Source organism: Paenibacillus sp. 2TAB26, from assembly GCF_052115145.1.
Classification (GTDB): domain Bacteria; phylum Bacillota; class Bacilli; order Paenibacillales; family Paenibacillaceae; genus Pristimantibacillus.
Window position 1 is genome coordinate 1 of record NZ_JBFRGC010000017.1, and the last position, 57,671, is coordinate 57,671.

General features: G+C 44.5%; 58 protein-coding genes (1 of these 58 running past the window's edge). All 58 read right to left on the bottom strand.

Annotation, left to right across the window (positions count from 1 at the left end; genetic code table 11):
* Window positions 1-203: YmdB family metallophosphoesterase (locus AB4Z50_RS19615; RefSeq protein ID WP_441881215.1), on the bottom strand; the 203-nt coding region annotated here is incomplete at its 3' end.
* Window positions 204-292: 89 nt separating this feature from the next.
* A complete protein-coding gene (gene rny / locus AB4Z50_RS19620) occupies window positions 293-1,837 on the bottom strand; it encodes a ribonuclease Y (protein ID WP_076269209.1) in 1,545 nt (514 codons plus the stop codon).
* A 181-nt stretch (window positions 1,838-2,018) separates the two neighbouring features.
* Window positions 2,019-2,723 (bottom strand): regulatory protein RecX, encoded by a 705-nt coding sequence (locus AB4Z50_RS19625; protein ID WP_256710954.1) that lies wholly within the window; start codon window positions 2,721-2,723, stop codon window positions 2,019-2,021.
* A gap of 79 nt (window positions 2,724-2,802) precedes the next feature.
* The gene (gene recA, locus AB4Z50_RS19630) at window positions 2,803-3,852 is read right to left on the bottom strand and encodes a recombinase RecA (RefSeq protein ID WP_054028920.1); all 1,050 of its coding nucleotides are present in this window, start codon (window positions 3,850-3,852) and stop codon (window positions 2,803-2,805) included.
* Between the two features lie 258 nt (window positions 3,853-4,110).
* On the bottom strand, window positions 4,111-5,361 hold the full coding sequence (locus AB4Z50_RS19635; RefSeq protein WP_441881218.1) for a competence/damage-inducible protein A: 1,251 nt from the start codon (window positions 5,359-5,361) through the stop codon (window positions 4,111-4,113).
* 102 nt (window positions 5,362-5,463) lie between these two features.
* Window positions 5,464-6,039, bottom strand: a complete 576-nt coding sequence (gene pgsA / locus AB4Z50_RS19640) for a CDP-diacylglycerol--glycerol-3-phosphate 3-phosphatidyltransferase (RefSeq protein WP_138751526.1) — start codon at window positions 6,037-6,039, stop codon at window positions 5,464-5,466.
* The gene (locus tag AB4Z50_RS19645) at window positions 6,036-6,179 is read right to left on the bottom strand and encodes a hypothetical protein (protein ID WP_179089831.1); all 144 of its coding nucleotides are present in this window, start codon (window positions 6,177-6,179) and stop codon (window positions 6,036-6,038) included. Before AB4Z50_RS19645 ends, pgsA begins: the two co-directional genes overlap by 4 nt.
* Before the next feature lie 251 nt (window positions 6,180-6,430).
* Entirely contained in the window at window positions 6,431-6,925 is a 495-nt protein-coding gene (locus AB4Z50_RS19650; protein WP_076269206.1) for a YajQ family cyclic di-GMP-binding protein, read from the bottom strand.
* Between the two features lie 28 nt (window positions 6,926-6,953).
* Window positions 6,954-7,910 (bottom strand): helix-turn-helix domain-containing protein, encoded by a 957-nt coding sequence (locus AB4Z50_RS19655; protein WP_441881221.1) that lies wholly within the window; start codon window positions 7,908-7,910, stop codon window positions 6,954-6,956.
* Window positions 7,911-7,928: 18 nt separating this feature from the next.
* A complete protein-coding gene (locus tag AB4Z50_RS19660) occupies window positions 7,929-8,696 on the bottom strand; it encodes a DUF3388 domain-containing protein (RefSeq protein ID WP_076269204.1) in 768 nt (255 codons plus the stop codon).
* 189 nt (window positions 8,697-8,885) lie between these two features.
* Window positions 8,886-9,137, bottom strand: coding sequence for a DUF3243 domain-containing protein (locus AB4Z50_RS19665; protein ID WP_076269203.1), 252 nt, complete (start codon window positions 9,135-9,137; stop codon window positions 8,886-8,888).
* Between the two features lie 108 nt (window positions 9,138-9,245).
* Complete coding sequence (gene ymfI / locus AB4Z50_RS19670) at window positions 9,246-9,992, bottom strand: elongation factor P 5-aminopentanone reductase (RefSeq protein WP_076269202.1); 747 nt, start codon at window positions 9,990-9,992, stop codon at window positions 9,246-9,248.
* Window positions 9,989-11,275 carry an EF-P 5-aminopentanol modification-associated protein YfmH gene (gene yfmH / locus AB4Z50_RS19675; RefSeq protein WP_441881224.1) on the bottom strand — a complete coding sequence of 429 codons (1,287 nt, stop codon included), beginning with the start codon at window positions 11,273-11,275 and terminating at the stop codon, window positions 9,989-9,991. Before yfmH ends, ymfI begins: the two co-directional genes overlap by 4 nt.
* Window positions 11,276-11,278: 3 nt before the next feature.
* Complete coding sequence (gene yfmF / locus AB4Z50_RS19680) at window positions 11,279-12,553, bottom strand: EF-P 5-aminopentanol modification-associated protein YfmF (protein WP_441881226.1); 1,275 nt, start codon at window positions 12,551-12,553, stop codon at window positions 11,279-11,281.
* 147 nt (window positions 12,554-12,700) lie between these two features.
* On the bottom strand, window positions 12,701-13,486 hold the full coding sequence (gene sleB, locus AB4Z50_RS19685) for a spore cortex-lytic enzyme (RefSeq protein WP_076269200.1): 786 nt from the start codon (window positions 13,484-13,486) through the stop codon (window positions 12,701-12,703).
* A gap of 118 nt (window positions 13,487-13,604) precedes the next feature.
* Complete coding sequence (locus AB4Z50_RS19690; RefSeq protein ID WP_441881229.1) at window positions 13,605-16,277, bottom strand: DNA translocase FtsK; 2,673 nt, start codon at window positions 16,275-16,277, stop codon at window positions 13,605-13,607.
* Window positions 16,278-16,358: 81 nt separating this feature from the next.
* The gene (locus AB4Z50_RS19695; RefSeq protein WP_076269198.1) at window positions 16,359-16,571 is read right to left on the bottom strand and encodes a YlzJ-like family protein; all 213 of its coding nucleotides are present in this window, start codon (window positions 16,569-16,571) and stop codon (window positions 16,359-16,361) included.
* Window positions 16,568-17,305, bottom strand: a complete 738-nt coding sequence (locus AB4Z50_RS19700; protein WP_430055122.1) for a ClpP family protease — start codon at window positions 17,303-17,305, stop codon at window positions 16,568-16,570. Before AB4Z50_RS19700 ends, AB4Z50_RS19695 begins: the two co-directional genes overlap by 4 nt.
* A 216-nt stretch (window positions 17,306-17,521) precedes the next feature.
* Window positions 17,522-19,201: a ribonuclease J gene (locus AB4Z50_RS19705; protein ID WP_053375776.1), complete on the bottom strand. Its 1,680-nt coding sequence runs from the start codon at window positions 19,199-19,201 to the stop codon at window positions 17,522-17,524.
* A gap of 433 nt (window positions 19,202-19,634) precedes the next feature.
* Entirely contained in the window at window positions 19,635-20,510 is an 876-nt protein-coding gene (gene dapA, locus AB4Z50_RS19710) for a 4-hydroxy-tetrahydrodipicolinate synthase (protein ID WP_076269197.1), read from the bottom strand.
* A gap of 25 nt (window positions 20,511-20,535) precedes the next feature.
* Window positions 20,536-21,750: an aspartate kinase gene (dapG, locus tag AB4Z50_RS19715; RefSeq protein WP_339208970.1), complete on the bottom strand. Its 1,215-nt coding sequence runs from the start codon at window positions 21,748-21,750 to the stop codon at window positions 20,536-20,538.
* 62 nt (window positions 21,751-21,812) lie between these two features.
* On the bottom strand, window positions 21,813-22,847 hold the full coding sequence (gene asd / locus AB4Z50_RS19720; RefSeq protein ID WP_441881232.1) for an aspartate-semialdehyde dehydrogenase: 1,035 nt from the start codon (window positions 22,845-22,847) through the stop codon (window positions 21,813-21,815).
* Between the two features lie 28 nt (window positions 22,848-22,875).
* On the bottom strand, window positions 22,876-23,466 hold the full coding sequence (locus AB4Z50_RS19725; protein ID WP_441881234.1) for a dipicolinate synthase subunit B: 591 nt from the start codon (window positions 23,464-23,466) through the stop codon (window positions 22,876-22,878).
* Complete coding sequence (dpsA, locus tag AB4Z50_RS19730; RefSeq protein ID WP_441881236.1) at window positions 23,463-24,362, bottom strand: dipicolinate synthase subunit DpsA; 900 nt, start codon at window positions 24,360-24,362, stop codon at window positions 23,463-23,465. Before dpsA ends, AB4Z50_RS19725 begins: the two co-directional genes overlap by 4 nt.
* Window positions 24,363-24,490: 128 nt before the next feature.
* Window positions 24,491-24,934, bottom strand: a complete 444-nt coding sequence (dut, locus tag AB4Z50_RS19735) for a dUTP diphosphatase (protein ID WP_339208965.1) — start codon at window positions 24,932-24,934, stop codon at window positions 24,491-24,493.
* Window positions 24,915-26,183 carry a M16 family metallopeptidase gene (locus AB4Z50_RS19740; protein WP_076269191.1) on the bottom strand — a complete coding sequence of 423 codons (1,269 nt, stop codon included), beginning with the start codon at window positions 26,181-26,183 and terminating at the stop codon, window positions 24,915-24,917. The genes dut and AB4Z50_RS19740 overlap by 20 nt, the downstream gene beginning before the upstream one ends.
* A gap of 123 nt (window positions 26,184-26,306) precedes the next feature.
* On the bottom strand, window positions 26,307-27,302 hold the full coding sequence (locus AB4Z50_RS19745) for a polysaccharide deacetylase family protein (RefSeq protein WP_441881239.1): 996 nt from the start codon (window positions 27,300-27,302) through the stop codon (window positions 26,307-26,309).
* A 202-nt stretch (window positions 27,303-27,504) separates the two neighbouring features.
* A complete protein-coding gene (gene pnp / locus AB4Z50_RS19750) occupies window positions 27,505-29,604 on the bottom strand; it encodes a polyribonucleotide nucleotidyltransferase (RefSeq protein ID WP_076269189.1) in 2,100 nt (699 codons plus the stop codon).
* Between the two features lie 152 nt (window positions 29,605-29,756).
* Window positions 29,757-30,026, bottom strand: a complete 270-nt coding sequence (rpsO, locus tag AB4Z50_RS19755; RefSeq protein WP_053375765.1) for a 30S ribosomal protein S15 — start codon at window positions 30,024-30,026, stop codon at window positions 29,757-29,759.
* A 213-nt stretch (window positions 30,027-30,239) separates the two neighbouring features.
* Window positions 30,240-31,187, bottom strand: coding sequence for a bifunctional riboflavin kinase/FAD synthetase (locus tag AB4Z50_RS19760; RefSeq protein ID WP_441881242.1), 948 nt, complete (start codon window positions 31,185-31,187; stop codon window positions 30,240-30,242).
* 44 nt (window positions 31,188-31,231) lie between these two features.
* Window positions 31,232-32,146 carry a tRNA pseudouridine(55) synthase TruB gene (gene truB / locus AB4Z50_RS19765; RefSeq protein WP_441881244.1) on the bottom strand — a complete coding sequence of 305 codons (915 nt, stop codon included), beginning with the start codon at window positions 32,144-32,146 and terminating at the stop codon, window positions 31,232-31,234.
* A gap of 3 nt (window positions 32,147-32,149) precedes the next feature.
* Window positions 32,150-33,139, bottom strand: a complete 990-nt coding sequence (locus AB4Z50_RS19770; protein ID WP_441881246.1) for a DHH family phosphoesterase — start codon at window positions 33,137-33,139, stop codon at window positions 32,150-32,152.
* Entirely contained in the window at window positions 33,136-33,492 is a 357-nt protein-coding gene (rbfA, locus tag AB4Z50_RS19775) for a 30S ribosome-binding factor RbfA (RefSeq protein WP_054028943.1), read from the bottom strand. Before rbfA ends, AB4Z50_RS19770 begins: the two co-directional genes overlap by 4 nt.
* 7 nt (window positions 33,493-33,499) lie before the next feature.
* Entirely contained in the window at window positions 33,500-36,061 is a 2,562-nt protein-coding gene (infB, locus tag AB4Z50_RS19780) for a translation initiation factor IF-2 (protein WP_441881435.1), read from the bottom strand.
* 61 nt (window positions 36,062-36,122) lie between these two features.
* The gene (locus tag AB4Z50_RS19785; protein WP_054028945.1) at window positions 36,123-36,455 is read right to left on the bottom strand and encodes a L7Ae/L30e/S12e/Gadd45 family ribosomal protein; all 333 of its coding nucleotides are present in this window, start codon (window positions 36,453-36,455) and stop codon (window positions 36,123-36,125) included.
* The gene (gene rnpM / locus AB4Z50_RS19790; RefSeq protein WP_076269184.1) at window positions 36,442-36,756 is read right to left on the bottom strand and encodes an RNase P modulator RnpM; all 315 of its coding nucleotides are present in this window, start codon (window positions 36,754-36,756) and stop codon (window positions 36,442-36,444) included. Before rnpM ends, AB4Z50_RS19785 begins: the two co-directional genes overlap by 14 nt.
* Window positions 36,757-36,810: 54 nt before the next feature.
* Complete coding sequence (gene nusA, locus AB4Z50_RS19795; RefSeq protein ID WP_054028947.1) at window positions 36,811-37,908, bottom strand: transcription termination factor NusA; 1,098 nt, start codon at window positions 37,906-37,908, stop codon at window positions 36,811-36,813.
* Between the two features lie 38 nt (window positions 37,909-37,946).
* Window positions 37,947-38,408 carry a ribosome maturation factor RimP gene (gene rimP, locus AB4Z50_RS19800; RefSeq protein WP_441881249.1) on the bottom strand — a complete coding sequence of 154 codons (462 nt, stop codon included), beginning with the start codon at window positions 38,406-38,408 and terminating at the stop codon, window positions 37,947-37,949.
* Between the two features lie 169 nt (window positions 38,409-38,577).
* On the bottom strand, window positions 38,578-42,885 hold the full coding sequence (locus AB4Z50_RS19805) for a PolC-type DNA polymerase III (RefSeq protein WP_441881251.1): 4,308 nt from the start codon (window positions 42,883-42,885) through the stop codon (window positions 38,578-38,580).
* A 43-nt stretch (window positions 42,886-42,928) separates the two neighbouring features.
* Window positions 42,929-44,377, bottom strand: coding sequence for a proline--tRNA ligase (gene proS / locus AB4Z50_RS19810; protein WP_441881253.1), 1,449 nt, complete (start codon window positions 44,375-44,377; stop codon window positions 42,929-42,931).
* 10 nt (window positions 44,378-44,387) lie between these two features.
* The gene (gene rseP, locus AB4Z50_RS19815; protein ID WP_076269180.1) at window positions 44,388-45,662 is read right to left on the bottom strand and encodes an RIP metalloprotease RseP; all 1,275 of its coding nucleotides are present in this window, start codon (window positions 45,660-45,662) and stop codon (window positions 44,388-44,390) included.
* A gap of 88 nt (window positions 45,663-45,750) precedes the next feature.
* Window positions 45,751-46,890 carry a 1-deoxy-D-xylulose-5-phosphate reductoisomerase gene (locus AB4Z50_RS19820; protein ID WP_441881256.1) on the bottom strand — a complete coding sequence of 380 codons (1,140 nt, stop codon included), beginning with the start codon at window positions 46,888-46,890 and terminating at the stop codon, window positions 45,751-45,753.
* A gap of 16 nt (window positions 46,891-46,906) precedes the next feature.
* Window positions 46,907-47,701, bottom strand: coding sequence for a phosphatidate cytidylyltransferase (locus AB4Z50_RS19825; protein ID WP_430054928.1), 795 nt, complete (start codon window positions 47,699-47,701; stop codon window positions 46,907-46,909).
* Between the two features lie 27 nt (window positions 47,702-47,728).
* Window positions 47,729-48,493 (bottom strand): isoprenyl transferase, encoded by a 765-nt coding sequence (locus tag AB4Z50_RS19830; protein WP_076269177.1) that lies wholly within the window; start codon window positions 48,491-48,493, stop codon window positions 47,729-47,731.
* A gap of 61 nt (window positions 48,494-48,554) precedes the next feature.
* A complete protein-coding gene (gene frr, locus AB4Z50_RS19835) occupies window positions 48,555-49,109 on the bottom strand; it encodes a ribosome recycling factor (protein WP_339208952.1) in 555 nt (184 codons plus the stop codon).
* Window positions 49,109-49,837: a UMP kinase gene (gene pyrH / locus AB4Z50_RS19840; protein ID WP_053377774.1), complete on the bottom strand. Its 729-nt coding sequence runs from the start codon at window positions 49,835-49,837 to the stop codon at window positions 49,109-49,111. The genes frr and pyrH overlap by 1 nt, the downstream gene beginning before the upstream one ends.
* A gap of 103 nt (window positions 49,838-49,940) precedes the next feature.
* Window positions 49,941-50,615, bottom strand: coding sequence for a translation elongation factor Ts (gene tsf, locus AB4Z50_RS19845; RefSeq protein WP_339208950.1), 675 nt, complete (start codon window positions 50,613-50,615; stop codon window positions 49,941-49,943).
* Between the two features lie 121 nt (window positions 50,616-50,736).
* A complete protein-coding gene (gene rpsB, locus AB4Z50_RS19850; protein WP_054028957.1) occupies window positions 50,737-51,435 on the bottom strand; it encodes a 30S ribosomal protein S2 in 699 nt (232 codons plus the stop codon).
* 183 nt (window positions 51,436-51,618) lie between these two features.
* Window positions 51,619-52,194 carry a hypothetical protein gene (locus tag AB4Z50_RS19855; protein WP_441881260.1) on the bottom strand — a complete coding sequence of 192 codons (576 nt, stop codon included), beginning with the start codon at window positions 52,192-52,194 and terminating at the stop codon, window positions 51,619-51,621.
* The gene (locus AB4Z50_RS19860; RefSeq protein WP_441881262.1) at window positions 52,187-52,753 is read right to left on the bottom strand and encodes a DUF6115 domain-containing protein; all 567 of its coding nucleotides are present in this window, start codon (window positions 52,751-52,753) and stop codon (window positions 52,187-52,189) included. Before AB4Z50_RS19860 ends, AB4Z50_RS19855 begins: the two co-directional genes overlap by 8 nt.
* 35 nt (window positions 52,754-52,788) lie before the next feature.
* Window positions 52,789-53,115 (bottom strand): hypothetical protein, encoded by a 327-nt coding sequence (locus AB4Z50_RS19865; protein ID WP_076269172.1) that lies wholly within the window; start codon window positions 53,113-53,115, stop codon window positions 52,789-52,791.
* A gap of 39 nt (window positions 53,116-53,154) precedes the next feature.
* Window positions 53,155-54,561 (bottom strand): DUF342 domain-containing protein, encoded by a 1,407-nt coding sequence (locus AB4Z50_RS19870; RefSeq protein WP_076269171.1) that lies wholly within the window; start codon window positions 54,559-54,561, stop codon window positions 53,155-53,157.
* A gap of 14 nt (window positions 54,562-54,575) precedes the next feature.
* Window positions 54,576-55,361 carry a FliA/WhiG family RNA polymerase sigma factor gene (locus AB4Z50_RS19875; RefSeq protein WP_339208940.1) on the bottom strand — a complete coding sequence of 262 codons (786 nt, stop codon included), beginning with the start codon at window positions 55,359-55,361 and terminating at the stop codon, window positions 54,576-54,578.
* A 4-nt stretch (window positions 55,362-55,365) separates the two neighbouring features.
* Window positions 55,366-55,803 (bottom strand): hypothetical protein, encoded by a 438-nt coding sequence (locus AB4Z50_RS19880; protein WP_076269170.1) that lies wholly within the window; start codon window positions 55,801-55,803, stop codon window positions 55,366-55,368.
* Between the two features lies 1 nt (window position 55,804).
* Window positions 55,805-56,299 carry a chemotaxis protein CheD gene (locus AB4Z50_RS19885; protein WP_076269169.1) on the bottom strand — a complete coding sequence of 165 codons (495 nt, stop codon included), beginning with the start codon at window positions 56,297-56,299 and terminating at the stop codon, window positions 55,805-55,807.
* Entirely contained in the window at window positions 56,296-56,916 is a 621-nt protein-coding gene (locus AB4Z50_RS19890) for a chemotaxis protein CheC (protein WP_076269168.1), read from the bottom strand. Before AB4Z50_RS19890 ends, AB4Z50_RS19885 begins: the two co-directional genes overlap by 4 nt.
* A gap of 3 nt (window positions 56,917-56,919) precedes the next feature.
* Complete coding sequence (locus AB4Z50_RS19895; protein WP_441881266.1) at window positions 56,920-57,381, bottom strand: chemotaxis protein CheW; 462 nt, start codon at window positions 57,379-57,381, stop codon at window positions 56,920-56,922.
* Between the two features lie 13 nt (window positions 57,382-57,394).
* A protein-coding gene (locus AB4Z50_RS19900; protein WP_441881268.1) for a chemotaxis protein CheW crosses the window boundary here: on the bottom strand, window positions 57,395-57,671 show its end. The gene runs 1,808 nt beyond the window's last position; only the last 277 of its 2,085 coding nucleotides appear in the window; the start codon falls outside the window, past its right edge — the gene reads right to left on this strand; its stop codon occupies window positions 57,395-57,397.

Below are 57,671 nucleotides of genomic sequence, written 5' to 3' on the forward strand. Positions count from 1 at the left end.
TGGTTGCCCATCGTTATGCCATGGATTCCCCATTCGAAAAATTCCTTAGCAATGGTTGCTGTAATCCCACGACCAGCAGCGGCATTCTCGCCATTCGCAATAATAATATGAGGGTTGTATTTACTTTTTAGTGCTGGCAGTACTCGCTTTAACGCGCTTCTTCCTACATTGCCTACGATATCGCCGATAAATAATACGTTCATTCATTACACTTCCTTTTTTGTACGCCTGCAAACAGAAAAGTGGCTAACTAGCAGCCACTTTTCTGAAAAGCTTATATTTTTTTGTTTACTTACTTTGCATATTCAACCGCGCGTGTCTCACGAATAACCGTAACTTTAATATGTCCCGGATAATCAAGTTCGCTCTCGATTTTTTTCGTAATATCACGAGCGAGTCGGAATGCTTCTGTATCATCGATTTTCTCTGGCTGCACCATGACGCGCACTTCGCGGCCAGCTTGGATCGCGTATGATTTTTCAACGCCTTCAAACGATTCGGAAATGTCTTCAAGCTTCTCCAGACGTTTGATATACGTTTCAAGCGTTTCACGACGAGCTCCAGGGCGTGCAGCGGACAATGCATCTGCTGCTCCTACGAGCATCGCGATAACGGAAGTGGCTTCCGTATCACCGTGATGGGAGGCAATACTGTTAATAACGACAGGATGCTCCTTGTATTTCTTAGCGAGCTCAACGCCGATCTCAACGTGTGATCCTTCAACTTCGTGGTCAAGCGCTTTACCGATATCATGCAGCAAACCTGCACGCCTTGCGAGCGTAACATCTTGACCAAGCTCTGCTGCCATCAATCCAGTCAAGTAAGCGACCTCCATTGAGTGCTTCAGCACGTTTTGACCATAACTTGTCCGATATTTCAATCGACCTAAAATCTTGATTAAATCCGGATGCAAGCTATGAACGCCAACCTCGAAAGTAGCTTGCTCACCGTATTCACGGATACGCTCATCCACTTCTTTACGAGATTTTTCAACCATTTCTTCAATGCGGGCAGGATGGATACGACCGTCAGCCACAAGCTTTTCCAAAGAAGTGCGGGCAATTTCGCGTCTTATCGGGTCGAAACCAGATAAAATGACCGCTTCCGGTGTATCGTCGATAATAAGATCGATACCAGTCAATGTTTCCAAAGCACGGATATTACGGCCTTCACGCCCAATAATACGGCCTTTCATTTCTTCATTAGGCAAGGTTACGACGGAAACCGTCGTCTCAGCCACATGATCTGCCGCACAGCGCTGAATAGCTAGTGATATAATATCACGGGCTTTCTTATCGGCCTCTTCTTTCGCTTGCTGCTCGATCTCTTTAATCATCTGTGCTGTCTCATGTCGTACTTCCTGTTCAACATTGGATAAAATGATCGATTTCGCATCTTCCGTTGTCAGACTCGATATACGTTCCAATTCACTTAACTGTTGCTTGTAAATGGAGTCGATCTGCTCTTGCGTTTCTTCGATCCGTTTTTCTTTGTTGGCTACAGTTTCTTCTTTGCGTTCTAGCGCTTCTAACTTTTTATCCAGCGACTCCTCTTTTTGGAGCAAACGTCTTTCCTGACGTTGAGCCTCGTTGCGACGTTCACGAATGTCTCTCTCGGCTTCGGAACGAAGTTTGTGGACTTCATCTTTTGCCTCTAGCACAGTTTCTTTCTTCTGAGCTTCCGCTTCTTTTTTCGCATTTTCTACGATTACAATAGCAGCTTGCTCAGCACTTGAAATTTTGGCCTCGGCAATCGACTTTCGAATAAAATAACCAATCCCAAAGAATATTGCGCCAACAAAGAGACAGATCAAGATCCAAATGATCTCATTAGGCATCTTGTTCACCTCCTTGTTGCATACACCAAGGCACTGCTTGGGATGATATTAGGTTTTCAACCGGCTTCAAACCGTTTAAACATTTACTAATTTGACGAAAATAATCGTATTGAATCAACTTTTGGAAGGAAAATTGATTCAATAATGAAGGAATACAACCTCATTTTATCTTTTCGTAAAATCAATTGTCAAGCAAAAGCCCATCATCTTCCTCGAATGAGTCTTCTTCCCCATCCAGATCGATCGACTTTATCACGTCTTTCACGATATCTCCCGGAAAGCCGCTGCGCATTAAATACCCCATAAGCTTACGTTTTTTCTCAAATGGTTCGCCTTTTAAAGATCGCCATTTCTTCTCCGCAGCCTTCTTAGCAGATGCTAATTCCACTTTCTGGTCCAGTGAACCGATTGCTTCTGCTGCGGCTTCTTTCGACACGCCTCGCTGTTGCAGCTCTTGCTGAATGAACCGTCGACCCTTTAAGCGATTCTTAAGTCGGCTGGTCGCAAATTGGCGTGCATATTGTTCATCATCCACAATATGCTCTCTTTCTAAACGGTCAAGGGCATACTGAATATTGTCAGCTTCAAAAAACTTGCGATTCAAATATTGCTCAATCTGCTTTCTCGTACGCGGTCTAGCTCCCAAATAAGCGATAGCCATTATATATCCCCGATAGCGCTCATCTTCCATTCGTATTTCATCGGCCTGAGCTTCGGTTACAAGTTGTCCCTTGGTCAATCGATAACGAATCAATATATCTTCATGCACAGACAGAATAGCTTTCTCTGACTCGGCAAAAAGATGGTATAATTTCCGTTCTTTTTTGTCTTGCTTAACGGATAATATCATCCATTCTTCTTCGGTTCTTGAATGGCTTTGGGTCATACGGTACATCCTCTCTAAACACAGCTTCGCCGTCCCTAACAGGACGGCGAAGCATCAACACGTATAATTGCCGGACAATTTATTCTAGATCTTCGAACTCTTCATCGTCTTCATCAGGTTTGAAATTAGCCTGAGTTGCTGCTGCAGACAAGTTGCTCGCATCGCGAATTTGCTTTTCTATAACTTCGGCAACATCCTTATGATCTTTCAAATATTGCTTCGCATTCTCACGACCTTGGCCCAGACGCTCGCCATTGTAAGAGAACCATGCTCCGCTCTTCTGAACGATATCCATCTCAACACCGATATCAACAAGCGTACCTTCTCTGGAAATACCTTCGCCGTACATGATGTCCACCTCAGCTTGCTTAAACGGTGGAGCAACCTTGTTCTTAACAACCTTAATACGAGTACGGTTACCTATCATGTCATTGCCTTGCTTCAGCGTCTCAATACGACGTACGTCAAGACGTACGCTTGAGTAGAATTTCAATGCGCGTCCGCCTGGTGTTGTCTCGGGGTTACCGAACATAACGCCGACTTTCTCACGCAATTGGTTAATAAAGATCGCAATTGTTTTCGATTTACTAATTGCTCCCGATAGCTTTCTCAAAGCCTGAGACATCAGACGAGCTTGAAGACCTACGTGAGAATCCCCCATGTCGCCTTCGATTTCAGCTTTCGGTACGAGTGCCGCAACGGAGTCAATAACGATAATATCTACCGCGCCGCTTCTTACAAGAGCTTCGGCAATTTCCAAAGCTTGTTCGCCTGTATCAGGCTGCGAAAGCAATAGCTCATCAATATTTACACCAAGCTTGCTTGCATAAAGCGGGTCAAGCGCATGCTCGGCATCGATAAAGGCAGCTTGTCCGCCAATTTTTTGAACCTCAGCAATCGCGTGAAGCGCGACTGTCGTTTTACCAGAAGATTCTGGTCCATATATTTCGATAACCCGTCCACGCGGTAATCCGCCTATTCCCAAAGCAATATCTAGAGCAAGCGAACCGCTAGGCACGGTCTCAACTTGCATGTGTGTGGATTCTCCCAATTTCATGATGGAGCCTTTACCAAATTGTTTCTCAATTTGACGCAAAGCCATTTCTAGTGCAGCGCGACGATCCGACAAGAAACTCACATCCTTCTTTATTTATAATTTTATGATACCTTTTTTCCGGCAGGTTGACAAGCATTTTTTCGAACATACATTCGCCTTTTCGCTTCGCCCCCTTAAATGGACATAAAAAAACCGCAGCAAAGGTAATCTTCGCTACGGTTCTTCCGATAACTAAGCTTTATTATAACGGTCAAACCGTCAATTGACAAACATTATTTATGGCAATCATCCATTTACCAAACAAGCATCTGCCATTCCTAATCAACAAAATTACCGTGCTTGCAGCGCAAGCCACAAACGATACAAAGCAGACTTTACTGCTCGCATTCTGATCATGCCTCTGCCGCCGCTCAAATTCAGCGTATGAACAGCGGTCGGTTTGCCGCGCTCGGCAATTCCTACATAGACAAGCCCCACTGGCTTGCCTTCTGATTGTGCTGGACCAGCAACTCCTGTCAAAGAAACGCCAAAATCAGCATCGGAGAGTTCTCGAACCCGCTCTGCCATTAAAGCGGCAGTCGAATCGCTAATCGCTCCAGGAGCCCCTTCGCCTTCAAGTTGAGTCATCGGAATGCTGAGCATATGATGCTTCATTATATTGGTGTAGGTGACAACCCCTCCTACGTACTCTCCACTGCTTCCAGGAACGTTTGTAATTAGCTCGGCAAGCAAACCCCCACTAATGCTTTCCGCGCTCGCCAGCTTGCGTCTTGAGGCTCTCAGCAGGTGTATAACCTCCTCCTCCAGAGGGATATCCTGCTCTGCATACAAATACTCGCCTACCCGATCCTTAATCTGCTGCACACTTTTATCGATTTTCAGATCAGCCTCAATGGAAGAGCTCGCTTTGGTCGATACGCGTATCGAAACCTCGCCTTCCTTTGCATAAGGTGCGATCGTTGGATCAAGCTGCCCATCAATTAGATCCAGAAGCTTAGCTTCGAGGTTGGATTCACCTATCCCCGCAAACTTTAAAATGCGAGAATAAAGCGGATTGGCCTCTCCCAACATCGAACGCAGCCACCGTTCACCGGCGCCTTCCATCATCGGCTTCATTTCACGCGGCGGTCCCGGCAGCAGCAAATAAAGTGTTCCATCAACAGACAAACCGTTGCCAACTGCTAAGCCTGTTGTATTTTCCAACGGAACCCCGCCATCGATCATCAAAGCCTGACGACGATTGCTCTCCACCATATGAATGCCGCGCGAGCTGAACATCTGCTCAATTGCTGACATAGACGGCTCATGAATACTCAGCTCACGGTTCAAATAATCAGCTAATACATCTTTTGTAAGATCATCTTGTGTTGGTCCGAGTCCGCCAGTAAAAACAAGCAAATCCGCTCGGCTTCTGCCGATCTCAATGGCTTGCCTCAGGCGAGCAGAATTATCCCCAACTACAGTCTGAAAATAGACGTCTACACCCAACTCTGCAAGCTTCTGCGATAAGTATTGGGCATTAGTATTAACAATTTGCCCGAGCAGCAGCTCTGTCCCGACTGCAATAATTTCTGCTTTCATGATTCAAGTTCTCCTTCATATTCAAATGTATGAGTAAATACAGGCAAATACAGGCATATAAGCAAAAGCATCTCCCCTTTTTGACGGAAAGATGCTTTACCATTATTCTACCGGAATCAGATGTTTGTTTTTCAAGAAATAATCAATGCCTGAGTAAACCGTAATAGCAGCTGCTACCCAGCTTGCGATAACATCGAATGGAAAATCAATAAAATTGAATGGGAAATTATTAATAAGGAGAGCGATAATCATCGTAATTTGAATCGCCGTCTTCCATTTCCCCCAAGTGCTGGCAGCCATAACAGAACCCTCTAAAAGTGCGATTTGACGAAGTCCTGTAACAGCAAACTCTCTACTGATAATAACAATGGCAATCAGCGCATTAAGTTTATCCATTTCAACAAGTGAAATGAGAACTGCCGCCACGAGAAGCTTATCCGCCAAAGGGTCAAGCAGCTTGCCGAGGTTAGTTACAATTTTGTTTTTCCTTGCAATATAACCATCTAGACCGTCTGTGCTTGCTGCCACAATAAAAATGAGTGCCGCTGCAATTTGATTGTATGTAATGGAGAAGTCAGAAATCGTGAACGACCCCAAATCCACTTTAATAAGCAGAAAAAACATAATAACCGGCACCAAAAATATTCTGGCTAGTGTAATGCGGTTCGCCAGATTCACGCAATTCCCTCCTCAGATCGATCTAACTCATAGGTGTGCGTTACGCGAACCCTTTGTTTGTAAAAAAAATCAGATTTTTGTCCCAGCTGCAATTCATTTGTTAAGCAGCTTTGAGTGACCGCATGTGTTTTTTCTCTCATCTATGTATCCCCCAGATCCAACTGTAAAGCTGTCTAAACAAGTATAATACATGCCATTACACGTGTCAAAAGCGGCTAAAGCCTCATTTTTCATCTATGGCTTTACCAAAACGAAAAGCCCCGTTTCTCGGAAACCGATGAAACGAAGCCTTTTTAAATATAAGAAAGTATATAGTTTGCACCTACTCTTCTTATATTTCTTCGTCAAAGCTGCTTCAGCATCCAGAGGACGCTGAAGGCGTTTTTGCTTGTTAGGAACGATAATTAGTAAATTGAAGCTCTACAGGCAAATCCGCTTCCCTGAGCAGCTTCATAACAGCTTGCAAATCATCTAAGCTTTTTCCGGAAACGCGCAGTTGGTCGCCTTGAATCAAGCTTTTTACCTTCAGCTTTGAATCGCGGATAAGTATATTAATTTTTTTTGAAACATCCTGCTCAATACCCTGTCTTAGCTTAATGCGCTGACGAACCGTATTGCCGGAAGCACCTTCAATTTTTCCGTAGTCCATATTTTTAATTGGAACTCCGCGTTTTACCATTTTGGATAATAAAATGTCCAGCACACTCTTAAGCTTATACTCATCCTCTGAAGCAACAACAAGATCTTCCTTCTCAAGTGCAATGGAACTCTTGCTGCCTTTAAAATCAAAGCGTGTTTCAATTTCCCGCTCCGCCTGCTTAATCGCATTGGCTAATTCTTGCATATCCACCTTGGATACAATATCAAATGCATTTTCTGATGCCAATTCAATCTCTCCTTTGTTACGGTATTCATTATTCCGTTTTCGTTTGATTCGTTTCCGTACCTGTACCTGTACCCGTGTTAGTGCCAGATTCAGTTCCAGTTTCAGTATTTCCACCTGTTGGAGCGTTTTCGTCAATTAGAGGTTTAAGCAGCAGCTTCTTCGAGCCCGCTCTGTCCCCGTCAGGAACAATAACGCCATCAACCTTAATTTCCGTCAAATCTGCTCTACCAACATTGATATAAAGCGGACCCGTCAGTTCAAATGTTTCAACACTGCCGTCCTCAGCATTCGCAGAATAAAGCTTCTCGCCTTGATTGCTGTCTGAACGTACCTCTAACCAGCTTCTGCCGCCGCTCACTTTAACTTCAACCTTATGGGCAACGCCAACAGGACCGATATCATATTGATCCGCTTTGCCTACTTTGCTTCCGAAAGTAACCGTAGTTGGTGCTTGTGTTGGTGTTGGTGGAGCTGGATTGTCGGTTGGCGTGTTTTCGTTTCCACCCGCGGTTCCTCCCTCGTTCGTAGCTGGAGGTTTGGAAACTTCCGTGATATTAGTATTGTTGTCGGTTTGTTTGGCACCACCTGTGTCATTATTAATAACATACACCCAGATGACGACAACAATTAAAATAAGAAACGACCACATCATCACATTGAAGCCGATTTTCCCTAGTCTTTCTGAAGACTGGGACTGCACACGTCTTGGTGATCTTGATACAATCGGCTCAGATATTTGTTCTACCGGCGCTGCAGGCACCTCATGCTGATACAAACGAAGCACTTCGTCCGGATCAAGCCCAACAGCTTCTGAGTAATTTTTCACAAATGCTCGTACATAAAAAGGACCAGGCAAAACCGTGTGGTCTCCACTTTCAATCGCTTCCAAATACCGTTTTCTAATTTTTGTCGTTTCTTGAATATCGTCAAGCGTTAATCCACGTTGCTCTCTCGCCTTGCGAAGCAATTCTCCTAAGTCAGACATGAGACGGCCTCCTTCCGATTAGAAATCGTCTGTATAGTTAGTTGTAAAAGACTCATAAGAAATTTCTTCATCTGGGTTGTTCCGTAATTCAACAATTATATCAAAATGGCTATAATCGTAATTGGATTCCTTAATAAATATGTCCGGATGCTCAATTACTTTAGTTGATGGCATAGCCATAATTTCCTGAAGCAAGCTGTAGTGCTTTTCATTTGAACGAATCGTACTGACGATACCATCAATGATAAAAATCGTATTCGGCTGCATTTCGTCCTCTGACATCTGGCTTCTAACCGTCTGGCGCAATAAGGTGGAGGACACAAAGGACCATCGTTTGTTCGAGCATACGCTTCCTGCAATAATGGATTCTGTCTTCCCAACTCGCGGCATCCCTCTTACACCTATAACCTGATTGCCGTCTCGTTTAAACACTTCACCCAAAAAATCGACCAAAATGCCCAGCTCATCACGTGTAAAACGAAACGTCTTGCGATCATCAGAGTCACGTTCAATGTAGCGTCCATGGCGCACTGCCAAAATATCAACAATTGTAGGCGTTCTCAGTTTGTTAACAGTAATATTATCTACTTTTTGCAGCATTTTGCCAAGCAATTCAATCTTCTCATCATCGTCAGTTTGAAGCAGCATGCCCCTAGTTCTATCTTCCACACCGTTAATTGTCATAATATTAACCTCAAGCATACCGAGCAATGAGGCGATATCTCCAAGTAATCCCGGGCGGTTTTTATGTATTTTGTATTCCATGTACCATTGTTTCGATTCCAATGCGGTCACCGTCCTAAACCTGTTCTTGTAGAAGTATGTAAAAAAAGATTACATACATCATGAAACATAATTCTACAAGTTTCGTCACAATCCTGCAACCCAAAAAGAAACATTGCAGAAAAGCCTCCTAGAGGAGGCTCTTCTGCTTCTGCTTCTGTTAAGGAAGATGACGATTTCGTACGATTGCTGCTAAGACTCCTGAACGAGCTTGACCATTAAGCATGCAAGTGTTTTGCGTTCTGCTTCATCGCCAGCGTCCCATAGCTGCTTCAATACGCGTTCTTCCTCATTTTTCGGATCGACCTTCTCGTCGAGAAAAGTACCGATTTCGTAAGCTAAGCTTGAAATCGTTTCTTCCGTCATGCCGATTTTTTTGGCTTGCGATACACGCTCTGCCAAAAATTGCTTCCATGTTGCAAAATTAGAAAGTACGGTTGACATGTTTCTTCGCCTCCTAAGGGTATAGAAAAAAATCATCAACAGTCATATGATGCGTAAACACTGTTCTAATTATGCAACAAGCTTGTCCCAAGAAGCAGCAGCCACCGACTACGTATGCCATCCGCCATTCGGACTAATGACTTGGCCCGTAATATAGGAAGATTCCGGCAGTGCAAGAAAATATACAAGTGATGCAATTTCATCTGTTGAGCCAAAACGTCCAACCGGAATTTCCTGCTGAATAGCTGCCTTTTCCTCCGCATTGAACCCATCCATCATTTCTGTCTCAACTGCACCAGGAGCAACCGCATTAACAGTAACGCCTGTCGGCGCCAGCTCTTTCGCCAGCGCCTTAGTAAAGGCGTTCATGCCACCCTTCGTCGTGGAATAGAGAACCTCGCACGAAGCACCTGACATTCCCCAAATAGAAGAAACATTTATGATGCGGCCAAAGCGCTGTGCAATCATATTCGGCATAAATAGCTGCGAACAAAGGAACATTCCTTTTAGGTTGACCGCCATCACATCATCCCATTCTTCCTCTGTCACATCCATTAACATGCCATAATGTGAAATTCCGCCATTATTAACCAATATATCGGGAAGCATATTATGGCTCTCCAGCTTCTCCCGCATCCGCTCCAGCTGCTCCTTAGAGCGCAGATCAGCAGAAATGGTTAACACATTCGCGCCAAGAGCCATACACATCCGTGCCGTTTCATTTGCTGTCTCATGAGATTGCAAGTAATGGATAACGATATTTACGCCTTCCGCTGCAAATCGTTTAGCAATAGCTGCTCCGATGCCGCGGCTTCCCCCCGTTATAAGAACCGTCATCTGTTGGAGCGTCTTCATTTTGAAGGCTGTTCCACAATGGATACTGCAAGCTGATCGAAATCAAAATGCTCGCGGAGCCGTTCATTCACTTGTTCAAGTGTACATTTCTCATAGAAATCGAGGACGTCGAACATGTCGCTGTCACGGAATCGATATCTTGTAAATTCACCGGCAATTGCTTCTGGGGAGTTAAGCATACGCAAATATCCACCGATTTTTTTACGTTTGGATCTTTCAAACGCAGTAGGCTCAATACCGCTTACCAAAACGGCTTCAACCGCCGTTTGGATTTGCTTAATAAGCTCATCAGGATTTGGAGTATCTCCGCCGATAACGGAGAAAGCATAACCCGTGCTCGAATTATACTCGCTTCCAAATGAATCAGAGATCAGATCATTTTCATACAGCTGCTGATAAAGCTTAGAGCTAGGCCCAATCAAAGCATCCAACATCAGCTTGGTCGTTACTTCTTGACGAAGAAGCGCTTCCCCTTCAAGACCTGTCTGCTTTTCTTTGAAGCCCAGCATGCATTTAGGCAATGATACAGGAAGCTCCGTTACCTTACGCGCAATTTTTACTGTTTCCGGCTCTTTCTCGAAATAACGTTCAATCGGTCCTTGAGGTTCAAACGACTTACTATTTTGATTGTCGCGGACAAGCTGGAATACTTCCTCCGCCTTCACTCCGCCAACAACAAACAACAACATATTTGATGGGTGATAAAACGTTTCATAGCAGCGATATAGCGTTTCCTTATCTATTTGCCTGATGGACTCGACAGTGCCGGCGATATCAATATGAACAGGATGCTCATGATAAAGCGCATCAATCAATCCAAAATAGACTCTCCAATCCGGATTGTCGCGGTACATATTGATTTCTTGCTCAATGATCCCTTTTTCCTTCTCCACATTTGTATCCGTAAAATAAGGATTCTGAACAAAATTGATAAGCGTCTCTAAATTCGCGTTGATTTGCTCCGTAGCCGAAAACAAGTATACGGTTCGGTCAAAGCTCGTAAAGGCATTAGCCGATGCACCTTGAGAGGCAAATACTGCGAAAATATCGCCTGTTGGCTCTTCAAACATTTTATGTTCCAAGAAATGTGCAATACCGTCCGGCACTTTTACAGGCGGCTGGCTGCCAACTGAAAAACGGTTGTCAACGGAACCGTATTTTGTAGAAAATGTCGCGTACGTTTTATGAAAGCCTTCCTTCGGAAGTACGATAACTTCAAGTCCATTATCAAGCACTTCACGATACAAGGTTTCCTGAACATTTGGATAATTTAGGGTTTGCACCTTTTATGCCTCCTTTCGATCGCGCAAAAAGTAAATCGTATCGAGCTGTACTTGCTCTGCAACCTTAACGATATCCTCAGCTGTTACCGCTTGAACCTGCTCAAGCAGCTGCTCTGCACTTCGATCTTTACCCGTTAACACGCCATTAAAATCATAAGCAATCATCTCATACGCTGAGTCTTGAAGCTCACGGAGGTGATTGGATATCATCGCCTTGGTTTGGTTCATCTCAAGCTCCGAGAGTTTTCCTTGACGCATGCTTTCAAGCTGCTCTTTAATAATCACAACTGCTCGCTCGTAATTCGCAAACTCAATTCCGGATTGAATTGTGCATAACCCTTTATGTCCATCAAGACGGGATGCAGCGTAGTAAGCCAAACTCTCTTTCTCGCGCACATTCAAGAAAAGCTTCGAATGAGGGTATCCGCCCAAGATTCCGTTGTACATTAATGCAGCAGGATAAGCATCATCAACATACCCGACTCCCGTGCGAAGCCCTAAATTCAGCTTGCCTTGACTGACCTCCATCCGTTCTGTGACCTGTTTCACTTCCTTAACAGGGTGATGGATATTCGGAGTGGAATAAGTAGATGGTGAACCATCCTTCAACTTGAAGGCGCTCGCCACAAGCTTCGTTACTTCCTCAAGCGTCGTATCTCCAACGACATACAAGTCAAGTGCTGCATTATCCAGCCACTGCAAATAGGAATCATACAGTGAAGATGAGGTAATGGATTCGATTTCAGCAAGCTTGCCTAGTGGATGCAAACGATAAGGCTCATCCGCGCACATTTCTTCCAAGCAGCGCTCTGCGGCGTATCGAATTTTATCATTGACGATCGCCTCTAAACGTTTTTTGAGCGTCGTTTTTTCGGCATCTACATACTTCTGATGGAAACCATTCTGATCTATGAGCGGATCTGTTATTACATCACCTAGAAATTGCAGCGATTCTGCAAGAAGTGGAGTATCGGATGAAACAAACTCATCATTTATGACATCCATTCGAAATTGGACAATCTGAGAGTCGCCTCTTTTATATACATCGAACCCAAAGCCTGCTCCATATAAATCGTCAAGCTTCTCACGAAAAGTAATCGTTTCTGGTAATTTCGCCGTGCCTCTTCTCAGTACAAACGGAATAAGAGCAACCGGTGTTACTGTTGCTTCTTCAAGTGAAAGTCCCGCAAATAACGAAATGGCAAACGTTTTGAATCGTTTTGTAGGCAATACATGCAGACGAATGCGCTGCAGCTGCCCTCTTTCAAATGTGGACACTCGGTTTGCTCCTTTCAACGGCGCGTTATAGAGTAAATCTATTCCATTAAACAAATCACTATACCATTCTAACCTATAGGAAATGGAAGAAGCAACCACTGCTGCACTAGGCAGTAACGGCTGCTTCCTTTCGAGAATGGCTTATAGTTACATACAGAATATATGCTTGCCGATTGTTTTAATTTGTGTTCTTGTCCAGATCCATTTCGAGGTTGCTGTTTCTGGATTGAAATAATAAAGACAACCGCCAGAAGGATCTTGGCCGTTAATGGCATCCATAACTGCCTCGCGCGCTTTCGCATTAGGCGTAAGCCAAATTTGCCCGTCAGCAACCGCTGTAAAGGCACCAGGCTGGAAGATGACGCCATAAATCGTGTTAGGGAAACTTTGAGACTTCATACGGTTAATGATAACCGCAGCAACCGCGATTTGGCCTTCATACGGCTCGCCTCTTGCTTCACCGTATACGGCATTAGCCATAATCTGTATGTCATTTTCCGACAAGCCTAATCGGTTGGAACCTCCAATGGGTGCCTTATTGCCGGAAGAACCAGCATCTTCTTTACCGCCAGAATTAGAACCGGAAGCAGGCGGGGCTGCTGCTGATGGCGTCCATTTTTTTGTTGCTTCCCAAAGCTTCAGCTTTGTTTTGGCACCGACAATACCGTCCGATTTAAGCCCAAACTTCCATTGAAACCATGTGACCGCATTTTTTGTGCTCGATCCAAACTTCCCGTCTATATCACCTTTAAAATAACCGAGGTGCTTTAGCCGTCCTTGCAATTCTTTTACGTCTTGTCCAGTTGAGCCAACAGTTAAGGTGGCGTTGCTGAACGTTTCCTTTACTCCGTCATGCTTTCCGCTCAGTAACGAAAAGGAACCGAACAACAACAGCACGATAATCGAGGTCACCAAAATCAAACGATTTCTCATGATGGGATCTGCCTTTCTCTTGCAAGTTAGTTCGCTTAAGGTAGCGTTACCTAACTTTAGTATGAGAAGTTGATCCCACTTCTATGCACTTCGTTCCGTTTTCTGCAAACTTCGGAAATTATGAGCTAGCTCTTCCAGCTTGAAATTGATCGAGTGTAATTAGCACTTCCCGCGGCTTACTGCCTTCATAAGGACCAACAATAGAGCGAGCCTCCATTTGGTCGATCAATCTTGCCGCTCTAGTATAGCCAATTCTCATTCGCCGCTGCAGCAAGGAAACCGATGCCTGCTTCGCTTCCAATATCACTTGTACCGCTTGATCATAAAGCTCATCCAGCATTTCGTTCCCATCCGTTGAGTCCTCTTCAACTTCCGGTACAAGATCCTCTTTATACTGCGCTTCGGCTTGACCGCGTGCGTAGTTTACTAATGATTCTACTTCTTGATCGGATAAAAAGGCCCCTTGCACCCTTATCGGCTTCGACATTCCAACCGGCAAGAAAAGCATATCACCGCGACCAAGCAGCTTTTCCGCTCCTACCATATCAAGAATGGTGCGAGAGTCTACCTGAGAAGATACACCGAAAGCAATACGGGAAGGAATGTTTGCTTTAATAACGCCCGTAATGACATCGACTGATGGCCGCTGCGTTGCAATGATAAGATGAATACCAGCTGCACGCGCCATTTGAGCAAGCCTTGCAATGGAGTCCTCTACATCGTTTGCAGCAACCATCATCAAGTCAGCAAGCTCGTCCACAATAACAACGATATAAGGAAGAACAGCTGCAGGATTATCGGCCATTAAATTGTTGTAGCCTTCGATATTGCGAGTTGCGGATTTGGAGAAAAGCTCATAGCGGCTTTCCATCTCAACAACAATTTTCTTTAGAGCCAGAGAAGCACGCTTAGGATTCGTAACAACTGGAGCGAGCAAATGCGGAATTCCATTGTATACGTTCAGCTCAACCATTTTTGGGTCAATCATAAGAAATTTAACCTCGTCTGGCGCAGCCTTATACAAAATACTCGTAATAATGCCGTTAATACAAACGGATTTACCCGAACCTGTAGCACCTGCTACAAGCAAATGGGGCATTTTGGCTAAGTTGCCTACGATCGTCTGTCCAGATATATCTCGGCCGAACGCGATAGACAATTTGGAGGCAGCATTTTGAAACGCAGTGGTTTCCATTACCTCTCGCATCGTTACGACGGAAACCTCCATATTTGGCACTTCTATCCCTATGGCTGATTTCCCCGGGATCGGTGCCTCCATCCGAATATCCTTAGCTGCTAACGCAAGAGCGATATCATCCGTTAAACCAACAATTCGGCTAACCTTAACGCCCGTTGCCGGCTGAACTTCATAACGAGTTACTGCTGGCCCGCGAACAACATCCAGTACCTTAGCACGTACGCCAAAGCTTTCCAGCGTTGCCTCCAGCTTTCGGCGAGAGTCGTACATGTCGGACGCATCAGCATTTTTGCTCATTAAATTCGGTTTAGTAAGCAGCGTAAAAGGCGGCAGCAGGTAAGGTTTAGGTGCGTTCTCTTCGGCAATAGGACGTTTCGGAATCGGTTGCTCCGTATCTTCCTCATATACAAGCGCTTCTGAAGAATTAGCACCAGCCGCGATTATTTCAGGCTCCAATAAATCCGTATCATCATCCTCAGCCTCTTCCTGAGTATCGTTAAGCAGCTCTGAATCGGCTAATTCCTGAATAGGATTCGTTTGGTTCCATGCTTCATCACGATTAGCTACAAGCGGCTCATGGTCGATTATAAGACCATCACCAGCATTTTCCCATGGCGGCGTGCTGTCATGCTCATCTGGAGTCAAATCTGTATGTAAATCAGCGCCGGATTTCTCCCAAGGCGGTTCGATATCATTTTGCCAGGCAGGCTTCGCGCTTGCAAGCGTATCCGTTCCATTTGGCTCGAACACCCATTCATCCTGCGGATGACTGGAAGTATCAGACTCTTCCTCATCTTGATCCTGTCTCCAAGAGAAAAACAAAGATCTTCTCTTCTTCTTCTTAGGAGGAGCAGCAACATAACTTTCATGATCGTCATCAATTGTTTCATCATCATCATCAAAATCAGCCTGTCCAACATTGGCACTCGCTTGTGCAGCTGCGGCAGCACGCAGAGAAGCTCTCTTCTCCCATTTAGCTGCAAGCAGCTTGAACATACGATTGCCACGGGTCGTAACCAATCTCCCTAACTCCACATACGACTTACCTGTCATAAGCATGATAGAGATCGCGAACATAACAAACATAATAAGCTTCGCGCCATAATACCCGAACAAAGAGAAAAATAATGAATATTGAATAGCGCCTACAAAACCACCGCTTATTTCTTTGTCTCTGATCGGTAAATCATTTTCGGCCGGTACACTTATTAAAGATAATTTTAAATCGCTGCTAAGCTGATTAAAAATCTTCGACCCTGTCAAATCAACCGTAGGGCTCAGCTTTTGATCAATTTCAGATATGGAGCTCATGAGTGTAAATGCAAGCACCATGATAAACAAGCCTGTTCGCTTGTTCGTCCATCCTTTAGGCCAAGCGCGTTTGATCATGACAGCAAGTCCAATGACAATCCCAATTAGTGCTAATACAAAATAAAACTTGCCGAGCACAAGCCCAAATAGCTTGGATAACGAGCGCCCGACAGCCGCCTCTCCAGAGAGGGCAATAATTGATATTGTAATAAGCAAAATTCCATATACTTCATATTTTAAGTTTGTGCCAATTGATTTTTTTCGTCTCTTTTTCTTTGCCAAATCCGTCACCTCTGGTAAAAGATTATACCATAGGTGGGCAAATGTTCCTATGAGACATTTGCACGAACATTTGTTTGTTCCTTATTTATAATTCACAATCGTGCCCGGCATTAAATTTGGATTGAGATAGTCGTCGAGGCTGCAATCTAATAATCGAATAATTTTCCCCATTCCCGGTGCGATGGGAGTCACCTGCATCTTTACACCATTTGACCATACCTCTTGCGATTGCTCCATTTCGTCATTAAAGCCCTCCAGCACAACCTCAAGAGGCATATTCGTATAAAGTGTCATTGGATATTCACCTCAATTCTACCGAGCTTGGAAGCCTCAATTCTTCGGTTTAATTCCTTTAACGCCTCACCCAAGCCGCCAACGGCATCAATCAGACCATGCTTGACTGCATCAGACCCAATAACCGTAGTTCCTATATCCCGTGTAAGCTCCCCCGTCTTGAACATGAGCTCTTTAAATGTATGTTCCGTCACGTTCGAGTGCGAAGTTACAAATCGTACGACGCGCTCCTGCATTTTATCCAAATATTCAAAGGTTTGTGGTACACCGATTACTAAACCGTTAAGACGAATTGGATGTATCGTCATCGTTGCTGTTTCTGCAATAAACGACATATCGCCAGCAACGGCAATCGGAACGCCTATAGAGTGTCCTCCGCCAAGCACGAGCGTTACTGTTGGCTTGCTGAGTGATGAAATCATCTCAGCTATTGCCAGTCCTGCCTCGACATCACCGCCTACAGTATTCAGAACGATAAACACACCTTCAATTTTATGATTTTGTTCAGCTGCTACGAGTTGTGGAATAAGATGCTCATATTTAGTCGTTTTATTTTGCGGTGGCAAAACGAGATGTCCCTCCACTTGCCCAATGATGGTCATACAAAAGATATTGGATTCCGTCAATGCAGGAGCCGCTGTCTGACCAAGCTGCTGAATCGTTTCGACAACAGCATTCGCCTTTTTTTTATCGTCTGGAATAGGTTGTTCAGGCTGCTCTGAAGTAAACTGCATGTTTGTGTGACCATTCATTTAAATATCCCCCTCTTATGTTGATGCTCGTCATAGTATGAGGTCTGGTCAAAAATTTATACAAAATACAGTCTAGATCTCTTGATTTGACAAACCAAGCAGAAAAGTCTTCTGTTCTTATATAAAAAAAGAATCGCTTGTGTCCGCCGCGGCAATTGCGGAAAGGACAAGCGATTCTTTTCATTAATTATTTATATGTTAAACTTCCATAATGATTGGCAAAATCATTGGACGACGACGAGTCTGCTCGTACAAGAAACGACCAAGCGCATCCTTCACATTCGTTTTGAGCGATGCCCACTCATTTACTTTATCATTCATCAAACGTGTAAGCGTCGATGTCACGATGCGATTGGCTTCATCAAGAAGACCTTCGGATTCACGAACATAAACGAAACCGCGAGAAATAATATCTGGACCAGACAAGATCGCGCCATCTTGTTTGCTTAATGTAACAACAACGACCAAAATGCCATCTTGCGACAATAGCTTGCGATCACGCAATACAATGTTACCAACATCGCCTACGCCCAATCCATCAATCAATACGTTTCCTGCTTGTACTTTCGAGCCTTTGCGGCCGCTGCCGTTCTGGAACTCAACTGTATCACCGTTATCAATAACGAAGATGTTCTCGCGCTCAATTCCGATTGCTTCCCCAAGCTTCGCATGCTGACGAAGCATACGATATTCACCGTGGATAGGAATGAAGTATTTTGGCTTAATCAAGTTAAGCATAAGCTTAAGTTCTTCTTGGCTGCCGTGACCAGATACGTGAACGCCTGAAACGGAACCATTTCCGTAAATAACATTTGCACCAAGGCGGAATAATTCATCAACAGTACGACCAACATATCTTTCGTTGCCCGGAATTGGTGTTGCCGCAATAATGACGGTGTCGCCTGGTAAAATATCAACTTTGCGATGTGTCGAACGTGCCATGCGAGTAAGCGCCGACATCGGCTCGCCTTGACTGCCTGTACACAAAATAACAACACGATCAGCAGCTAATTTGTTTACTTCTTCCGGCTCGATAATCATTCCCTCTGGAATATTCAAGTAGCCAAGATCAGAAGCGATACCTACAACGTTAACCATACTGCGGCCAACAACCGCAATCTTACGTTTTGTTGCAATAGCAGCATTTATAATTTGTTGAATCCGGTGTACGTTGGAAGCAAAAGTTGCTACGACAACGCGTTGTGACGATTTGCGGAAAATATCCTCTAGATTGTCGCCAACTTGTGCTTCAGATGGCGTGTATCCTGGACGTTCAGCATTTGTACTGTCTGACAATAGCGCCAAAACGCCGCGCTTGCCAATCTCAGCAATACGCTGCAAGTCAGCAAATTGCTCATTCACCGGCGTATGGTCAAATTTAAAGTCACCTGTATGAACGACAGTACCTTCCGGTGTATCCAAGCTGACACCAACGGAATCTGGAATACTGTGGTTCGTTCTGAAGAAGGATGCACGAATCGTGCCTAATTGAATTTCGCTATCTGCATTGATGAGAATACGTTTCGTTTCTCCGAGCAAGCCGGCTTCCTTCAATTTTCCTTCGATAAGTCCGAGTGTTAGTTTTGTTGCATATAATGGCACATTTAAGCTTTTTAGTACATAAGGCAAACCGCCAATATGATCCTCGTGACCATGTGTAATAATAATTCCGCGAACTTTGTCGCGATTTTCCGTTAGGTAAGAGATGTCAGGGATAACAATATCGATTCCGAGCATGTCCTCTTCAGGGAACTTAAGTCCTGAGTCAACTACAACGATATCATTGTTATATTGGATGACGTACATGTTTTTCCCGATCTCGCCAACTCCGCCTAGTGCAAAAATGAGCAATTTATCCTGGTTGTTCTTCTTAGACAAGTGTTTTCCTCCTTAAAATTTTGCGAAGCGAAATTCGCTTCGTAATCATTGGGTTAATTTTCGAAGCAAAATAGCTTTGTAAGCATTTTCTTAAATATTTCGAAGCGAACGGCTCCGTAAGCATCTAATTATTATTGCGAAGCTATAATGGCCTCGTAAGTATTGTCGTAATATGGAAAAGCAATATTTATTTTGTACGGATCCACAGGTAATTAATGCCGAACATTGTTTACCTATGCGTTGTTATCGTCAGATGCCGCTCTGACGTTAATTTCATTTCCAAATATTTGCCGCACCCAGTCACTTGAAATCATTATACATGAAGAAAAAGCTGGAATACAAGTGAAACACGATATTGCTATTATGCAATATGCTTCCCAAAAAAATAAAACCGATGCTGGATGCACCGGCTGCAATCAACGATTACGTGTATTTACACCAGTAAATTGCGTAAGAATGCGGCCTCAGCCTCGGTCACAGTAACAAGCGGAAGTCTAACTCCTCCAACTGGCAAACCTTTTAAGCCAAGTGCAAATTTCACGGCCACAGGATTAGGTACAGGATGAGGACAATAGAATAAACCTCTGAAAATTGGATGTAAAATACCATTTATTCGAGCAGCTTCCTGAACGTTTCCGTTCACATAGGCTTCGATTAATTGTTTCATTTGCGCGCCAACGACATGTCCCGCAACGCTAACGATTCCGTAAGCTCCAATAGCTAAAGCAGGAAGTGTAGCACTGTCGTCCCCGCTGTATACTTTAAATCCTGCAGGAGCACCACTAATAATTTGAGTTAATTGATCTGTTGAAGCACAATCTTTTGTCGCCACAACATTGTCGATTTGTGCTAAACGAAGCGTCGTTTCGACAGAGATGTTGACTCCCGTACGACCTTCCACATTATACAAAAGAATAGGCAATTTTGTTGCTTCAGCAATAGCCTTAAAGTGCTGATAAAGTCCTTCTTGACTAGGACGGTTATAATATGGAGCGACAAGCAAAATGCCATCAACGCCTGCTGCTTCTGCGTCTTTTGTCAGATGGATGGAATGGGCTGTGTTGTTGCTGCCCGTACCAGCAATGATTTTGCAACGACCATTCGCATGCTTAACAGCAAATCGGAACAGTTCCAGTTTTTCTTCATCGGAGAGCGTCGGTGATTCGCCAGTCGTGCCTGAAACGACAAGACTATCGCTTTGCTGCTCCTCAATCAAATAATCAATTAATTTTGCTGTCGTTTCCCAATCAATATGACCGTCCGCATCAAATGGGGTTACCATTGCGGTAATTAGTCTTCCAAATTCCATCTGAATTCCTCCCAAAAAAGTTGCTCTATCGATGAAGCTCGAACTTAGCGTGCAGAGAACGAAGTGCCTCTACCATATCCGCTTCACGAACGAGCACCCATATCGTAGTATTAGAATCAGCCGATTGCATGATTGAAATGCCCTGCTCCGTCAGCGCTTCCACGATACGCGCCATAACGCCTGGCTCTCCATTCATACCACCGCCGATGACGGATACTTTAGCACAGCCTTTAATAGCTGAAGGTGCAAAGCCGCATTCCTTCAGTACATCAACTGCACGTTTAGCATCATGATCAAATACGGTATAAACTGCACCGCTTGGCGTTACATTAATAAAATCAACACTAATATGATGTTTAGCCATAGATTGAAACACTTGCAGCTGCACGTCATTTCGGCCTTCAATAGCCTTTACTGATATTTGAGTAATCCCTGCTGCATGGGCAATTCCTGTAACATGACGATCCTTAACCGCCAGCTCAGCCTTAAGCTCAGCAGAATCAGTTACTAATGTGCCTGTTTCACTTGAGAAGGTAGAACGAACGCGGAGCGGTATACGAGCCTGCTGAGCAATCTCAACGGCACGAGGATGGATAACCTTAGCTCCTTGCCTTGCCATGTTGCATATTTCAGCATAGCTTACGACAGGAAGCGGTTTCGCCTCCTCGACTAATCTAGGGTCCGCCGTTAAAATCCCGTTAACATCCGTATAAATATCGACCATTTCAGCGCGCAGCGCAGCACCTAATGCTGTAGCTGAAGTATCGCTTCCGCCGCGGCCAAGTGTTGTCGTATCTCCTAATGCAGTGCTTCCTTGAAAACCTGTTACGATTACAACGGTTCCTTCACGTAAATGATGAAGCACCTTATCTGGCCGAATCTCTTTGATTCGGGCTTGCCCATACTGCTCGTCAGTAATCATGCCCGCCTGTCCTCCGGTTAGGACAACGGAAGGAATGCCGCTCGCAATGAGCAAGCTGCATAAAGCGGCTGCGGAAATAATTTCTCCGCAGCCTAGCAGCATATCTCGCTCACGCGCTGGCAGCCTGTCGCCATTATCACGTATAACCTGAAGCAAGGTATCCGTTGCGTAAGGATCGCCCTTACGCCCCATAGCAGATACGACTACGACTACAGCAAGGCCACTGCTGCGTTCTCTGGTAATATGACTAATTACGTGTTCTCTGGCATGATCGGTAGAAAGAGAGGTGCCCCCGAATTTTTGAATCAGGATGCGCATATTATAATCCTCCATGATCGATCCAGGGAAGAAGCAAGCTTTATTACCTTTTACTTAATACATTAACCTCTTGCGATATGTTCAGCGATTTGAACAGCATTCCATGCTGCTCCTTTGAGCAGGTTATCGGAGACGATCCACATATTAAGTCCGCGATCCGATCCAAGATCACGTCTCAAGCGACCAACAAATACATCCGGCTTACCGGCAGCATCAGTCGCAAGCGGGTATTGCTGATTAGCAGGATCATCAACGAGCGTAACGCCCGGTGCATCTGCAAGCAGCTGCTTAACCTCTTCCAAATCGTAGTCGTTTTTGAGCTCAACATATAGAGATTCCGAGTGACCGTAAACGACAGGAATTCGCACGCATGTAGCTGTAACCTGAATAGACTCGTCACCCATAATTTTTTTCGTTTCGCGAACCATTTTCATTTCCTCAAGCGTATAACCATTCTCTTGAAACTTATCAATTTGCGGAATCGCATTAAATGCAATTTGATGCTTAACCGGCAATGCGCCTACTGGAAGAATAGCTGGGTTTACCTCTTCACCCTGAAGTGAAGCTGTAGTTTGACGAAGCATCTCATCTATGGCAAGATTTCCAGCACCAGAAACCGCTTGATAGGTGGAAACGATAATACGCGAAATGCCAAAACGGTCTTGTAGCGGTTTAAGAGCTACTACCATTTGAATGGTCGAGCAGTTCGGATTAGCGATTATGCCCTTATGCTCGCTAACCTTCTCAATATTTACCTCAGGAACGACAAGCGGTGTGTTTTCGTCCATGCGGTATGCATTGGTGTTATCAATACATACTGCACCATGTTTAACCGCATGTGGAGCCAATGTTTTAGTAACATCGCCTCCTGCACTAAACAAAGCGATGTCGATACCTTCGAAGCTTTCCGGCTTTGCTTCTTCAACCGTAAGCTCCTGATCTTTAAATGTAATTTTTGTGCCGGCTGAGCGAGCAGACGATAACAGCTTAAGCTTTCGGATCGGGAAGTTTCTGGAAGCAAGTAATTTCAGTATTTGTTCTCCTACTGCGCCTGTTGCACCAACAACTGCAACGTTAAACAATTTCTGATACGACATCTGTTGTCGTCTCCCCTCTATCCGTGTGTCATGAATGACGTTCGATAAGCAGAGGCTGCAGCTGTTTGCCAGAGAGGGCAGCTTCGCATGCTTCCAAGACCAAATCCATTCTGGCAACAAGCGAATTAGGCTTCTGCACCGGGTTATCTTGGCCGAACGGTACAAAATAAATATGTTTAGCCACTAATAGCTTCGCTATGTTAGCGGCATTTAAACCAAGTCCATCATTTGTCGAAATAGCAAGAACCAGCGGACGGCCGTTGCGCATTTGGGCTTTAGCAGCCATAAGTACTGCGCTGTCCGTTATCGCATTTGCAAGTCGGCTTGTCGTATTTCCTGTGCAAGGTGCTATGACAAGAACGTCCAGCAGCTTAGAAGGCCCAAGTGGCTCCGCCTGCACAATGGTCGAAATAAGTTCATTTCCGGTAATCGCTTTTAACTGTGTTTGCCAATCCTCGGACTTTCCAAATCTAGTGTCCGTTGTCATAAGTGTATTCGAAACGATCGGCACCACATTGGCCCCCGCATCGACGAACCGCTTAATTTCAGGCATAACTTCAGCAAACGTACAATGTGAGCCTGACAATGCATAACCTACCGTAATTCCAGACCAATTCATATCCCATTCCCCCGCTTAATCGTATCGTCCAAAATCAACTGAGATAAGCAATCCGCTATGATACGTCCAGCTGTTTTCGGTGCGACGATACCGGGTAGTCCGGGTGCGAGCATCGCTTTAATGCCACGCTTCTCAGCGAAGCGGAAATCTGTCCCGCCAGGCTTCGATGCGAGGTCAATAATGACGGCTCGCGAAGGTAAATTTGCGATAATTTGTGCTGTGACTATCATAGTCGGAATTGTATTAAAAAGCAAGTCAATATTGCTCACATGATGCAATAAACCACTGATGTAGAAAGGCTCAAAACCCATCTCTGCCGCTCTTGCGAACTGCTCTGAACGCCGTACACCGACCTTCACTTTGGACCCCAAACCTTGAAGCGTTCGTGCCATTGTAAAGCCTGTTCTACCGAAACCAAGCACCATAGAAGAAGACCCATGAATCGTAATATCCGTATTCTGAATGGCCATCATTAAGGCGCCTTCCGCTGTCGGAATTGAATTGTATATGGCAACATCATCACGGTCAAACAGCTCAACGAGCGACAGTGAATGCTGCTCGCATAGCTGACGCAAATAAGGCTTCGCCATTCCTGTATATACTGTGCAATGTTTTGGCAGCTTTGCAAAATGGCTGTCTGCCAGCTGCATTTGTCGGTCACTAAAAACACTCTGGATGATCCCTTGATCATCAGTGCCTACGGCAGGCAACAACAACGCATCGACGGATTCAAAAAGCTGTTCCTCGAACTCCGCCTGTACCGCTCCGTCGAGTGACGAATGCAAGCCGTCAAAACCCGAAACTGTGACAGCAGCATCAAGCTCAGTCAGCTTTCGAATTACCTCCAGCTGCCTTGCATCACCACCAAGCAGCAGCACTTGAACGCCTGTTAGCATTAAGCTTCACTCCTTTCTTGCTAATAGCTCTAGATCATCTTATGCTTGCGCCCAGAGCGGGGTGAAAAAGAAAAAAAGATCGGGCATATGCCCGATCTTCTTAATACTCATTTATGAATTCAAATCGCTTAAACGCCAGTATGTCCAAACCCGCCGGCACCTCGTACGGTGTCAGGCAGCTCATCAGCTTCTATAATCGTAACTGCCGGCACGAGTTGGAATACCATTTGAGCTATTCTTTCCCCGCGCGTAATTGTAAACGGCTGATCGCCTAAATTAACGAGCAGCACTTTCACTTCTCCTCGGTAGTCCGCATCAATCGTTCCTGGTGAATTCAAGCAAGTAATGCCATGCTTATACGCAAGGCCGCTGCGCGGTCTAATTTGCGCCTCCAGCTCCCCGGGCATTGCCATTGCAAAGCCGGTAGGAATAAGCTTACGCTCGCCTGGCTGCAATACAACAGGCTCTCCTACAGAAGCTTGCAGATCAAAGCCAGCTGCCCATTCGGACATTTTTTTCGGTATGGCTATATCTTCATTTCCTTCTAATCGTTTAAACTGAACTTGATACAAATTGATCCCTCCTGAGCTCTGCTGCTGCTTTATCATTCGTTCCGACCATTGCAACGGAGAAAGGAGCAGCTAACATACGCTTCGTAACATCAACTACATCTGACATCTGCACCGAATCGATACGCTTCAACAGCTCATCAAGCGTGTAATGATGACCGAGCATCAACTCGTTTTTGCCCAATCGATTCATTCTGCTGCTCGTGCTCTCTAAGCTCAAAATCAAGCTGCCCTTCAATTGCTCCTTGCCGCGGTGCAGTTCATCCTCGCCTAATCCTTTTACGGACAGCTCGTTCATCTGCTCCATCGTTAAATCAAGTACTTCCTTCGTTTGCTTAGGCGCCGTTCCAGCATATAAAGTAAACAAGCCAGTATCCGCATAGGAAGTGTGATAGGAATAGACAGAATACGCGAGTCCGCGCTTCTCTCTTATTTCTTGGAACAGCCTCGAGCTCATTCCGCCCCCTATAGCATTGTTAAGAAGAATCATGGCATACAAATTTGAATCGGTAATCGAGCACCCCGGGAAAGAAACACATAGATGGTTTTGCTCTGTTTTCTTTTTGTAAAACAAATAATCGCCATGAAATGCCGGAGGCGTAATGATGGATGAGGCTGGCTTGCTATTCTTAAAGCTTCCAAAATATTGTTCCATTAACGCAAGCAAGCTCTGCTCTTCAACATTGCCCGCAACACTGATTACTACATTCTCAAGTGTATACGTATCATTCATATATCCGCGAAGCGTATCGGAGGTCATGGCAGTCAAACGATCCTCAAGCCCCAGTATCGAATAAGCAAGCGGGTGTTCACCGAATGCTGCACGAGAAGCTTCGTCATGCACCTTATCATCCGGAGTATCCTCATACATAGAGATTTCCTCTAGAATAACATTTTTTTCTTTCGCCAATTCTTCCGGATCGAACTGGGAATTAAAAAACATATCCGAGAGAGCGTCTACGGCAAGCGGCAAATGCTCATCAAGCACCTTGGCAAAATAACACGTATATTCCTTCGAGGTAAACGCATTGACATTTCCGCCTATACCGTCGAATAAATCCGCTATGTCCTTTGAAGTACGGCTTTCTGTGCCTTTGAACAGCATGTGTTCAATGAAATGGGAGATGCCGTTATTTTCAGGTGTCTCATTGCGTGAGCCCGTTTTGACCCATATGCCAAACGATACTGATCTTACTGTCGGTATGTATTCAACGACAACACGCAATCCATTGCTAAGTGTGTATTTGTTCATCAGTAGTCCTCCTCATGTTTTGTGCAGCAAAATGATCATAATTATACGTCTCATCATTTTGCCTTACAAAACTGACATCATATACATGTGACTCTAAACATGAATGTTTTTACTATAGCAGAATCAGTCCGCTCCCTCAACTTCATCGGGAATCCGCTTGGAGGAAAGCGTCTCACTAACCGTTCCTATCGCGTAGCCTTTTGATTTAGCTGTAGCAATTATGCCAGGCAGCGCATCTCGTGTTGTGGCTGTAGGATGCATTAATATTAGCGCTCCAGGCTCTAATTTCGCTGCAATTTTGCGCACAACGGCATCTGCCGGCGGTTTCTGCCAATCAACCGTATCAATGGTCCACAGCACCGTTTTTAACCCCTGCTCCTCGGCGATCTGGACAGTAGCTTGATTAAAAGAGCCCGAAGGCGGAGCAAACCATTTGTTGTTTACGTTCAAGCTCGATTTTAATAAAGCTTCGGTTTTGGCTATTTGATTGTATTGCGCTTCCCTGCTAATCGCACTCATATCAGGATGAGTATACGCATGATTAGACATTTCATGTCCTTCAGCTTGTATTTGCTTAGCAACATCAGCGTTTTTACTTAGCCAACTGCCATCAAGGAAAAAGGTAGCTTTCACCTTTTCACGTTTAAGTGTTTTTAAAATGGAATCTATGTACTCATTGCCCCAAGCAACATTGATCATAAGCGATATCATCTTTTTGTTGGGATTGCCGCGAAAGATCGGATGTGGACCAAGATCATTAAGGCTAATTTCGGGTTCAACCTCTTTATATACATAAGGAATGGTTTGAGAAGGCGGAGCGAGCAATGCAGCTTCGAGTGTTTTATCCACATCGACTTCCAAGCCGTTATACCCTGGAATAGCTCTCCAAACACGATCAATCCGCGCGTCTACTGGTGCAATATTCAGCTTATCTGCTTCTTCTGAAATCATGTTCAGCAGCCTCTGCTTCTCCGATTGCGTATAAGAATATTGTGCATAAACCATTTTATTATCATATTTTAAAGAAGAGAGAAATTTTGATATGTCGTCGTTCATACTGACGAATACAAGCACTAGAAGCATGCTTGCCACAATTGCAGCTGATTTTCTAAGCATCATTATTCCCACTCCCATATAAGTCCTCGCACGCTTCCTAAGCTTGACCTTATTTCGGCATGTTAATTCATATGTATGAAAAGTAGGACGAGAATATGCAGCGGATGGGCTAGATGGTGACCCGATGTCGCTTAAAAAAACAAAAAGAGCCAGATCAAATCTGTCTCTTTTCTTCTTATTAATATGACCGCCAAGCCTTAAAAGCTTATTGCGGCGATGCTTCTGGCGTCATCAAAATTTTGGCAGACAAGTTAATACGGCCTTGTCCGTCAATTTCGGTTACTTTAACTTTGATTTGGTCGCCAATGTTAACGACATCCTCTGTTTTTGCAACACGTTCATTTGACAATTGAGAAATATGGACAAGTCCATCTTTGTTCGGCAGAATTTCAACAAAAGCACCGAACTTCTCAACGCGCTTAACCGTACCCATATAAATTTCACCAACAACCACTTCTTTAACAATACCTTCGATAATCGATTTAGCTTTTTGGTTCATCTCTTCGTTTGAAGAAGCGATAAATACCATTCCGTCTTGCTCGATATCGATTTTCACGCCAGTTTCTTCAATGATTTTGTTGATGATTTTTCCGCCTGCGCCAATAACATCACGGATTTTGTCCGGATTAATGCGAAGCGTCAAAATTTTCGGTGCATACTTCGATAAGTTTGGACGAGTAGTCGGCAAGCTTTCGAGCATTTTACCTAGGATGAAAATACGGCCTTGGCGAGCTTGTTCAAGCGATTGCTCCAAAATAGCGCGGTTGATGCCGGCAATCTTGATATCCATTTGAATAGCTGTAACGCCTTCAGCTGTACCTGCAACTTTAAAGTCCATATCGCCGAGATGATCTTCCATCCCTTGAATATCAGAAAGAATTGCAAAGTGATCGCCATCTTTAATGAGACCCATAGCAATACCAGCTACTGGCGCTTTGATTGGTACCCCTGCATCCATCATAGCAAGTGTGCTTGCGCAAATGCTTGCTTGTGAAGAAGAACCGTTAGATTCCAAAACTTCCGAAACAAGACGAATCGTGTAAGGGAATTCAGCTTCAGATGGAATAACTTTGGAAAGTGCACGTTCTCCGAGAGCACCATGCCCGATTTCACGACGGCCTGGCGGACGAAGCGGACGAGCTTCACCAACGCTGAACGGCGGGAAGTTATAGTGATGCATGAAACGTTTTGTTTCTTCTGGTGAAATACCATCCAAAATTTGAACGTCGCCCATTGCGCCAAGTGTACAAATACTTAGTGCTTGTGTTTGTCCACGAGTAAACAGCCCTGTTCCATGTGTGCGAGGCAAAATTGCCACATCACAATCGATTGGACGAATTTCATCAAGCGAACGGCCATCTGGACGAACTTTATCATGAGAAATAAGACGACGTACTTCTTCCTTCACGATGTCATAAAGAACTTCTTTAACATCAGAGAGAAGTTCTGGCGTATCGATATATTGCTCTTCAAAGTGAGCAACTGCTGCGCTGTTAACAGCGTCAATTGCTTCTTGACGAGCATGCTTTTCTTCAACCTTAATCGCTTCAACCAAACCAGCAGAAGCATAAGCGCGAACATCAGCATTCACTTGCTCATTTACAGTATGTAGCTTAACTTCCATTTTCGGTTTGCCGGCTACAGCTTGCAGCTCTTCTATTTTTGCTACGATCTTTTTAATTTCGTCATGACCAAACATAATCGCTTCAAGCATTACTGCTTCAGAAACTTCGTTTGCTTCTGCTTCCACCATCATGATCGCATCTTTCGTTCCTGCGACAACTACAAAAATATCCGTTTCTACGCTTTGCTCTACCGTCGGATTAATAATGAATTCGCCATTAACACGTCCAACGTTTACTCCGCCAATTGGACCGTCAAAAGGAACGTCAGAAATGGATAGTGCAGCAGAAGTACCGATCATAGCCGCAATTTCTGGCGAACAATCCTGATCCACGCTCATTACAATGTTCATGACTTGAACGTCATTCCGGAAACCTTCTGGGAATAACGGACGAATAGGCCTGTCCGTAAGTCGGCTGGACAAAATCGCCTTCTCGCTTGGACGGCCTTCACGTTTAATGAATCCACCTGGAATTTTACCAACAGCATACAAACGTTCTTCATAGTTAACAGTCAATGGGAAGAAATCCAGATCCTTCGGACCTGCTGACGCTGTTACCGTACACAATACGACAGTATCACCATACTGAACAGTGACTGCTGCATTCGCCTGCTTCGCAAGGCGGCCAGTTTCAATGGATAGCGGTCTTCCGCCTACCATCATCTCAATTCGTTGTACCATTTTATCCCTCCTAATAGTTATTCGATTAGTCTATTTCACTGCTAATGGGCAGTTTATTCCGAGTGTTTCCCTATTACAAAAAGCAACCCGAATCCGCTCATCCGTTATTCCCGGACGGCTGGACAACCAGGTTGCTTTTCTTTACGCATGTTTTAGCGGCGTAGGCCGAGTTTTTCGATCAATGCGCTGTAACGTCTAACATCATTGTTTTTAAGGTATGCAAGCAGCTTACGGCGCTGACCTACCATCTTGAGCAAACCACGACGGGAATGATGATCTTTCTTGTGCTCCCGCAAATGTTGAGTCAAGTTAACGATGTTTTCAGTCAGGATAGCCACTTGAACTTCCGGGGAACCCGTGTCAGTTGCATGTGTCTTATGCGTCTCAATCAGTTCGTTTTTACGTACTTGTGTAATTGCCATCCTAATTCACCTCCTTCTTGATAATCGCCATTAGCCTCGAAGCCGTCGGTGAGATCGGACATCCAAGCTAAGGTTAAGTTTGTCCGTATGTCACACAAAATGTATGACTACTTACAACGTTGTATAGTATAACACATAAGGTGGACGAATGTCGAGGATCATAAATAAAGAATGCCCAACATTCGTTTACACACGAATGGATGATACGATCAGTTAGTTGTAACCATGGATCGCCTTCGCTTGCTCAGAATCAGATCCAATCTGCTCAACAAGCTCGGCAATGGAATTGAATTTTTTCTCCGAACGGATAAACGATAGCAATTGCAAACGCATATGCTCACCGTATATATCGCTGTTGAAGTCAAACAAATGAGCTTCCATTACAGGTTTCAGCTCATCTTTATTAAAGGTTGGTTTTAAGCCATAGTTTAAAACACCAGGGTATGCGGTATCACCAACCCAAGCCATTACCGCATAAACGCCAAGTCTTGGCGCGATATATGGGGCATTAAATTGCAGGTTTGCTGTTGGGAACCCGATCGTACGACCTCTTTTGTCCCCATGAACAACGATCCCTTCAACTTCATATGGCCTGCCAAGCAATCGTTCTGCCAGTTCAAGATCACCTTGCTCAAGTGCTTCACGGATATAAGTACTGCTTACTTTTACCCCGTTCTCGATCAAAGGCTCAATGATATGAACAGAAATATCAGGCTCTGCCAGCTGCTTCAAAGTCTCTGCATTACCTGAGCCTTTGTGGCCGAAGTTGAAATCAAAGCCTACAACGACCTGCTTAGCACGGAGTGTGCGCAGAACCTCATTGACGAAGCGCTCAGGTGATACTGAAGCAAACTCAAGATCAAACTTCATTATGAATACAAGATCTACGCCAAGCTCTGCAAATAACGCTGTCTTCGCATCAAAAGGCGTAAGGCAACGATAATATTGCTCACCTTGTCCGAGAACTTCCTTCGGATGAGGATCAAATGTCAAAACCGCTGATAGCATCTCGGATTCCTTCGCCGCATTTACAGCTTGGCGAATCACGTTCTGATGTCCACGATGAACCCCGTCAAAATGACCGATTGCTATGGAAAGCGGTTTGTCCAGCGACAACGTGGACAAACCGTTTAAAGGAAAACTTAATGGAATAATTTCCAACGCTGAAGCACCTGCATTTCCTATTAACTTTCTACAACGATAAGCTAAGCTGAAAACACTTTGATTGGCTTGAAAACATTTGTATTCAAATCAATCTGAAAAATACCTAGAAACGAGCTTTGATCATTATAAAGACGTATAAGTTGTCCATCTAAAGTCAATGCTTCATGTTCCACTGAATGGCTGAGACTAACTTTCTGTCCTTGCAGTGCAAGTTTCCCAAACGATTCTGGAATCGTCACACGATCCAAATGTGTAATGGCTTCATCGGCGGAAATGATATGTCCGCTTAATTCACCGGATTGCTGCAATTGCTCGATTTGCTCAAGCGTCAAGCAGCTTTCCTTTGTAATGCCGCCTGACATCGTTCGCGTCAAATGGGCCATTGTAGCAGGAACACCTAGTGCTTTGCCGATGTCCACACATAACGTGCGAATGTATGTACCTTTTGAACAAACGACAGAAAACGAAATCTGAGGCTGATCAAGATCGAGCTGAGTGTCAATGAGATCTATTTGATGAATCGTTACTTTTCTCGATTTCCGCTCAACGGTCTTTCCTTCTCTAGCTAACTCGTACAATCGCTTGCCATCAACTTTGACAGCGGAAAACATGGGAGGTACTTGATCAATCTCGCCTAAAAACTGCGACAGTGCAAGGCGAACATCCTCTTCTGTAACCGATATTGGCGATTGCCGCGCAATAACTGTACCCGTTATGTCCTCTGTATCTGTTGCAATTCCAAGCTGCAATACGGCTTCATATGACTTAGGCCGCTCTTGCACATATTCGACTACTCTCGTTGCACGCCCAAGACATAGCGGCAATACACCCGTAACCATAGGATCAAGCGTTCCTGTATGACCAATTCGCTTCATCTTTAGCACTCGGCGTACTTTTGCAACCACATCATGAGAAGTCCAGCCTTCAGGCTTCCAAACTGCCAAAATGCCGTCCATCGCTTAAATCAACGCCTTTCTGACTGCTTCCACTAGCTCTTCAATCGAGGTCGTTAAAGAACCTTCAATCCGGCATCCTGCTGCACGCACATGACCGCCACCACCGAATGCTTGCGCAATTGCGGCTACATTGGCTTTGCCTGCTGAACGCATGCTTGCTTTGACTGCACCTTCTTCTGTTTCTTTAAATAGAATGCCGACTTCAACTCCATCTACATTAAGCGCATAATTCACGATTCCTTCTAGATCTTCAGGAACAGCACCTGTATTGCGCAAATCATCTTTGCCAATATAGACCCAGCCGATCTCTAAGTTATCCGTAAATGTGAGGCGATTGAGTGCGAGCTGGAGAAGCTTGAGCTTCGCCATAGTCATTTTCTCTAGAAGATGATCAGCGAGCTCATTGCCGGACACACCTAAAGCGAGCAAATGCGAGGCAATCTCCATGACACGCGGACTCGTGTTGGAATAACGAAACCCGCCTGTATCGGTCAATAAACCAGTGTAGATTGCTGTTGCACAATTCACATCTAATGCGATTTCTGCTCTCTCGATTAAATCATACAATATTTCAACAGTAGCCGCAGCTTCTGCCTGTATAACATTTATGGTGCCAAATCCATTGTTTGTTGGATGATGATCGATATTAAGCAGCTTTGCATCTGGTGCAAAGCTGCTCGCTACCTCTCCAATACGTTTGAAATCCGCACAATCGACCGAAATAATGGCATCAAATGTTTGCTGATTTACATCGCGCTTGTAATTGAGAATTGAATCAAATTGATGTAAGAAACGAAGTCTGGACGGCAGCTCGCTTTCATTAATCAGTACTGCCGACTTCCCAAGTTTCTCAAGCATCCAGCCTACGACAACAGTAGAACTAATAGCGTCACCGTCAGGCTGTACATGTGATACGACCAAAAAATGATCGTAAGTTTTCATGAACGCCAGCGCTTCATCTAGCTGCATCGAATAGCTGCTTTGATTTATCATCGAGCTGAATTCCCATTGTTGATGTTTTCAAGCAATGCCTCGATGCGGCTGCCATATTCAATACTGCTGTCAAACTTGAACAGCAATACGGGTGTATGGCGAAGGCGCATGCGCTTGCCAAGCTCTGTACGAATAAATCCTGTTCCGCTCGCTAGTGCCTTAAGCGTCGCTTCCTTCTGCTCTTCGCTGCCAAGCACGCTTAAATACACTTTTGCTTGTGAGAGATCACTTGATGTTTCAACACCTGTTACAGTAATGAATCCGATTCTAGGATCTTTCAACTCTGTTTGTATAATTTGGCTCAGCTCTTTTTTAATCTGTTCGCCGACCCGCCCTACTCGGATTTTTGCCATGCTTTACTCACCTCTCTACTGATTCCATGACAAATGCTTCGATAATATCGCCTTCACGAACATCGTTGAAACGATCAAGCGTGATACCGCACTCATAACCTGCTGCAACTTCTTTAGCATCGTCTTTGAAACGTTTTAGGGATTCAATTTTGCCTGTGAAGACAACGATACCGCCACGAACCAAACGTGCTTCAGCGTTACGAGAAATTTTACCGTCAGTAATCATACAACCTGCAATTGCGCCAACTTTAGTCACTTTAAATACGTTACGAACTTCAGCGTGGCCAATAACAACCTCTTTGTAGATTGGATCAAGCATGCCTTTCATTGCTTGTTCAATCTCATCGATTACGTTGTAGATGACGCGGTGCATACGAACGTCAACCTTTTCTTGTGCAATTGTTGCTTCTGCTTGTGGATCAGGACGAACGTTAAATCCGATTACGATAGCATTGGAAGCTGACGCCAAAATGATATCCGATTCTGTAATCGCGCCAACACCGCTGTGGATGATTTTTACGCGAACGCCTTCGATTTCAATTTTTGCGAGCGAGCCTTTAAGTGCTTCAGAAGAACCTTGAACGTCGGATTTGATAATAACGTTCAGATCTTTAATTTCACCATCTTTGATATGGTTATACAGATCATCAAGCGTTACGCGTGTATTCGCACCCATATCTGATTGACGCTGTTTAATGGAACGACGATCAGCAATATCACGGGCTTTGCGCTCATCTTCAAATACCATGAACGGATCTCCAGCTAATGGAACTTCTGTTAGACCAGTAATTTCTACTGGCGTGGAAGGACCTGCTTCTTTTAAGCGACGGCCTTTATCATTAACCATTGCTCTAATACGGCCGAAGCAGTTACCTGCAACAAAAGCATCCCCAATTTTCAAAGTACCGTGTTGAACGAGAATACGTGCAACAGGACCTTTACCTTTATCAAGCTCAGCTTCGATAACCGTAGCGCGAGCGCGTTTGTTCGGGTTAGCTTTGTAGTCATTCATCTCAGCAACGAGCAAAATCATTTCAAGAAGGCCTTCAAGACCAATTCTTTGTTTAGCGGAAACTTCGACGAAAATAGTGTCGCCGCCCCACTCTTCCGGAACGAGTTCATATTCAGTCATTTCTTGTTTGATTTTCTCTGTATTCGCTTCTGGTTTATCGATTTTGTTAACCGCTACGATAATAGGAACGCCAGCTGCTTTTGCATGGTTGATGGCTTCAACCGTTTGCGGCATGATGCCGTCATCAGCTGCTACTACGATGATCGTAATGTCCGTTACCTGCGCACCGCGTGCACGCATAAGCGTAAACGCTTCGTGACCAGGTGTATCGAGGAACGTAATTTTTTTATGGTTAATTTCAACTTGGTAAGCACCGATGTGCTGTGTAATTCCGCCGGCTTCTCCGCCTGTAACATTCGTTTTGCGAATGGCATCAAGCAAAGTTGTTTTACCGTGGTCAACGTGACCCATAATGGTAACAACCGGTGGACGTGTCACCAAATTTTCATCTTCGTCTGTTTCTTCTACAGTTTCGAAGGAATCTTCCTCAACAGGAATTTTCACTTCAACCTCTACCCCGTAGTCTGTTGCGATCAAATGAATCGCATCCATATCGATTTCTTGGTTGATCGTAGCCATTACGCCAAGGAAAATCAGTTTTTTAATAACTTCTGATGCATCCTTATGCAGCAATTTTGCCAATTCGCCAACAGTCATTGTACCGCGTACAATAATTTTCTTTGGCGTATTGTCAATTTTCTCGCGTGGCGGTTGTTGTTGGAACTTGCCGCCGCGACCTTTTTGACCACCACGGCCATTGTTGCCTCTGAAGCCGCCTGGTTTGCCGTCTTCAAATCTTTTTTGGCCAGGTCTTGCGTTTCTGTTGTCGTTACCGCGCGCTTGTCCTTGTGCTGGCTTAGAGTCGAAACGACTTTGGCCAGATGGTGCTGGACGGCTGCTTGCGTCTGAACGCGGAGCGCTTGGACGGCTGCCAGTATTGCTTTGTCCGCCTTGTGAAGGACGGCTTTGTCCAGATGATGCTGGACGGCTGCTTTGTCCGCCTTGACCTTGTGATGGACGGCTTGAACCCGCGTTAGAGCCCGCTGGGCGATTACCTTGTCCGCCTTGTCCTTGGCTTGGACGGCTCGAATTAGAACTGCCTTGTGATGGACGGTTGCTGCTTGATTGTGATGCTGGACGACTTGTTTGTTGTCCTGCTGGTCTTTGTTCTGACTGCTGTTGGGTTGTTTGTGGTTTCGTATTAATAGAATTCATAGGCCCCTGTCTGTCTTGATTCGTATTTTTATTTTCTTGTACTGGCTGCGGCTTCTTCTCCTGCTGTTGTGGCTGCTGCGATTGCGGCTTGTTGGCAGTAGGTTGAGCGGAAGAAACCGTTACATTTGTTGTTTCTTGCGCGCGCTTTGCAGCTGCATTTTGTTTAATATTGCGGAAAAAACCTTCAACCTTATTTACCATTTCGTTTTCCATGACACTCATATGGTTATTGACTGGCAAATCAAGTCTTTTTAGGATCGTTATGATTTCTTTGCTGCTCATATTAAGTGACTTGGCATACTCGTAAACGCGCAGCTTATCTTTATTGTCCTTGCTGTCTTGTTTATTGTCCAATATGATCCACCTCCGTATTATGGCTCAGATGACTCGCAATCATTTTTCCGAATTGCGCATCGGTTACCGCTATTACAACCCGTTCTGGCTTACCAATCGCCTTTCCTAGTTGCTCACGGTCGAATGCTTCGGCGAGTTGTATTCCGTAGGTGTTGCATTTGTCACGAAACTTTTTTTTCGTATTGTCTGAAGCATCTCCTGCAAGGATAACGAGATGCACTTGTTTATTTCTTACAGCTTTGAGGACAATTTCATCGCCTGTAATCAGCTTTCCGGCACGCATTGCCATGCCAAGCTGTGATAAGCTCTTATTCTGCTTCATCGCTTATCAGCTCCTTACCAGCAATAAACTGTTCCTCTACCGCTATAAAATCCTGCTCAAGTTGATCGTAAATGTGTTCACCAACATGCTGCTTCAGTGCTCGATCAAGCGCCTTGGATTTCTTCGCTAATTTAAAGCAACTGACTTTACCACATAAATATGCACCGCGGCCAGCTTGTTTGCCTTTCAGGTCAATCTGCACCTCTTCGGCCGGTGTCCGCACAATCCGAATGAGTTCCTTCTTCGGCATCATGTCCTGACAAGCGACGCATTTGCGAAGCGGTACTTTTCTCGGTCTCATTGTACACCCCTCCTCTGCCAGCTGAATTGACGCGTATCTGTTGAAAAATTCAGATTAGTCGATGGATACTGAATCCTGATGCATGACCGTAGTCATTGATTTCGGACGTCCATACTCCTGCTCTGCCTGCGTTTCGCTCTTGATATCGATTTTCCAGCCAGTCAGCTTGGCAGCAAGCCTTGCATTCTGACCTTTAATACCGATCGCAAGCGATAGTTGGTAATCCGGCACGATTACTCTGGCCATCTTCTCTTGTTCGAATACGATAACCTCTAGCACCTTTGAAGGGCTAAGTGCATTCGCAACATATTCATCCACGCTTTCAGACCAACGAACGATATCGATTTTTTCACCTTTAAGCTCGTTTACGATCGTCTGAACGCGCAGTCCTTTTTGGCCAACACATGAACCGACTGGATCAACCTCGGAGTTACGGGAATGAACCGCAATCTTTGAACGGAAGCCAGCTTCACGAGCAACCGAACGAATTTCTACTACTCCGTCATAGATCTCAGGCACTTCAAGCTCGAACAAACGTTTTAAAAGGCCAGGATGCGTGCGGGATAAAATGATTTGAGGACCTTTAGTCGTGTTCTCAACTTTCGTGATATACGACTTCACGCGGTCACCATGCTTAAACTTATCAGTTGGCATAAGCTCAGTCAAAGGCAATACAGCCTCAACCTTGCCTAGATCCACAAATAAATTGCGAACATCCTGACGTTGAACGATACCGTTAACGATATCTTCCTCTTTATCGATAAAAGCATTATAAATCAGTCCGCGCTCAGCCTCACGAATACGCTGAGTAACAACCTGCTTCGCTGTTTGAGCAGCGATACGTCCGAAATCACGCGGCGTAACTTCAATATCCGCAATATCGTCAAGCTGATAATGAGGATTGATTTCTCTTGAAGCCTCCACTGTAATTTCCAGACGCGGATCTAGTACTTCATCAACAACAGTCTTGCGGGCGTATACTTTGATAACACCAGTATGACGGTTAATATCGACGCGTACATTTTGAGCGGTATTAAAATTTCTTTTGTAGCTGGAGATAAGAGCAGCCTCAATGGCTTCAAGGAGCACATCCTTGGTAATCCCTTTGTCTCTTTCTATTTCTTGTAGTGCTTCAATAAAATCCATACTCATTGGACTGGATTTCCCCCTTTCAATATAGAAACGAATATTTAGAACACGATTGCGAGTCTGGCGCCAGCCACCTTAGCATAAGGAATGCTATATTCCTTTTTGGCTGTACGAACGACTGCATTTTCTCCATCAAAAGCAAGTAGCAGCCCCTCAAATTCTTTAGCGCCGCTAATCGGTTCATATGTCGTTATGTAAACGTGCTTACCGATTGCTTTACGTACTTCATCTTCATTGCGAAGCGGTCTTTCTGCACCTGGAGAAGATACTTCCAAGAAATAAACATCTGTAATTGGATCGTTTTTGTCCAATTGCTCACTTATGAATTCGCTGATACGACCGCAGTCATCGATGTCGATGCCGCCTTCTTTATCTACGAAAATACGAAGGAAATAATTGCTTCCTTCTTTTACATACTCAATATCAACCAGTTCAAATCCATTGCTGCTGAGGTATGGTGAAACCATTTCCTGGACAGCGGCTTTGATTTTGGATGTACTCAAATTCAGTTGACCTCCTGTTTATACGCACTATGCCATTTTGCCATTAACAAAACGTAAAGAGTGGGTTTCCCCACTCTTCTGCATCAAAGTCTTTATAATCATCATTGCCAGAAAAATTATAACATAACCGCACTATAGTGACAAGAAATCTTTTCTATTCAAGCCGCTTCTAGAACAGTGAAAGCTGATTAGATTCAGGCAATCCACGGAAGCAGCCCATGTTTCCAAGAACCTCAATAATCGTTTTTGTCGCCTTTGATTTCATTTGGAAATCCTCGATTGACAAGTACTCGCCATCGTCTCTTGAGGCTGCGATATTACGTGCGGCGTTATCGCCAATTCCCGCAATGGCAGCAAATGGCGGAATAAGGGAATCCCCATCTACAAGAAACTTCGTCGCGTCAGAACGATACAGATCGATAGGCTTAAAGGAGAAGCCGCGCGCCGTCATCTCAAGTGACATTTCCAGCTGCGACACCATGTTTTTCTCTTTAGGGAGCGCATTAAATCCTTTGGCTTCGATCTCGATCAGCTTACGCAAGATCGCATCATATCCTTGGCAAAGCAGCTCCAAATCAAAATCGTCCGCTCTTACTGTAAAGTAAGTAGCGTAATACTCTATTGGATGATAAAGCTTGAAATAGGCGGTGCGAACTGCCGATATGACATAGGCCGCGGCATGTGCTTTCGGGAACATATACTCGATGCGCAGGCAAGAATCAATGTACCACTGCGGCACCTTGCATCGCTTCATCTCTTCGATCCACTCTGGCGTCAAGCCTTTACCTTTACGTACACTTTCCGTAATTTTAAATGCAAGTCCAGCGTCCATTCCAGCTTTATAAATCAAGAACAACATGATATCATCCCGGCAACCAATTACCGTCTTGATGTTGCAAGTGCCGTTCTTGATCAGCTCTTGTGCATTTCCTAGCCAAACTCCCGTGCCATGAGACAATCCGGAAATTTGCAGTAAATCGGCAAACGAAGAAGGCTGCGTCTCTTGAAGCATTTGACGAACGAACTTCGTTCCCATTTCCGGCACTCCGTAAGTGGCTACCGAAGAGCGAATTTGCTCGCCTGGCACGTTAAGTGCTTTGGTCGAGTTGAACATGCTCATGACTTTAGGATCATTCATCGGTATTGACGTTGGATCAACGCCGGTCAAATCCTGCAGCATCCGCATCATTGTCGGATCATCGTGCCCCAGAATATCGAGCTTAAGCAAGTTTTCATCAAACGCGTGATAGTCAAAATGAGTTGTCTTCCATTCCGCATTCACATCGTCTGCTGGAAATTGAACAGGTGTTATATCTTCAACATCGATATAATCGGGAACAACGACGATACCGCCTGGATGCTGTCCCGTGCTTCGTTTTACACCCGTACAGCCACTAGCAAGTCTGGCAAGTTCAGCACCGCGCCATTTCTTGCCATGCTCTTCCTCATACTTCTTAGTGAAACCATAGGCCGTTTTCTCTGCAACCGTACCAATCGTTCCTGCACGGAACACACACTTCTCGCTAAACAATATTTTTGTATAGTTATGGGCAATCGGTTGATAGTCTCCGGAGAAGTTCAAATCGATATCGGGAACTTTATCGCCTTTGAAGCCAAGGAAGGTTTCGAACGGAATATCCTGTCCTTCACCCTTCATCGGCTTCTCGCATTTCGGACATAATTTGTCCGGCAAATCGAAGCCGCTCGGAATACTTCCGTCCAAAAACCATTCGCTATGCTTGCAATCCGAGTTTTTGCACAAGTAATGGGCAGGCAACGGATTAACCTCTGAAATACCCAGGAATGTGGCAACGACCGAGGAACCAACCGATCCCCGTGAGCCGACCAAATATCCATCTGCGTTCGATTTCTTAACAAGCTTCTCCGAGATCAAGTAGTTGGCAGAAAACTTAAATTTGATAATAGGAATAAGTTCTTTCTCCAGCCTGTCAATAACAACCTGAGGAAGATCTTCCCCATACATCGACTTCGCTGTGTCATAACAAGTGTTGCGAATTTCCTCGTCGGCACCCTCAATAATTGGAGCAAATAGTCCCGTCGGGAACATATCATACGGCTCAAATCGATCAGCAAGCTCAACTGTATTCGTAATGACGACCTCACGAGCTCTTGCTTCCCCTAAAAATGCAAATTCCTCCAGCATTTCTTCCGTTGTACGGAAATGAGCATCTGGCTTGCGAATACTCTTAAGCGGGCTAAAACCAGTGATCCCATGAATCGTTATGTCACGATACATTTTGTCGCGCGGATTCAAGTAATGAACGTTTCCTGTAGCAATAACCGGCTTGCCCAGCTCATCCCCGATTTGGCAAATCCGGCGATGCGCCTGCTCAATCTCAGCTCGGCTGCCTACTAGCCCCTTCTCAACTAAGTGCATGTAGAAATCAATCGGCTGGATTTCAAGCACATCATAGAAACGTGCAACCTCCAGCGCTTCCTCATACGACTTATTCAGAACGGTTTCGAAAAACTCACCTTTCTCACAACCAGAAATAACGAGCAAGCCTTCACGGTGTGCAACAAGCTTCGTTTTTGGAATTGTAGCTACCCGTTTGAAATGCTCTGTATGCGAGATGGAAATAAGCTTGAACAAATTTTTCTTTCCAACAGCATTAAGTGCATAAATATTGCTGTGGAAAGGCCGAGAATTAGATAAATCAATGCCTACATAGTCATTTAGCTGATGTAGATTCGTAATATTTCGCTCAGCTGCATCTGCAATCAAGCCATACAACACGCCGCCAAGAGCAAGGGAATCGTCTACAGCGCGGTGATGGTTGTCGAGACTAACCTTATATTTATCTGCTAACGTATTCAAACGATGATTTTTGAGCGTTGGAAAAATAAATCGAGCGAGCTCCAGCGTATCGAGCACTGGATTTTTCACTTCCGGCATGCCGAAAGCTTTGCAGTTGGCTTGAATAAAGCCAATATCAAATCTTGCATTGTGGGCGACGAGAACATCATCACCAATGAATTCAATAAATTCTCTAAGCTTAGGCTCAATATCCGGCTGCCCTTTTACCATATCATCATTGATGTTAGTCAACTGCGTAATGTGGTAAGGAATTTTTTCATGCGGATCAATTAGGGTAGAGAATCGATCAATCTCTTTGCCATCACGCATTTTAACGCCGGCAAGCTCGATAATTTTGTTATTAATAACGGAAAGGCCCGTTGTCTCTATATCGAAAACAATATAAGTTGCTGTCGCAAGCGGCTCAGGTCTTGATTCCAGCACCATTGGCACTGCGTCGTTCACGATGTTCGCTTCAACACCAAAAAGCACTTTTATGCCGTGTTTTTTGGCTGACTTATTCGCATCCGGATAACATTGAACATTGCTATGGTCCGTTACTGCAATCGCCTTATGTCCCCATTTGGCAGCCGTCTTTATATAGACATCTACCGGAGTTACCGCATCCATAGCGCTCATGGTTGTATGGAGATGAAATTCGACGCGCTTTTCTTCCGCTTTATCCATACGCTCAGCAGGTGTTCTGACCTCATGCAAATCATTCGGCATCATCACAAGCTCCGGTTCTTGCATGAAGCGATCATATTCTATGCGGCCGCGAGCTTTGACCCACTTGCCATTGGCAAGCTGGTTCAATATTTTCACATCGTCCTTCGTCTTCGCAAACATCTTCATCGCGATAGAGTCGGAGAAGTCAGTTACATTGAACGTAAACAATGTGCTTCCGTTACGAAGCTCTTTCACTTCGAGGCCGAATACCGCGCCTTGTACTGTAATTTTTTTCTCTTCTTCGATGATATTCATCAATGGAACCGGCTCTTCCCGAATATCATAACCAACCGCCAGCTTGATTTCACTCTCATCGACGAGCTCAGACTCGGATTGCGCGCTCGCCATCAGCTCCTGCACATATTCCCGTTCTTCCTGCACCATCCGAAGGGAGAATTCATCCAAAATTTCTTGCCTGGATTCGCTGACGATCATTTTCACTTTGCATGCGCGCTGGAAATTTTCATTAAAGAAACGAATAATTTCATCATCCAATCGTTTCTTCCGAGCGAGATCCAATCCTGTATTGTCAAGGAGAGATAGAGTTAGCAAGTCTCCTTCAACCGTGATCGACGATTTCTGCAGCCATCCATTTACGGAAGCGATCTCGCTCTGTGCCCACTCCATGAACAAACCCCAGTATTGCAGCACAATGGATTCCGTCTCTACAACAGGATCATAAATCAGCAAGAAACTGACTGCAGCGATAGACTCAAACTTCATTCTAGCCGCCTGGCATAGCCCATTATAGGCCTGTAAAGGCACCATGGACGTTTTGCGGATGCAAAACGTCCATTCTTGATTGCTGTTGCTAACGATAACTTGATCTATATATCCATCTTGAAAATAGGTTTGTATAAGTTCTTGCGGCAGCTGAATATGCTGTAAAAGCATTTCAAAACTCTGCCGTTTTTTTGCGGTTTGGCTCATAAAATACCACTCCTTAAGATCCGAACCGAACTAGCTTCAGTCCTTAATAAGCTCTTGCAAATACAACAGTATGTTTGGATGGATCTCCACATACGAGACATGTTTCTTTGTGCGATTCAGGGGCAAATGGAATATTCCGGCTTGTCGCTCCAGTTTCTTCTTTGACCTGCTTCTCGCAAGCAGCAGAGCCGCACCAGCCAGCTTCTACGAAGCCGCGCTGTTCTTCCAAAAAGCTTTTCATTTCATCAAGCGTTTCAACCGAACGAGAGTTGTCAATACGGAACTGCTTCGCACGATTAAACATTTCTTGATGCGTTTCTTCAAGCATAGTTTCTATTTCTGCTAGAAGATTAGCTTGCTGTACAATACGCTTCTCTCCAGTAACTCTGGAAACAAGCACAACTTGTCCATTTTCCATATCACGCGGTCCAAGCTCAAGGCGTAGTGGAACACCGCGCATCTCATATTCGTTGAACTTCCAGCCTGGGCTCACGTCAGCACGATCGTCCACACGTACGCGAATACCGGCTTTCTTAAGCTCTGCATAAAGCTCATCCACACGGCCAACAACCTGCTCGCGCATTTTTGCAGGGCCAATTGGAATCATAACCACTTGTGTTGGAGCAACTTTAGGAGGCAGCACCAGACCACGATCATCGCCGTGAACCATAATAAGGGCGCCGATTAGTCTTGTGCTCACGCCCCAAGAAGTTGTATGAGCGAATTGCAATGTATTCTCACGATCAAGGAATTTAATATCAAAAGCAACTGCAAACTTCGTACCCAAATAATGCGATGTTCCGGCTTGAACAGCCTTCCCGTCCTTCATCATCGCTTCGATCGAATACGTATCAACCGCACCGGCGAACCGCTCAGAAGGCGTTTTTTCACCTTTGATTACAGGGATAGCAAGGAATTCTTCAACGAACTGCGTGTAAACATCAAGCATCTGCATCGTCTCTTGTCGCGCTTCCTCTTCTGTTTCATGCGCTGTATGGCCTTCTTGCCACAAAAACTCACTCGTACGAAGGAATGGCATTGTGCGCTTCTCCCAGCGAACGACGTTTGCCCATTGGTTAATGAGCAGCGGAAGATCGCGGTACGATTGAATCCATTTCGAATACATATGCCCAAACATCGTTTCCGATGTTGGACGAATAGCAAGGCGTTCTTCGAGCTTCTCGCCAGCTGCTTCAGTTACCCAAGGCAGCTCGGGATTAAAGCCTTCAACATGCTCTTTTTCTTTCTGGAAAAAGCTCTCAGGAATAAAGAGCGGGAAATACGCATTGCGATGTCCCGTCTCCTTAAAGCGGCGATCCAGATCACGCTGAATATTTTCCCAAAGCTCATAGCCCTCAGGACGGAACACGATACAGCCTCTTACAGGCGAATAATCCATAAGCTCGGCTTTTTTAATAACATCAATATACCATCTGGAGAAATCCTCGCTTTGAGGCGTGATTTCTGTAACAAACTGTTTATCTTTAGACATAAGCGACTATTTACTCCCCTTTTACCAATCGTAAAATATCATTATAAGTTACTACGAGCATTAATAACATGATGAGCGCGAAACCGACAAAATGTACCATGCTCTCACGGTTCGGATCAATCGGCCTGCGTCTAATCGCTTCAATTCCGAGGAATATAAGGCGGCTTCCATCAAGGGCAGGAATCGGCAGCAAATTAAATATTCCTAAATACAAGCTTAGCAGTGCTGTCCATGATGTTAACTGAGCAATGCCTTGCTGAGCAATCTGGCTCGTTACTTCTGCTGTTCGCACAGGTCCGCCAAGATCATCAAGCTTGAACTCTCCGAAAATAAGCTTCTTGAAGCCTTCAAAAATGCTTACTGTCATGTTTTTCATGAGCTTGCCTGCGCCTGTGAACGTTTCAGAGAAAGTAGCCGGACGTGTTGGCAATGCGGCACTGATCCCAACCTTGCCTACACCCTCTTTATTCGGTTCAGGTGTTATAACAACTTGCTGAGCCTTGCCGTCACGAATAATATCCATTTTAACAGGAACATTCGGTGATTTGCCGATAATCGCGATCATTTTATCAAAATCAGCTCCGATTTTGATTCCGTTGACAGCGTCAATGACATCGCCCTTTTTCAAATCTACTTTATCAGCTGGCATGCCTTCTGATATTTCATTAACAAGCAGCTTATCAGGCGACTCAACAGGAACACCTGCTAACTGAATGTAGGTAGCAAACAATACAAATGCAAGCACAAAGTTCATCATAGGGCCAGCAAAAATAGCAAGTGCACGCTGCGCTACTGTTTTGCTGCCAAATTGTCTGTCGAGCGGCGCGATTTGTGTTTCTTTGCCTTTTGTGATCATTAAAGCAGTAGGGTGTACCGAGAAAATCTCGTTTTCCCCTTCTACGTCAAGTGTAACAGATAGCTTGCGCTCAAGATCGATCGCCACGATTTCTCCGCGAATAACACCGCTGCGGTCATCAAGACGATCCAAATAAAGCCTAGTCACTTTATTGTCTTTCAGACGAACCGCGATCGTTTGACCAGGCTGGACATCAACGATTTCTGGATCTTCTCCCGCCATTCGAACGAAACCGCCGGCAGGTATTAATCGAAGCGTATATCTCGTCTCGCCACGTTTTACCGAAAAAAGCTTCGGCCCGAAGCCAATTGCGAATTCTCGCACCAATATGCCTGCGCGTTTTGCGAAATAGTAATGACCCCATTCATGGATCGTTACGATCACGAAAAAAACGAGTATGGTCAAGAAAACAACTTGAATCATGTGCATTAAGCTGAAGCCTCCTGTTCGTTACGGCCTGTACATAGATTATCATTATTCTCCCGTCCGATACAAGAGAACCGGAATTTAACCGATATTATACGGATTGGGCCAGCTGTCTTGCCCAAGCGTCCACTTCTGAGATCATCTGCAAATCATTGATATCAGCTGCTTCGTGCTTGCCAACGACCGTTTCCAATATCCGTTCAATGTCAAGAAACGTAATTTCACCCTTCAAAAACCGTGCCACCGCAACCTCGTTTGCAGCATTGTATACTGCAGGAGCTGATTGACCTAGCTTCCCGCACTCGAATGCCAGCCTTAGACATGGATATCTTTCAAAATCCATCTCGCGAAAATGCAGCTTTCCGATTTGTGCCAGGTTCAGCCTGCTTGTCGGGGTTACATTCCGTTCCGGATATGACAACGCATATTGAATCGGTACTCGCATATCCGGCATTCCAAGCTGCGCGATTATGCTGTGATCGGTAAACTCCACATAAGAATGAATGATGCTCTCCGGATGAATAATGACACCTATTTGATCGTATGTAACATCGAACAGCCATCTTGCCTCAATAACTTCTAGCCCTTTATTAACCATAGTCGCTGAATCAATCGTAATTTTTGCGCCCATCGACCAATTGGGATGATTTAGCGCTTCAGCTACTGTTACACCCTCAAGCTGTTCTCTTGTGCGATCACGAAAGGAGCCGCCGGAGGCTGTTAATGTAATTTGATTGATAGATTTGCGATCTTCGCCGTTTAAGCATTGAAAAATCGCCGAATGTTCACTGTCTATCGGCAAAATCGATACTCCGCGCTGTTTCGCACGTTCCATGACGATATGACCTGCCGTTACGAGTGTCTCTTTGTTCGCCAAACCAATCATTTTCCCCGCATCAATCGCCGCCAATGTTGCCGGCAACCCTCTGCTTCCCATAATTGCTGTCACAACGACATCAGCGTCCGTCCCAGCGGCTACTTCAACAAGTCCTTCTTCGCCATAGACAACCTTTGTTCCAGGCGGCATATGGGGACGAGCGGCTTCTGCGTCTGCTTTGGAAGCTAAGCTAACGAGCGAAGGTTTAAATTGTTTGGCTTGCTCTATAATCAAATCGACATTCGCACCAGCGGACAAGCCAACAACCTGATAACGATCAGGATCATGGGCAATAACGTCCAGCGTCTGTGTTCCGACTGAACCTGTCGAACCTAATATACTTATTTTTTTCACACAAAATCCTCCTGACTTATACAGGCAGCAGCCCGGTAAGCACTAACAGCGGAAACACGATTAGCCAGCTATCGCATCGATCAAGCACTCCGCCATGTCCTGGCAGAAGCGTACCTGTATCCTTTATATCTCTCACACGTTTATAAGCAGATTGAATCAAATCCCCAAACTGTCCAGCTACTGCAGCAATTAAACCGATTAGCAAAGCCTTTGGCAAATCAATAAAATCGGGCATCGTGAGTGCGAATACTGCCGATACGATTAAGGATAACAATACGCCGCCTAAAGCGCCTTCGATCGTTTTGTTCGGGCTGATTGATGGCCATAGCTTCGTTTTCCCAATGGCTCGTCCAGTAAAATAAGCACCGATATCCGAAGCCCAAATACAGCCAAAGGACAAAAACGTCCACAATAGGCCATGCTCCTCAATTTGACGAGCTTCGCCCATTGCTGAAAAGCCGTAACCTACATATAAAGCGCCTAGCAACATAAGTGCGGCGCCATCAATTGTCGTTTTATTTTTGGTAATCACGGTTAGGGCAAGCAGCAAGAAGGCCAGCATCCAAACAATAGTCAGGAAAGATGGAATAACAATACCCCAATCAGACCATGGTAGCACAAACAGTAGCACACCCGCATATCCGAGCAAAGTTGACGGATGCGACCATGCTACACCATTCATTCGCGCATATTCAGTAAAACCAATAATAGCTAGCAATACGAGGAGAGTTGTATATAACCATCCGCCTGCTATTGTTAAACCTATGAAGCCTGCACCTGCTACAATTCCAGTAATCAATCGTTGTCTCAATGAAAAGTCACACTCCGTCGCTTGAAGCTACAATCCACCATATCGACGCGCGCGGCGCTGATACTCCAAAATCGCTTCTTGAAAATGCGCTTCCGTAAATTCAGGCCAATACACATCCGTAAACCACAATTCACTATAAGCAAGCTGCCACATCATAAAATTACTTAATCGCAATTCACCGCTTGTACGAATGAGCAAATCTGGATCAGGCAATCCACTTGTAAGCAAACGATCGGCCATTACTTTATCATCGATATCATCGATTGCAAGATTTCCTTGCTGAACCTCTGATGCGATACTTTTCACAGCTTCAAGCATTTCCTTACGGCTTCCATAGTTTAAGGCAAAGTTTAGAACTAGCCCTGTATTGTTAGCGGTCTTTATAATGGCTTCTTCAACTGCACTGATCGTAAATGAAGGCAAATCCTCTTTATGTCCCATCATGCGAACCTGCACGTTGTTGGCTATCAATTCTTCTAATTCAATTTCAAGAAATTGCTGCGGAAGCTTCATAAGAAAATCCACTTCAGCTTTAGGTCTCTTCCAGTTTTCCGTTGAAAACGCATATAACGTCAAATATTTGACGCCTAACCGATCCGCTGCAATGGTAATACGTTTGACCGCTTTCATGCCGGAATGATGACCAGCCATACGTGGCAATCCACGATCTTTAGCCCAACGGCCGTTCCCATCCATTATAATTGCAACATGCTCAGGCACATTTTCTGAGGCCACAGAATCAGTCGGCTGTAAGGACGATTTGCCTAATTTGGCCCAAAGTCGCTCGATCATCTTACTTCCTCCCAACCGAAATCAAAACCAAACCCCACCTATCGGAGGGGCCCAGAGATTATTATACTTCCATAATTTCTTTTTCTTTGGCAACAAGCACTTTATCTACTTCAGCAATAAATTTATCAGTTGCCTTCTGAATATCCTCTTGGTGACCACGTGATTCATCTTCAGAAATTGTTGTTTTCTCAAGTTTTTTCACGCTGTCGTTAGCATCCCGACGAATATTGCGAATAGCTACCTTTGCTTCTTCGCCAAGCTTTTTCGAAGTTTTCACAAGCTCTGCCCGGCGCTCTTCTGTAAGCGGTGGGATAGAAAGACGAATCGATGCACCGTCATTGGAAGGTGTCAGTCCAAGATCCGATTTCATAATCGCTTTCTCGATTGCCGACATCGACGATTTGTCCCATGGTTGAATGAACAACGTACGAGAGTCTGGCGTACTGATGTTAGCAAGTTGATTGACAGGCGTCATTGCGCCGTAGTATTCCACTTGAATACGGTCAAGCAAAGATGAATTAGCTTTACCAGCGCGCAAAGACGACAAATCACGTTTTAGCGCGGAAATCGCTTTATCCATACGTTCTTCTGCGTTTTTTTTCAGCTCTTGTGGCATTATTTCGCACTTCCTCTCACTATCGTTCCGATTTTCTCACCCAGCACGACGCGTTTAATATTCCCTTTCTCTGTAATCGCAAATACGATAAGAGGAATATTATTATCCATGCAAAGTGAAGCTGCGGTTGAATCCATTACGCCTAGATTACGGTTAAGCATGTCGAGGTATGTAAGCTCCTCAAATTTCTCAGCTGTGCTATCTTTAAATGGATCAGCAGAATATACGCCATCCACTTTGTTTTTCGCCATTAATATTACTTCTGCTTCGATCTCAGCTGCGCGAAGCGCTGCTGTTGTATCTGTTGAGAAAAATGGATTACCAGTTCCTGCAGCAAAGATTACGACGCGTCCTTTTTCCAAATGACGGATAGCACGACGTCTGATGTACGGTTCAGCGATTTGTTGCATCGCGATCGATGTTTGTACGCGAGTAGGTACATCGATTTGTTCCAGTGCATCTTGAAGTGCAAGTGAATTCATAAGAGTAGCCAGCATTCCCATGTAATCAGCTGTTGCACGGTCTATGCCTTTTGCAGAACCTGCAATTCCACGCCAAATGTTGCCGCCTCCGACAACGATGGCCACTTCTATGCCAAGTGCTACGACTTCCTTCACCTGATCAGCAATTGAAGATATGACCGTCGCTTCAATGCCATAACCTTCCTGACCAGACAATGATTCACCGCTTACTTTCAAAACGATACGTTTATACACAGGATGCTCCAACGTTAATACCTCCATCATGCACCTCAGTAAATGAGGTCCTTCAAATATGTTCTAATCATACAAGCAGGCGGGGCGGACGCCCCGCCCCGCCTGTGCGTTCGGATTAATGTTTAACTTGAGCCATAACTTCTTCAACGAAATTGTCAACTTTTTTCTCTAGACCTTCACCAAGCTCATAACGAACGAAGCGACGGATGGAAATGTTTTCACCAATTTTGCTGATTTTTTCATTAAGCAATACGGAGATTGTTTTGTCTGGGTCTTTAATGAACGATTGCTCAAGAAGACAGAACTCTTCGTAGTATTTCGAGATACGGCCTTCAACCATTTTTTCAACGATTTTTTCAGGCTTGCCTTCGTTAAGTGCTTGAGCTTTCAAAATTTCGCGCTCTTTTTCAAGCTCTTCAGAAGAAACCTCGTCACGGCTAACGAATTTAGGGTTAGCTGCAGCGATTTGCATAGCTACGTCTCTTGCAAACTCACGGAATTGATCCGTTTTTGCAACGAAATCCGTTTCACAGTTTACTTCAACGATAACGCCGATACGGCCGCCTGCATGAATATACGATTCAACTACGCCTTCGGTTGCAATACGACCAGCTTTATTTGCTGCTGCCGCCAAACCTTTTTCACGAAGTACTGCAATTGCTTTTTCAACGTCATTGTTTGTTTCGTCCAAAGCTTTCTTGCAATCAAGCATTCCAGCTCCAGTTCTTTCACGAAGCTCTTTTACCGCGCTAGCACTAACTGCCATTGTAAGCCCTCCTATAGGTTTCACGAAGTCTATGTAGCTTCGAGAATCATTAATTGTTTTTTTTAGTGATTTACATTCAAAAAAAGGGCAGTGAGAGGTTTATCACCATCTGACCACCCTTTGTTGACTAATTAAAGCCTTTAAATTAAGCCGTTGTTTGTTCGCCTTGGTTAGCTTCAACGATTGCATCAGCCATTTTCGAAGTCAACAACTTAACGGCACGAATTGCATCATCGTTACCTGGGATTACGTAGTCAATTTCGTCTGGATCACAGTTCGTATCAACGATACCAACGATTGGGATACCAAGTTTGCGAGCTTCTGCAACAGCAATACGCTCTTTGCGTGGGTCGATAATGAACAACGCGCTTGGCAAACCTTTCATTCCTTTAATACCGCCAAGGAATTTTTCCAAACGGTCTTTTTCTTTGTTAAGGATGATAACTTCTTTCTTAGGTAGAACCTCGAAAGTGCCGTCTTCAGCCCATTTTTCAAGTTGTTTCAAACGATCAATACGTTTTTGAATCGTTTGGAAGTTAGTCAAAGTACCGCCCAACCAACGTTGGTTGATGTAGAAGTTGCCGCAACGCTCTGCTTCTTCTTTAACGGAATCTTGAGCTTGTTTTTTCGTACCTACGAACAGCATAGTGCCGCCGTCTGCAGCGATCGATTTAACAAAGTTGTACGCTTCGTCAACTTTTTTCACCGTTTTTTGCAAATCAATAATGTAAATCCCGTTTCTTTCTGTGAAGATATAACGATCCATCTTCGGGTTCCAACGACGAGTCTGATGACCGAAGTGTACCCCAGCTTCTAGTAGCTGTTTCATGGAAATAACCGCCATTTCTCCAACACCTCCTATAATGGTTTTTTTAGTGCTCCTCCGCTAGTCGCATCTTTCGCCAAAACTTCCGCCGGGCGGAAGCACCGTTTGACAAAATTGACCTGCGTGCGTTTTTAACACCGTGAATTAATATACCATAAATACACATCGCATGCAACAATCGTTTCAGAAAAGATAGGATAGCTATTTTTTGTTGGCAGTTAGAAGATTTACTTCTGAAGATGTTAAAGGCTCGCCGGTTACGATCCGAATGGCTTCTTCAACCGTTATCTCCTCATGAAACAAAAAATAACCGGCGCGAACCAGCTTCTTTGACTTTTTCATTTTTGATACAAAAGCAGTTTTATCTTTAATAATATTATTCGAAGCAAGCAGCTCTGCTGTATTCGTCAGACTAGAGCCTGCTTTAATTCTTATAACATGCTTGATCTCAGACTGTTTCTGAACAGGGACTGCCGTAGCCGTAGGCGCAGCTTTATCAGTCTTCGCCTCGCTTGTCTGCTCCTTAGCTTTGTCAGAATCAGCAGCAGGCTTAGTCTCCTGTCCCCCTGTGTTGTCCTTATTAAGCTGAAGCGAGTCTTGATTTGCCTTTAACAAAGCATCAACTTCTAGTTGAGTGTACAGCTTCTCATCTGACTCTTTTCCTAAGTCACTTAGCCTTTGCCTGCTTTGCTCGCCAGAGAGCATGAGCTGGAACAACAAAGCGCCAATGATGATACCTGCACCTAATCCCATAAGAAATACTCGACTTTTAAGCATGGACAGAATCCTCCTGCTTAGCAAGCTGTATAATAAGCTGTACCTCACCTTTGTTCATACCAAGCTTTTTGGATATCGCTTCAATCGATTTCCCTTGCTCATAAAGTGTAAACAGCTCTTTATATCTGTCCTGGATGGTGTTCATCCGAACTGTCTCTTCTATAATATGTTCAACAACAGACGCATCTTTAACAAGTTGTTCATTCGAATTTAATGAGACCGCTGGCAATGGGGTTTCCACTGGACGAATGTAGGCCGTGGACTCGGACATTTTCTTTTGCAACTGCTCTGTGAGCTGTTCGCATTTCCGCTCCAATTCTACAATACGCTGCTCCTTGCGATCCGCATCTAATTTCGATTCTTGCTGAGCAGTTCTAACGAGGAGCACGAGATCCTCATTATCCTTCTCCATGTTCTCCATAAACTGCTCCAGCGCGGTTTCCATGTTTTGCATCGATTGTGACGGTAGAGCTGTATCCTGCTTCTTACGAGGCATTACAAAGGCACCGACAATAACAACCGCTCCTAGTAATACGATATATTGCAAGTATGGCTGCATCGTTCATAGCCTGCCTTTCATAGGATGCCTTCATTTTATAACTTAATATCAAGCCTATGGCCTTTGTACGGATGTGTAGGAGCCGCCTCCTGTTCATCAACATCCGAGGATAACTGTGTACGCTTACGTTTTGCCTGCTGATAAGCGTTACCTTGCTGACCTTCTTGATCACTGCGAATATGAAGTCCGTTTGATTGCTCGATCGCTGTGTTTTTCCCTCTTAGAAGCTCTGTTTGTTTGGCGGACTGATTGGCCAACGTATTCTGATCAGCTACAGGTTTATGCATCGCTTGTCCATGCATGCCGCTGAATTCTTGCGTTCGTGGTACAGACATCTGCAAATCAATGGATTTGAACGTCATATCTGCTCACCCCTTTGCGCCATTCATCAATTTCAACCGTTATTTGGTATAAGGAACTAAGACGATATCCCCTTCGGAATAACGGAAGGTCACCCGCTGTGCTGAATCCTTCACAAACTTTGTGTACCTGCCAATTACAATTTTTGTTCCGCCAAATACAATATTGCTGACATCGATCTTCGATCGATCTGTGTTCTCTAGCGTTTTCTCTATCTCAAGAATACGGCTTCTCGTCTCATCATTCTCAAGCACGGTCTGACGTTTTGTGGCGGTCAGCTTAACGCGCAATGCCAGCTTCTCAGGAGTTAATTTCCCTGTCACAGCTAATTGATCCAAAATAACAAGCGCTTTATCCGTTTTATCTAAATTATCCATGTTCTGCCTTAACCTCGTTCTTAGCTCGAGCAGCTCCGAACGATATTCAGGGTTTACGCCTACTTCAATGGTTGTGGCTGTGGACATCGAGTTGCCAATCGTTCGCGCGCTGACAAGGTCACCTGCTTGTACAAGTCCGCCTACGATCAATCCTTTAGCGCCAGAGCACACAACATTTTTTCCGGCTTTTACATGCGAATGCATGATGCTCTGAGATACCAGCACCTCTTCGCCCGCGATAACATTGCCTTCTTGTATAAATGAGCTCCGGACGTTTCGTCCAGCTTTTACAAAACCTTTGTTGCTTCCCAATATTCCGCCTGTAATTTCAACAGAGCCTTCTGATTCGATTTCTGCCCCTTCAACTCCGCCAATAACTCGGATATCGCCCGAAGCTTTAACCCTGAATCCGCTAAGAACATTGCCTCTGATGACTACTGTACCAACAAAATCAATATTGCCGACACTATAATCCACATCGCCGTTTACTTCGTAAACAGGAAACACATTAATTTTTTCTTTTTCAGTAAGCGAAATCAAGCCGTCAATTGCCGAATACATAGCCGTCTGCTCATTGTTCAAAACGACATTTTTGCCTACTTTAAATCTAACGTGCTTGCCGAGCCTAGGAGCAATTTCTTCTCCCGTTACCGTCCTGCCAACAGGACCTGCTGTAGGCTCGAATCGCTCAGCAATCAATTGACCACGCTTGACATTTTTCAGCTGAACAACTTCTTTAAAGTCAACCTTCCCATCTTCGAGCTCCGTTGGGGCGTTCACATTTTTATCCATATCATAAACTAGCTTCACATATCCGTCTTTACCAGGTGTAGGAGACTGCCCTTGCGCAACAAGTGTTTGTTCTTTGAAATATGCGAGAGGATTAGTGCCAATCTGACTCAGAACTTCTTTACGAAGGCCAAAAACGATCCCCTTGCTATGCAAGAATCGTTCTAGCTCATCGCCGTTACATTCGAATTCGTCCGAAATCCTGCTAAAGGTTAAAAATGCAGACAAATTATCGGCAGATGTCTGTATGCGTAGGTATGATTCTAATTGAAGATTTTCCACGTAGCTCCCCCCTTTTAATGTTGCATGAGTTGATCTTTATGCTTAGCCAAAGCTCCTCGCAGCCTCAAAATCGCTTTAGAATGGAGCTGGGATATTCTCGACGGTGATAGTGACATTACTTCAGCAATTTCACTTAATGATAATTCCTCATAATAGAAGAGAGAAACGACTGTTCGTTCCTTTTCCGTAAGTTTTTCAATCCCTTTAACCAATGATTCTTTCAAATAAAACTCATGAACCTTATGATCCGGGTTTTTCGCTTTATCGTCCACTAGCAAAGACATTCTTGTCTCCGATTCCTCTTCACGAATCGGGTCTTCCAATGAGCAAACCGTTGTAACCGCAATATCTTGCAGCATATTAATGAATTCTTTCTCCGTTACATCAAGATAGCGGCTAATTTCTGCATCTGTCACAGAACGCAAGTACTGCTGCTCTAAATGCTGATATGCCTCTTCTACTCGTTTGGCCTTTTCTCGCACAGAACGCGGGACCCAGTCACCTTGTCTTAAGCCATCTATAATAGCGCCGCGAATGCGCCATGACGCATACGTTTCAAACTGCAAGCCGCGGCCGTAATCAAATTTTTCAATTGCATCAATAAGACCCATTACGCCATTGCTTGCAAGGTCATCTCTAATGACGTTTTTCGGGAGTCCAATGGCCATTCGATTCGTTACATAATCAACCAGCGGCAAATATTGTTCAATCAACGTTTTTTTCGCTTCCAAATCGCCTTGTTCTCTCCAGGCTTGCCACATCTGCAAGTTTGTCAAATGAGGGGTCTTCTGCTCAATCATCGACTCACTCTCCTGTCAGGTGACGAATGGCTTTAACCAATTCTTCAGGCTGTGTATTTTTTGTATTTAACAATTGCGGAGGATTTAACGGACGAAAATCGCTTGCATCATCTTTCTGAGTTTCGATTGGCTGCTTGCCAGCACCATCTTTAATCTGTGATTTCAACAATTGATTGATATCTTCTGATTCATCAGGTGTCTGTAAATCTAGCTGACTGCCTTTTCCTTCTTCATCTTCAATTTCCGAGCCTATTAGTGCTGGCGGTTGAAGGATGTATGCCAATATTGCCCGTACTCCATACGCAAGAACAAAAAAAGCGATGAAAGCATACATACTTCTAAGCAGCATAACAGTAATCGGATTGTTACCGATTGAGAAAGCTACCGTAAGCACGGTGCCGAAAATTCCAAATACGACATTCCATCGCCATGTTCCGAACATTTTAAATCTCCTTTGTTCCAAATTGCACACTTCTTATAGAAAGCATTCCGCTAGTACTGTCAAACTCTATCGTTCTACCAAAATTTCCGCCCGTATCCTGAGAGATAATCGGAATTTTGAATCTTCTAAGCATTTCTGTACAGGATTCAACATTGCGCGGGCCAATTCTTAGCGAATCACTGTGTCCAGACATAGCAAACATTTGAGCTCCACCAGCCATCTTAGCTTTCATGCGTTCAATGTATGCACCTGCTGCTATCATCCGATCAAGCAGCTCGGGTATGGCGGTATCTGCATATTTAGCTAGATTCATTTTGGTCTCACGGGCAATGTCTGAAGATGGCAGCATGACATGTGCCATACCGGCTATTTTTCGCGTTGGATCATACAAGGTAAGTCCAACACATGAACCTAAGCCGGTCGTTTTGAGTATCGCCCCATCCGTTGCAATATTTAAATCTGCCATGCCGACTTTGACCAAATTTTGTTGTATCATTCGCTAACGACTCCCAAAGCCCTAAAAATTTTCTCAAACGACTCTGGATCTGGAATGAGGAAAAAATGTCCTTCAAGCGACTGACAATCCTCCAAAAAGGTCGTTTCAATAAGTAGGGCCGAGTCCCCCATCTCTCCGTATTGCATTAAACCGTAGCTAAGCACGGCACCTGCCATATCTACTGCTATAGCGGGTACGGAGGGGGCCATTGCTAAATGAGTGAAATCAGCTAATGAAGATAAATAAGAGCCTGCTAAAATATTGCCAATCTCACAAAGAGCAGACAGCTCCATTTCTGAATAACCGTCCTGCTCTTCAATATTTAAGGAAAGCAGCTGACGCAACAATCGCCTTGCCGAATCTTCTTCAATGATAAAAAACATGTTGCCGGGAGCTTCTCCTTCCACTCGAAGAAAAACAGCAATGACGATTTTTTCGGAACCGCCAACACGCTCTGCAACTTCTTCAAATGGAAGCAAACTTACCTTCGGCACCGCCATATCAACTGGCTTATCTAACAAGCGGGATAATGCAGTAGCAGCATTGCCTGCTCCAATATTGCCGACTTCTTTCAATACATCTAATTCAAATGCTTCAAAGCGGCTAAAAAGGTTCACAAGTTATACCTCAAGCTGCTCAAGTTGAATAATTTCATTCTTGTTGAGCACTTCGGACAAGTTCAGCATGATGAGAAGTCGACCTTCACCAAGCTTTGCAATGCCTCTTAAGTATTTAGCTTTAATGCCTCCAACAATTTCGGGCGGCAAATCAATCGTATCTGTATCAATGTCGATGACATCATTCGCCGAGTCTACGATGAATCCAACTTCGATGTCAGCCACTGAAACAACAATGATTCTTGAGTTTTCTGTAGTTGCCGATTCCGTTAGATTAAATCTGCCTCTTAAGTCAATGACAGGAACGACCACACCGCGAAGATTAATAACCCCTTTAATAAAAGTAGCTGTTTTCGGAACGCGTGTAATTGGAGACAATCTTTCAATCGTGCGGACCTTGTCTACTTCAATTCCATACTCTTCGCTGCCTAGTGCAAACACGATAACCTTTAATTCTTCTCCCATCGTAAAAACCTCCCTATTTGATAAGTGCATTCGGATCGATAATCAATGCGACATAACCATCGCCAAGTATCGTTGCGCCGGAAATTGCTTTAATATTCGTTAAATATTTGCCCAGCGTTTTTAGCACGATTTCACTTTGACCAATAAATTCATCGACCATTACAGCTGCCCACTTCTCGCCTTTTCGAACGACTACAATTTCCGTTTCAAGCTCGTCATTCTCATTAAAATCAGGAGAGTCAAGCACTTTGCTTAGCGATACTAGAGGTATGATGGTATTTCTGAACTCT

What these genes read in the sequence shown, in the direction of transcription:
- dapA (WP_076269197.1), bottom strand. Translation starts at nt 20,510, where the DNA reads ATGGAATTTGGAAGACTAATTACCGCAATGGTAACCCCATTTGATGCG.
- AB4Z50_RS19645 (WP_179089831.1), bottom strand. Translation starts at nt 6,179, where the DNA reads ATGAGAGAAAAAACACATGCGGTCACTCAAAGCTGCTTAACAAATGAA.
- AB4Z50_RS19875 (WP_339208940.1), bottom strand. Translation starts at nt 55,361, where the DNA reads ATGATTGAGCAGAAGACCCCTCATTTGACAAACTTGCAGATGTGGCAA.
- nusA (WP_054028947.1), bottom strand. Translation starts at nt 37,908, where the DNA reads ATGAGTATGGATTTTATTGAAGCACTACAAGAAATAGAAAGAGACAAA.
- AB4Z50_RS19635 (WP_441881218.1), bottom strand. Translation starts at nt 5,361, where the DNA reads ATGAAAGCAGAAATTATTGCAGTCGGGACAGAGCTGCTGCTCGGGCAA.
- rbfA (WP_054028943.1), bottom strand. Translation starts at nt 33,492, where the DNA reads ATGGCAAAAATCCGAGTAGGGCGGGTCGGCGAACAGATTAAAAAAGAG.
- AB4Z50_RS19770 (WP_441881246.1), bottom strand. Translation starts at nt 33,139, where the DNA reads ATGATAAATCAAAGCAGCTATTCGATGCAGCTAGATGAAGCGCTGGCG.
- AB4Z50_RS19860 (WP_441881262.1), bottom strand. Translation starts at nt 52,753, where the DNA reads ATGCAGCCATACTTGCAATATATCGTATTACTAGGAGCGGTTGTTATT.
- AB4Z50_RS19830 (WP_076269177.1), bottom strand. Translation starts at nt 48,493, where the DNA reads ATGATCGAGCGACTTTGGGCCAAATTAGGCAAATCGTCCTTACAGCCG.
- AB4Z50_RS19895 (WP_441881266.1), bottom strand. Translation starts at nt 57,381, where the DNA reads ATGGGAGAAGAATTAAAGGTTATCGTGTTTGCACTAGGCAGCGAAGAG.
- AB4Z50_RS19865 (WP_076269172.1), bottom strand. Translation starts at nt 53,115, where the DNA reads ATGACGTTCAAATCCATTGATTTGCAGATGTCTGTACCACGAACGCAA.
- rnpM (WP_076269184.1), bottom strand. Translation starts at nt 36,756, where the DNA reads ATGAGACCGAGAAAAGTACCGCTTCGCAAATGCGTCGCTTGTCAGGAC.
- pnp (WP_076269189.1), bottom strand. Translation starts at nt 29,604, where the DNA reads ATGGTACAACGAATTGAGATGATGGTAGGCGGAAGACCGCTATCCATT.
- AB4Z50_RS19885 (WP_076269169.1), bottom strand. Translation starts at nt 56,299, where the DNA reads ATGATACAACAAAATTTGGTCAAAGTCGGCATGGCAGATTTAAATATT.
- AB4Z50_RS19725 (WP_441881234.1), bottom strand. Translation starts at nt 23,466, where the DNA reads ATGAATTGGTCTGGAATTACGGTAGGTTATGCATTGTCAGGCTCACAT.
- AB4Z50_RS19785 (WP_054028945.1), bottom strand. Translation starts at nt 36,455, where the DNA reads ATGAAGCAGAATAAGAGCTTATCACAGCTTGGCATGGCAATGCGTGCC.
- frr (WP_339208952.1), bottom strand. Translation starts at nt 49,109, where the DNA reads ATGCCACAAGAGCTGAAAAAAAACGCAGAAGAACGTATGGATAAAGCG.
- truB (WP_441881244.1), bottom strand. Translation starts at nt 32,146, where the DNA reads ATGGACGGCATTTTGGCAGTTTGGAAGCCTGAAGGCTGGACTTCTCAT.
- AB4Z50_RS19695 (WP_076269198.1), bottom strand. Translation starts at nt 16,571, where the DNA reads ATGACACTTTATACGAATATGCCTCTTGAGGTTGTGCTGGAGGGCTTT.
- asd (WP_441881232.1), bottom strand. Translation starts at nt 22,847, where the DNA reads ATGTCGTATCAGAAATTGTTTAACGTTGCAGTTGTTGGTGCAACAGGC.
- rpsB (WP_054028957.1), bottom strand. Translation starts at nt 51,435, where the DNA reads ATGGCGGTTATTTCCATGAAACAGCTACTAGAAGCTGGGGTACACTTC.
- rny (WP_076269209.1), bottom strand. Translation starts at nt 1,837, where the DNA reads ATGCCTAATGAGATCATTTGGATCTTGATCTGTCTCTTTGTTGGCGCA.
- sleB (WP_076269200.1), bottom strand. Translation starts at nt 13,486, where the DNA reads ATGAGAAATCGTTTGATTTTGGTGACCTCGATTATCGTGCTGTTGTTG.
- AB4Z50_RS19625 (WP_256710954.1), bottom strand. Translation starts at nt 2,723, where the DNA reads ATGACCCAAAGCCATTCAAGAACCGAAGAAGAATGGATGATATTATCC.
- proS (WP_441881253.1), bottom strand. Translation starts at nt 44,377, where the DNA reads ATGTCTAAAGATAAACAGTTTGTTACAGAAATCACGCCTCAAAGCGAG.
- AB4Z50_RS19745 (WP_441881239.1), bottom strand. Translation starts at nt 27,302, where the DNA reads ATGATGCTTAGAAAATCAGCTGCAATTGTGGCAAGCATGCTTCTAGTG.
- rseP (WP_076269180.1), bottom strand. Translation starts at nt 45,662, where the DNA reads ATGCACATGATTCAAGTTGTTTTCTTGACCATACTCGTTTTTTTCGTG.
- dapG (WP_339208970.1), bottom strand. Translation starts at nt 21,750, where the DNA reads ATGCGCATCCTGATTCAAAAATTCGGGGGCACCTCTCTTTCTACCGAT.
- AB4Z50_RS19655 (WP_441881221.1), bottom strand. Translation starts at nt 7,910, where the DNA reads ATGTCTGACTTAGGAGAATTGCTTCGCAAGGCGAGAGAGCAACGTGGA.
- infB (WP_441881435.1), bottom strand. Translation starts at nt 36,061, where the DNA reads ATGAGCAGCAAAGAAATCATAACGATCCTAAAAAGACTTGATTTGCCA.
- ymfI (WP_076269202.1), bottom strand. Translation starts at nt 9,992, where the DNA reads ATGAAGACGCTCCAACAGATGACGGTTCTTATAACGGGGGGAAGCCGC.
- AB4Z50_RS19740 (WP_076269191.1), bottom strand. Translation starts at nt 26,183, where the DNA reads ATGAACAAATACACACTTAGCAATGGATTGCGTGTTGTCGTTGAATAC.
- AB4Z50_RS19855 (WP_441881260.1), bottom strand. Translation starts at nt 52,194, where the DNA reads ATGCTTAAAAGTCGAGTATTTCTTATGGGATTAGGTGCAGGTATCATC.
- AB4Z50_RS19665 (WP_076269203.1), bottom strand. Translation starts at nt 9,137, where the DNA reads ATGTCAACCGTACTTTCTAATTTTGCAACATGGAAGCAATTTTTGGCA.
- AB4Z50_RS19805 (WP_441881251.1), bottom strand. Translation starts at nt 42,885, where the DNA reads ATGAGCCAAACCGCAAAAAAACGGCAGAGTTTTGAAATGCTTTTACAG.
- AB4Z50_RS19880 (WP_076269170.1), bottom strand. Translation starts at nt 55,803, where the DNA reads ATGTTCGGAACATGGCGATGGAATGTCGTATTTGGAATTTTCGGCACC.
- AB4Z50_RS19700 (WP_430055122.1), bottom strand. Translation starts at nt 17,305, where the DNA reads ATGCAGTTTACTTCAGAGCAGCCTGAACAACCTATTCCAGACGATAAA.
- rpsO (WP_053375765.1), bottom strand. Translation starts at nt 30,026, where the DNA reads ATGGCAATTACACAAGTACGTAAAAACGAACTGATTGAGACGCATAAG.
- dpsA (WP_441881236.1), bottom strand. Translation starts at nt 24,362, where the DNA reads ATGCTAACAGGCGTTCAAGTGCTGCTGCTTGGTGGTGATGCAAGGCAG.